The sequence below is a fragment of the Flaviflagellibacter deserti genome (assembly GCF_042652085.1).
GTDB lineage: Bacteria > Pseudomonadota > Alphaproteobacteria > Rhizobiales > Methylopilaceae > Flaviflagellibacter > Flaviflagellibacter deserti.
Genome location: NZ_JBHSJF010000006.1, coordinates 901,180 through 958,224, shown reverse-complemented (window position 1 = coordinate 958,224; position 57,045 = coordinate 901,180). Strand labels below are relative to the sequence as shown.

The window sequence follows — 57,045 nt, the reverse complement described above, 5'->3', positions numbered from 1 at the left end:
GTCTCGGGCATAGCGAAGCACTGCGAAGAGCACGAAGCCGGCCATCATCCGAGACATGTTCGGATCGGACAATCGCGTGATCGGAACGTCCGGCAGGTCGTCGCGCCCGACAAGGGAATCCACGCCGGCGCCGAGATTGATCACCAGCTTGAGGTTCGGATAACGCGCGAAGAACCCCGCCGGTGGGTTCCAGACGAGCGCATAGCGGACGGAGGCCGGATCCAGGGCCTCATCGGCCCGACGAATGTCAAGGTCCGGAAGCCCGCTCTCGAGCGCCTTCCGCCAGGCGTCGAAATCGTCGAACTGGCTATAGAAAATCAGTGTGTCGCGCATCGGTCGTTCACTTCAGCATCGGCCCGATCGCCGTACGTTCCCGCATGAAATAGAAGCCGTCCTGCTCGATCGCGATCGTCGCGTCCTCGAACTCCGGAAAGCGGGTAGATTCGATACGGCGGAAGTCTTCCCAATAGCCGCTCTCGTCGATCATCGGTAGTGCCGTCAGGCCGTCCACCGGCATCACCGCCCAGATCTTGGACCGGACATTGGTGCCGCGAACCCAGTTCATGATCGTCCACTCAGCCAAGATACTTCTCCAGTTCAGGTGCGGGACCGCTCAGGCGTCCATCGGCACGGTCATCTTCATCGACGGGCGTTCGGAAAACGCGGCGAACCAATCCGCCAGTAGCGGGTGAGGCGAGCGCCAGTCGATCTCGGGATAGCGAAAGTCGAGATAACCGAGGGCGCAGCCGCAGGCGATTGCGCCGATAGTAAGATTGGAAGGCACATTGTCCGCCATGCTAGCAACCGCACGATGGACCTTGGCGAGCTGAGCGTCGCGCCAGCCCTGCCACTGACGTTCGGCTGGTCGCATCAATGCCTCATAGCGCGCGCCGAGCGCGGCATCGATCAGGCCGTCGCCGAGTGCCTGTTGGGTCAGCGCCCGCCAGCGGGCCTTGCCTCCTGCCGGGAACACTTTGACGCCCGACGAGCGCGCGTCGAGGAATTCGCAGATCACCCGGCTGTCGAACAAGGTCTCTCCGTCGACGACCAATGCTGGGATCTTCCCGAGCGGATTGGCGCGATTCAGGTCCTCATTGGGCGTGACCGGGCTTGCGGTGGTGAACACGATCTCGATGTCGTCGACTTGGCCGGTCTCATGCGCGACGACCATCACCTTCCGCGTATAGGCGGACGTTGGCGCGTAAAGCAGCTTCATGGCTGTTCCCTCAGTCCTTCATGTAGTTCGGTAGCCAGGTGCTGATCTCCGGCACCGCCATCAGCAGGATGGTGAAGAGGATGATCGCCACGAAGAACGGAATGCAGGCCTTGAACACTCGGATCTGATCCACGTTTGCGATCCGGCCGGAAATAATGAGCGCAATCCCGATCGGCGGATGGAGTTGGCCGATGACGACCGCCATCACCATGAGTACGCCGAAATGCACGAGGTCGATCTGGTAAGCCAGCAAGGTCGGCATGATGACCGGGATCAAAACCGGGATCAGCGGATCGATGAACATGCCGGCGATGATCGCGAGAACCATCAGCGCGGCGAGGCGCATGAACATACTGTCGCCGACTGCCAGCACATCGACGAAGGTGGCGAGCGCCTCCGGTACATGGGCGCTGGCGAGGCTGACCCCGAGCGCGCCGGACAGGCCGACCATCAGGAGGAGCTCGCCGGATAGCTGCACGGAGGCGAGTCCTGCTCGATAGATCTCGCGCGGGCCAATGCTGCGGTAGACGAAGACGGACACGAGCAGCGCATAGACGACGCCGAACGCGCCGCCCTCGGTTGGCGTGAACACGCCGATCGTGGTTCCGCCGACGATGATCAGCGGCATTCCAATCGAGAAGAACGCGGCCTTGAACGTGGTCCAGATTTCGGACCAGGAGAGATCGCCGTGGCGCGGGAAATTGCGGGTGCGGGCGAGGACGAACACCACGCCCATGAAGACGAGCCCCATGAGAATGCCGGGGATGATGCCGGCCATGAACAGCGCGCCGAGTGAGGTGCCGGTTACCGCCGAATAGAGGATCATCGGCGAACTCGGCGGGATCATCGGGCCGACACCGGAGGAGGCGGCGCAGGTCGCGGCCGCGAAACCCGGGCTGTAGCCCTCCTTCTTCATCGCCGGGATGGTGATCGAGCCGGTGCCTGCGATGTCCGCGGTCGAGGAACCGAACATGCCGCCGAGGAAGATGCTGGTGACGACGTCGACCTGCGCGAGGCCGCCGCGCATCCAGCCGACCAGCGAATGGGCGAAGTCGAACAGCCGGGATGACAGGCCACCGACATTCATCAGCACGCCGGCCAGCACGAACAAGGGCAAGGACAGGAGCGAGTAGTCGCCGAGCCCATTCAGGATCGACTGGGGCATGACCAGCGCCCATTGCCCGCCCAGCCAAAGTCCAATGGCGACCGCGCCAGTCAGCGCCGCAATCATCGGAACCCCGATGACCAAGAGAAAGACGAGAAGCGAAATGCCGATGAGGGCGCCGACCATTGCGTGAAAGCCTCGTTTGTTGGTGGTCAGGCCTTGGCGGCCAGCAGACGCCCGCCTTCGACGATGAAGGCAAGGACGACGAGAATGGCGCCGATGAACAGCGCCGAGGTGAACCAGCTCGTGGGCAGGTCGAGATAGAGAGTGGTGTCATTGCCGAAGAGCTTCAGCTGGTTGAAACCGCCGACGGCGACGTAACAGAACGCGGCTGCTGAAAAGACGCTGGCGAAGATGTCCACGGACCTGCGCAGCCGCGGCGGCATCATGTCCATGAAGTATTCGATGCGGATCAGCTCCCGCTGGCGGATCGACAGATACACGCCGCACATCGCGAGCCAGGGCATCAGCGCCACGATCAGTTCGTCGGCCCAGATGACGGTGAAGTTGAAGATGTAGCGCGTCGTCGCATTGCCGAAGATCAGCAAGGTGATCCCGCCCAGGATCGCGACGCCCACGAACCCGATCAGTCCATCGATAACACGCTCGACGGGCGTCTCGGCCTGACGAAATCCGAGCTCGAATTCGCTCAGCGCGTCCTGAGCTGAAATCTCGAGATCGATCGGCGTTCCATCGCCGGCATATTCCACCGGCTCGTGCGGCCCAGGTCGGGCTTGATGCTGATTGCGCTTGTCCATGATCCACAATCCTAAGGCTGCGACCCGCGCACTCCTGACAGTGGGAGCACGCGGGTCACGAACGATGATCGGCACGGGCCTGCGAGACCCGTGCCGAGCTTGCGTTTACTTCACGGCTTCAAGCGTCGCCTTCACGAGATCGGCGCCGGCGATCTTGCCGACGGCGTCGTAGAGAGGCGCGGCGGCCTTCTTGAACGAGTCGACTTCAATTTCGGCAATCTGGATCTTGCCGCCGTCGCGCAGTTGCTTGATCAGTTCCTGATCCTTCTGCGTGCCGATCTCGCGCACTGCCACGGCAGCCTCATGCGCCGCGGCCTTCACAGCAGCCTTCTGCTCAGGCGTAAGGCTGTCGAACTTCGCCTTGTTCATGGTCAGTGTGACCGGCGTGTAGACGTGGTTCGAGATCGAGAGGTATTTCTGCACCTCGTTGAAGGACTGCCCGACGATGTCGACGAGCGGGTTCTCCTGGCCGTCGACCGTGCCGCTCTGGAGCGCGACGTAGACTTCCGAGAAGCTCATGTTCACCGGCGAGGCGCCGAAGGTCTTGAACATCAGAACCCGGGTCGGGCTGCCCGGCACGCGGATCTTCATGCCCTTGAAGTCGGCGGGCGTCTTGATCGGGCGGACATTGTTGGTCATCTGCCGGAAGCCGATCTCGCCGAAAGCGAGCAGTTCGAGGCCGGCCTTCTCGCGCAGCGAGACGCGCAGCTTCTCGCCGACATCGCCGTCCAGCACCTTGGCGACGACCGTCCGATCCTTGAACAGGAACGGCAGGTCGAAGACCGAGAAGCTCTTGTCCATCTGCACGATGTCCGAGCCGAACGGATAGACGTCGATCTGGCCGGTGCGGACCTGCTGCGCATGCACCGTCTCGTCGCCCAGCGTACCGCTGTGGAAGTATTCGAGCACTAGGCCATCGCCGAGCTTGGTCTTGAGATTCTCGTTGAACTTCTCGGCGATGACGCTGTCGAGGGAGTTCGGCGGCGAGGAACTCGATACGCGAAGCTTCAGCGCATCCGCCGAGGCCTCTCCCGCCAACATGCATGTACTTAGAACAATGGCGCTGAGAAGCGCCTTCATGGAAATTGTCATACCCCTGCCTCCTGCGAATAACGGGCGCCCGTCAGACTTCGACGAGCGTTTCCTTCAGCCTCTCTTTGTTCAGCGTGACGCCGAATCCCGGTGCCTGCGGTATCGCCACCCGGCCGTTCACGGCCTTGGGAGGGTCGACGAACATCTGGGCCTCGACCTGCTCGGTACCGACATGGATCTCTGCGAGCGTGCCGTTGCGGAAACCCGCAACGTGGTGCAGGCACCAGACGCCGCCACCGCCCGCGTCGGACAAAGGCTTGTTGTAGATTTGGGAGAGATGAGCGACCCGGCGGGTCTCGGTCATGCCGCCGTTGTACATGCTGTTCGGCATGAAGATGTCGATCGCGTCATGCTCGACCCATTCGCGGAAACGCAGCGCGTGGCCGTCCATCTGTCCGGCGGACAACGGGATCGTTGTGCGTTTCCGCAGCATGCCGAGATCGCGCGCGTCGACCCGGCGCAGCGGGTCCTCGAACCACGCTATGTTGTAGTCTTCGATCAGCGGGCATAGCCGCGCGGCGTCTTCGAGGCCGATGCTCTCGTTGGCGTCGATCGCGAGCAGGATGTCGTCGCCGAGCGCCTCGCGCACTGCCCGCACGCGCCTGGCGTCCTCGAGAACGCCGAGCTTGCTGCCGACCAGCATCTTCAGCCTTGTATGGCCCTCGGCGACCAGCCTCCGGCCGGCTTCGATCAGGTGGTCGATGTCGTAGGCGGCGAAGCCATAGGTGACGTAGACGTCCGCATAATCCTTGGCGCCGCCGAGGAGTTGCGCCACCGACCGGCCGCTTGCCTTGCCGATGATATCCCAGAGGGCAAGATCGATGCATGACAGGGCGGCCAGGTTGATACCGGTCATCGAGCCGCGCTCGGAGATTAGCGGCTGCAGGCGCGCGTGGATCTTTTCGAGGTCGCGCGGGTCCATGTCGATGACGGCCGGACCGAGATGCTTCGCGACGCTGGCCGCGACGCCGTGCCAGAGAAAGCGCGACGCCATCCCGATTCCAACATGGCCGTCATCGGTCTCGATCTCGCAGATGATGCGGTAGTCGTCCTCGATCGGTTTGTTGATCAGCGGAACGAAGTTCTCGAAGCGATGAACGCTGACTCGGACGTCCTTGATCTTCATATCCGGCCTCCGTCGGACTGACGGCGCGAGTCAGCCGGAGCTGTCGCGATGCGCGGTTGAGATCGACTGGACTGCCTCACCTTCGGAACATCCTCGTTTGTGGCGCGAATGTTCGGTGTATTGGAGATAAATAGTCAACTATAATCTACGTATATATATCACATAACGACAAATTTGTGCAGTTGTTCAAAAAAGATGCATGCATATGACGTCATTATAAACAGTAGCTAAAACGTAATTCGAAAGACAAAAGCCTGATCGCTCAGAACTATATCCGAACGTCAGGCTCTACAATAGAAAATTATGATTGCTGGCATCGATATATTCTAGATTTGATCCTTCCTATGGCTTCTGATCTTCGGCGCCGATAGCCGCGAGACCAGCCCGGGCAACCTCGACATCCTGCTCGCCCGTTCCAGAGCCAACGCCGATCGCGCCTACGCAATGGCCGTCGATGATGATCGGCAGTCCGCCTTCGAGATTTGTCAGTCGTCCACCGCCGGCGATCGCCAGCTTGATCTCGTTCCTCGGATCGAGGCGCGAGGTCGGCTGGCGATGCGACGATGCCGTGATCGCCTTCGACATCGACGTCTCGCGGGACAGCAACTTGGCCCCGTCCATGCGAACGTAGGCGAGCAGATTGCCGCCCTCGTCGACTACGGTGATGTTCTGCGGCACGCCAAGCTCCTCGGCCTTGCGCAGCGCGCCGTCGAGCGCCTGGAGCGCACCGGAATGGGTCAGCTTGAGGGTCGGTCTGGTCGCGGACATCAGAGGTCTCCCGGTACGCCGTAGGCGGGAGCCGTGGAAGGCTCCAGAGCGCGCGTCACATAGTCCGACGCCTGCGGCTTCCAGAGCATCCAGAGGCCGGCGAGCGCGCCGATCGGGTCGGTGTCGTGCCAGTCGATCCGCAGATCGGCGATAGGCCAGCTCACTTTGTCTGCGATCAGCATTCCCGCGGAATGAACCGGACCTTCCTCGCCTCCGGCTTCGACGGCGGCCGCCATCGCCCGGATGAGGCGGTCGCCGATGTGAAGTTCCGGCGATGCGGCGAACGCTTCCAGCATCAGCTTCGGGACGTCGCCATTCGCGAGCAGGTTCCCTGCGGCGACGGCATTCGTTTCCGCGGCGGAACGGTAGAGTCCGAGCGTCTTGTCGCCGGACCAGGAGGCGGCGCGTCCCTCGGAGTCGATCAGGGCGAGTTGCCTGTAGTCGACATGTCGTGCCTCAGCGCGAAGCATCTCCATCGCCTCGTTGGCCGAAAGCCCCGATGCGAGCAGATCCAGCCCGAGTGGGCCAAGGCTCGGATCCGTGATGTTCTGGGTCGCGACCGCGCCGACGCCGGCACGCACATGCGCGCAACGGGCGGCGACGCAAGGGCTCGATGAGGAAACAGCGATGCCGAACATGCCGGTCCGCTCGCATCGCGCGGCGATCGAGAAGGTCATTGGCGCGCTGCCGTCATCTGGCTCAGGCCTCGTCCGGGATGACGGCCGTGACTTCGATCTCGACTACCCATTCCGGGCGGGCGAGGGCGGAGACGACGAGCCCCGTCGAGCAGGGGAACACGCCCTTCAGCCAGCGACCCATTTCCCGGTAGACCGGTTCGCGATACCGGATGTCAGTCAGATAGACGACGATCCGGCAGATGTGCTCCATCTCTCCGCCGGCCTCTTCCATCAGCATCTTGATGTTCGACATCGCCTTGGCTGTCTGCTTCTCGGCGTCGCCGACATGCAGGCTCTCGCGCGTGTCGAGATCCTGGGAGATCTGGCCGCGCAGGAAGACCATGGTCCCGCGCGCGACGACGCCCTGCGACAGGTCGTTGTCGAGCTTCTGCTCCGGATAGGTGTCCTTGGTGTTGAAGGGGCGCAGCCGCTTGTGGATCATTGGTCTCTCGAAGTGTGGAGCGAAGACATCCAGTCTGGATCGGTGAGGAGGGCCTGCAGGCGGCCCAGCATGCGGTTGACGGCGGCGAGCTCGTCGCGGCCAATCCATTCGTCGGCCTTGTGAGCGCGAGCGATGTCGCCGGGTCCGCAGACCAGAGTGGGAATACCGGCGGCGGCGTAGAAGCCAGCTTCGGTCCCGAACGAGATCGTCGAGGCGGTCTGGCGATCCTCCGCGAGATCGGCGACGAGCTTGGTGGCACCGGAATCCGGGCTGCCGTCGAGACCGGGATAGTCGATCAGCGGCGTGACCTCGATCCGGGCGTCCGATGCCGCCGCCTTGAGCGACGCCTCGGCTCCGGCGATCAGCCGATCGACCCGTCGCAGCAGATTGCCGACATCCGATCGCGGCGTCGCGCGGATCTCGAATTCGATGACGGCATTATCGGGTACCAGATTGAGGGCCGTGCCGGAATGCAGCGAGCCGACGTGGACGGTCGGACAGGGCGGGTCGTACCCCGGCGAGTCCGGCGCGGAAGCACATTCGCGTGCGAGATCGCGAAGACCGACCGCGATCTCGGCCGCTGCATCAAGTGCACTGGCGGCCTTGTGCGGATAGGCCGAGTGGCCGCCCTTGCCATGGACGGTGATCCGCCGCGCGACCTTGCCCTTGTGGCCGCAAACGACCCGCATCCGGGTCGGCTCGCCGACAATGCACAGTGCGGGAACCGTCGGAAGCGCCGCGACCTCGGCGACGAGATCCGGAGCACCGAGGCATCCGAGTTCTTCGTCATAGGAAAATGCGATGTGCACGGGCGCCTGAAGTGAAGCTTTCGTCAGTTCCGGCACCTGTGCCAGCACGGCGGCGACGAAGCCCTTCATGTCGGTTGTGCCGCGCCCGTAGATGCGGCCTTCGATCTCCGTCGCCCTGAACGGCGGAGTCGACCACGACTGGCCTTCTACAGGAACCACATCCGTGTGCGCGGACAGCACGATTCCGGCCTTATCGGCAGGACCGATCGTCGCCAGCACCGATGCCTTGTCGCCTGAGCCATCGGGAATTGTTCGGCTGGCAACGCCATGCATCTTCAGAAATTCGATGATGTAGTCGACCGCGGCGAGGTTGGAGCGCACGCTCACGGTCTCGAAGGCGACCAGATCAGCCAGAATCCCGATCGTGCGCTCAGTCACGTCGTCCGCCGCGTCGAAAGACGCACTGTCGAGACGAAGCGTGGAGAGCGCGTCGGACATCAGGCGGCCTGCAGCTTCTGATAGGAGCGATTGGCATGTACCAGTGGCTCGGTGCCTGCGCAGGCGAGGTCGACGACGATACCGGCAATGATCCGGTGGGAGCCGAACTCGAATATCTCGGCGACACGGCAATCGAACGAGCAGAGCGAGCCGCGCAGCACCGGAGCGCCGGTAGCCAGCGCATGCCATTCGCCTTCGCCGAACCGGTTATCCTTCAACTCTGGCACTCGCCCGGCGAAGGTGTCCGCGACGCGTTGTTGATCGCTCCCGAGCACGTTCGCGACAAAGACACCGTTCGCGACGATCGCGGGCAGGGCGCGGCTGTCGCGATGAATGCAGAGCACGACCGAGGGCGGCTCGAGCGACAGCGAGCATAAGGTCGAAACTGTCACGCCAAGGCGGCCGGCCTCGCCATTGGTTGTGACGACAGTCACGCCCGATGCCGTCATCGACATCGCGTCCCGAAAGCGGTCGGCGTCGACTGGATTCATTTTGAAGGTCCTTTGATGCGTTCCGACAGGCCGGCCGATTTGCGGACGAATTCCAGCGGACCGGAGAAGTCGAAATTGCCGTAGACGGCAGCCAGATGATTGAAATGGGGCGCTTGCGCAAATTGTACGAAGGTCAGGCGGTGGCCCGCGTAGTCCGAGTTCAGGAGGTCGCGGGCGAAGGCGAGCAATTTGCGGCGGTCTTCCGCCTCCCATTGTTCGTTCAGCGTATAGAACTTGTTGAGCCAGTCGCCCGAGCCCGGCGTGTTGAACGCGGCCGCATTCGGGGTGACGCAGATCTGGCCGCCACAGAGCTCGCGGGCGATGTGCATCATCGCGGGCAGCTGCGAGCAGGCGAAGACGCGGCCGGCATAGAGCATCGACTGCTGCGGCATCAGGAGCCCCCCCGGGCTCTTTTCCGCCAAGGCGATCGAGGCCGTCAGATGCGCGTTGATGCCTTCGCGATAGCAGGCGAGGTCGGCGAGCTTCTCGCGAACCGCCTGCATCTTGTCGAGGCCGGTCTGCTTGGCGTTCCACATCGCCGCGCCGATCATCATGTCGGCGACATAGAGAAGGCGGAGCACATATGGGAACGCCGAATAACGATGCAGCGTCGAGCGGATGTACTGCGCCGCCTTGGTGTGACGATAGAAGAAGACGTCTTCCCAAGGGATCAGCACGTCGTCGAATACGACCAGCGCCTCGACCTCGTCGAACTTATTAGCGAGCGGATAGTCCGCCGGGTCGGTGCGGCCGGCGAAGCTTGACCGGCAGATGTGCTTCACGCCCGGCGCGCCCATCTTGACGATGCAGCCGACGGCGTAGTCGGAGAGGGTCTCGTTGGTCCACGCGCCGACGGTCGGCTTGAGGAATGCCTGGTCGGCATAGGCCGCGGCCGTCTCGTATTTCGCGCCGCGAATGATGATGCCGGCGTCCGTCTCTTTCTTGACGTGCACCATCATGTCCGGATCTTGGTCCTGCGGCGCGCGCGATCGGTCCCCCTTCGGATCGGTGTTCGCCGAGACGTGGAATATGTCTGTCTCGATGACGTTGCGGACGTGGCGGTCGACATTGTCCGCGAACTTGGGATCGAACTCCGCAAGCACATCTCGGCCGTCGATCAGCGACCAGACCTCACCGATCGTCTCGTCGCCGACGCGGGTGACCACGCCGCCGATGTCCTTCATCACGGCATCGACCGCGTCGAGCTTGTCGGTCCAGTCCTGCGTCTCGCGGGGCGGCTTGTAGAAGGTCGTGTGGCGCTGGTTGTCCTCGACGTAGGTCAGGCGATCCCGGTAGGTCGCTTCGTGCTGCATGTCGTACATACGGGCACGGACATCGACGATCGGCTTGAAAGCCTTGTGCGTTGTCACGTCGGAAACGCGCTCACCATCGATCCAGATTTCGCGGCCGTCGCGCAGCCCAGCCCGATACTCGTCTCCCGTCCGGATCATTCCAAAACCCTCATTAACGTGGATGAAGGTTGCGCCCGGGCCGTAGATCAATAAAATATTATTATGCGTTAAATGGCATAGGAATTGCCGATGAACATCTCACTCCGTGCCCTGCGCTACGTCGTGGCGACCGCCGATTGCGGGAACCTAACCGAGGCAGCGAAGAAACTGAACGTCTCCCAGCCGTCGATCTCGGCTGCTCTGGCACAGGTCGAGGCGGAACTCGGCGTGCAGATATTCGTCCGCCACCACGCTCGCGGCGTGACGCCAACCGCGGCCGGCAATCGCATCGTCAATGACGCGCGGGCTCTCCTGAACCACGCCCGCGATTTCGCGACGACCGCGCAGTCGCTGGGCGACGAGGTGAGGGGAGAGATCTCTGTCGGCTGCTTCTGGACGATCGCCACCCATGTCATGCCTCGCTTGCTGTCGACATTCGCCGAAAAGCACCCGGGCATTTCGGTCAGCCTGGACGAGGGCGACCAGCAGCACATCCTGGAGACGTTGATGTCCGGCCGCACCGAGATGGCGCTTGCCTATAGACTCGCCATTCCGGACGAAGTGCAGGGCGAGCTTCTGGCGGAACTGCCTCCCTACGCAATCCTGCACGCCGACCATCCTTTCGCCGGACGTTCGGAGGTTCACCTCTCCGAATTGGTCGACGAGGATTTCGTCATGCTCGATCTGCCGTATTCGCGCGACTACTTCGTCGGCCTGTTCCACGCCCGAGGCATCGAGCCGCGCATCGCGTTCCGCTCGCGAGCCTATGAGCTGGCGCGCGGCCTCGTCGGTCACGGGCGGGGATACACGATCACCAATCTCGTACCACGAACCACCTACACGCATGACGGCGGCCGGGTCGCCGCCGTGCGCATCGCCGGCGATCCGGAGCCGATCCAGCTGATGATCCTGTCGCTGAAGCGGCAGATGCAGCGTCCTGCGGTGGAGGCGTTCGCGACCCATCTACGGTCGGCGTTCGCGGCCGGCGGCGATGCACTCAAACCCGCATTCGCAAAAGCTGGCTAGGGAGCGGGGAGGGGACGCGTTCCGGTCAGATCGGCAATCGCCAGCAGCGCCAGTTCGTATCCAAGGGCGCCGAGGCCGGCGACGACGCCCGTCGCCGCCTTCGACACGAAGGATTTGTGCCGGAACGGCTCGCGCTTCCAGATATTGCTCATGTGCGCCTCGATGATCGGCCCTTCATAGGCCAGCAGCGCGTCGAGGATCGCGATCGAGGTGTAGGTGAGGCCGGCGGCGTTGATGACGATGCCCGCTGTCGTTCCGCGCGCCTGCTGGATCCAGTCGACGATCTCGCCCTCGTAGTTCGATTGCCGGAAATCGAGTTCCAGCCCCAGGGAGGCAGCCCGCGCTTCGCAGCGCTCCTTGATCGCGGGAAAGCTCTCGGTGCCGTAGGTGCCGCTCGGATCGAGGCCGTAGAGGTTTGCGTTGGGGCCGTTGATGAAAAGAATCTTCTGCGTGGTTGCCATGTGATGTCCTGACGCGCTGTCGTCGATGCAAGATTAGGCGCGCTCGGAGAAAGCGATGAATCGTACTTTCCGATGCAGTGCATCGAACAATAATGGCGAGCGGCCCGGTTGGTCTGGCCGGATTCGAAATCTATGCTCCGCGCAGTTCAGCCGGAGTTTACATGTCCGCGATTGCCCCGAAGTTTCGTCCAGACGGTGATGGCTACAAGGCGCGGATCGGACTGATCTACATCGCATCGAGCGTCGTGATGGAAGCGGAGATGTGGGCGATGGCGGCGGAGGGCGTGTCGATCCATACGACCCGCATCCATCTCCCCAAGGTCACCATCGAGGGGATCGAGGAGATGATGGCCCATCCGATGCTGGAGCAGTCGGCGCGCCTCGTCGGCTCCGCGCCAATCGACGTCCTCTGCTTCGGCGGCACCAGTGCCTCGTTCCTGCGCGGCACAGCCTATGACAAGGCACTCACCGCCAAGATCGTCGAATGGGCGCCAGGCCCGAAGATCACCACCGCATCGACGGCATCTCTTGCGGCTCTCGCCGAAGTCGGAGCCGGCAAGGTCGCGCTCGCGACTCCCTACGTTGACGAGATTCACCAGCGCGCGATCCGTTTCCTGGAAGAAAACGGCCACGAGGTCGTCCGGCACGGCAATCTCGGGATCAACAGCGATCACGCTCTCGCCGAGGTTCCGCTGGAGAAGGTCTACGACCACGTGCTGTCCGTCGATCATCCGGACGCCAGCGCGATCTTCATCAGCTGCACGAACTTCCGCAGCGTCGGAGCCATCGAAGCGCTGGAGGACAAGCTCGGCAAGCCGGTGATCTCGGCGGTCCAGGCCTCGTTCTGGCACTGCCTGGAACTGACGGGAGTCGATGGCGCAAAGCCCGGCTATGGCCGTCTCTTCGCCCGCCGCCTCACTCAATCCTGATCAGCGACGATGACTATGGCGGCCACCCAATTTTTTGCCTATCTGTATCCCCTCCTGGAGGATAGGAAATGAACGAACCTCATCAACATCACGAAGCTGTCGCCAAGCGCCTCAAGCGGGCGCAGGGCCACCTGAAAACGGTGGTGGCGATGATCGAGAATGGCCGTTCCTGCCTCGACATCGCCCAGCAGCTTCACGCGGTCGAGAAAGCCATCGGCCAGGCCAAGAGAACCTTGATCCAGGACCATCTCGATCATTGCCTCGAAGAGACGATCGGAGCCCTGCCGCGCGATCAACGCGCGCCGATCGATGAGTTCAAGGAAATCACCAAATACCTGTGAGGCTGACACATGCCGTCATTTGAGGAACTGATCCAGCAGGGCGCCGGTAACGCCTGGCTGTTCATACCCAGCGCAATCCTGCTGGGCGCCTTGCATGGGCTGGAGCCCGGTCACTCGAAGACAATGATGGCCGCGTTCATCATCGCGATCCGGGGAACGATCGCCCAGGCAGTGATGCTCGGTATTGCCGCGACCGTTTCCCATACGATTGTGGTTTGGACGATCGCACTCGGCGGCATGTATCTCTATCAGGGCCTCGATGCTGAAAAGGTCGAGCCGTACCTGCAGCTGGTGTCCGGGGTGATCATCATCGGCATGGCGCTATGGATGATCCAGCGGACCTGGCAGGACCAGCAGGCTGCCAAGGCCGCCGCCGACCATTCGCACGGGCACCACGATCACGATCATGACCACTCGCATGGTCACGATCACCACCATGACGATGTCCGGATGATCGATACCGGCCACGGTCTCCACAAGCTGGTGCTGCACGAAGATGCCGCCGGGGCCCGCTGGCGCTTCTCCCCCGAGCGCGGCAAGCCTTGGACGGCCGGAGAAGTCACGCTGAAGACCGAGCGCCCGGACGGCCGCGAGCAGACTTTCACCTTCCGCGAGGCCGGTAGCTATATCGAGAGCGTCGAAGTAATTCCGGAGCCCCATGACTTCATGGTCCGCCTCGTCCTGGGCCACAAGGACCACTCACACGACTTCGATGTTTCGTTCCTTGAGAGCACCGCGGGATCCGATCATCTCCATGAGGAGATGAGGGGACTGGAAATCGGCACGGACGGCTACCAGGACGCCCACGAACTCGCGCATGCCAACGACATCCGCAAGCGCTTCGCTGGGCAGCGCAATGTCACCAATTGGCAGATCGTGCTCTTCGGCCTAACCGGCGGACTGATCCCATGTCCCGCTGCCATCACCGTCCTGCTTCTCTGCCTGCAGCTGAAGGAAATTCCGCTCGGCGCGGTTCTGGTTCTCTGCTTCTCGATCGGCTTGGCCGTGACGCTGGTCCTCGTCGGAGCAGCCGCGGCGGTCGGTGTCCGCCACGCGACACAACGAATCAGCTGGTTCTCGACTTTCGCCCGGCGCGCGCCCTATTTCTCAGGCGTTCTGCTCGTGGGTGTCGGACTTTATGTCGGCTGGCATGGCTATGCCGGTCTGCCGGATCACGCGGCTTCGGCTGCAGATCTGACGATCAGCCGGGGATGAGCGACCTAATCCGGCGGCATCCGCGGGCGTGGCCGTTCTCACGAGAGACCAAGCATCCGCCGGGCGAGATTCGTATCCTTCGCGCCGCCGGCGAAGTCATCGAAGGCCGTTTCGGTCACGCGAATGATGTGGTCGGCGATGAAACGGGCGCCTTCGCGGGCGCCGTCTTCGGGGTGCTTCAGCGCGCATTCCCATTCGAGCACCGCCCAGCCTGCGAAGCCGTACTGCGTCAGTTTCGAGAAGACGGCCTTGAAGTCGACCTGTCCGTCGCCGGGCGAGCGGAAGCGACCGGCACGATCGATCCAGGGCGCATAGCCCGAATAGACGCCCTGGCGGCCGGTCGGGCGGAACTCGGCATCCTTCACGTGGAAGGCGCTGATCCGCTCGTGGTAGATGTCGATGAAGGAGAGGTAGTCGAGCTGCTGCAGGACGAAATGCGACGGATCATAATTAATCCGGCAGCGCGGATGTCCGCCCAATCGTTCGAGGAATAGCTCGAAGGTGGCGCCGTCGAAGACATCCTCACCCGGATGGATCTCGAAGCCGATATCGACACCCTCGGCATCGTAAGCGTCGAGGATCGGTCGCCAGCGGCGCGCAAGTTCCGCAAAGGCCTCCTCGGCCAGACCGGGAGGCCGCTGCGGCCAGGGATAGACGAAGGGCCATGCGAGCGCCCCGGTGAAGCTGACGCTGCCGGTCAGGCCAAGCCGTCGCGAGGCTCTGGCGGCGAACAGCATCTGCTCCACCGCCCACTTCTGACGCTCGCTCGGCTTGCCGTGCACCTCTCCTGGAGCGAAAGCATCGAAGGCGGCATCGTAGGCGGGATGGACGGCGACGAGCTGGCCGAGAAGATGGGTCGAAAGCTCGGTGATCTCCACACCGTTCTCCCGAGCGGTCCCCGCGATCTCATCGCAATAGGTCTGCGAATTGGCGGCCTCGGCGAGATCGAAAAAGCGCGTGTCCGAGGCCGGCAGCTGGACGCCGCGATAGCCCAGACCGGCAGCCCATTTCGTGATCTCCGGCCATGACGAAAAGGGGGCGACATCGCTGGCGAACTGGGCAAGGAAAATCGCGGGACCATTTATCGTCGCGGGCATTTGTGACGGCCTTCTGCGGATTGGATCGTCCGACGTTGCCGCAAGGTCGAGCGCTTCGTCCAGCCTTCAGCGAATGGCCGAAGCCAAACGCGCTTCAACTCCACTTCAGCTCGGTGCAGGCCGAAGTTCGGCCTTGAGCGGCGGCAGTTTCTTCGCCTAGCCTTGGATTCAGAGCGGCCGAATAAGGCCCTAGGGAAACGCTCGGGAGGCTAAGATCGCGCTGCCGTGGCATCATGTAAGCCCGGGCGAGCTCGCGATGCTCAATGCGATCTTCTGGTCGGGCGGCTGTGCGCGCCACGAATTATCGGACACGCTCGAGTTCTCGCGCAGCAAGACCAATGCGCTCGCCGCCGGGCTGCTTGAACAGGGCCTCCTGGATGAGGTTGGCCTCCAACTGTCGCGAGGCGGCCGGCGGCCCGAGACCCTCCGTATCGATTCTCAGATGGGCGTGGTGATCGGCGTCGACATCGGCGCGACAAGCCTTGATCTTGCTCTGCTCCGCCCGGACCTCAGCGTCGTCGCCAAGCACTCACAAACCGCCGACGTCCAACTCGGCCCGGGACCGATCATGTCGCGGCTCCGTACGCTGATCCCGGCCATGCTGGCAGAGAACGGCATTGCGCCCGAAGACGTGCTCTCGGTTGGCATCGGCGTGCCGGGGCCGGTGAACTTCGCGGTCGGCCAGCTCGTCAATCCGCCATTGATGCCGGGCTGGGACAGTTTCTCCATCCGCGACGACATTCGCGAAGTGACGTCGGCGCCCGTCTTCGTTGACAACGATGTGAATCTGATGGCGCTCGGCGTGCTGTGGCGCCAGCACCGGCAGATCCAGGACTTCCTCATCATCAAGGTCGGGACGGGAATAGGCTGCGGTATCGTCTGTCATGGTGAGCTTTATCGCGGGGCGAGCGGCTCGGCCGGGGATATCGGGCATATCTGCGTCGATCCCGAGGGCCCGGTGTGCCGCTGCGGCAACAGAGGCTGCGTCGAGGCGATGGCGGCGGCACCGGCAATCGTCGAGATGGCCGTGGAGGCTGCTCAGTCCGGCCGGAGCCCCATTCTCGCGGAGAAGCTCAAGGCGAAGGGCCGGTTGGAAGCGATCGATGTGGGGGCGGCGAGCCGCGCCGGCGATGCCGCCTCCGACGCGATCATCGCGCGGTCCGGGCATCTGATCGGTCAGATGCTCGCGGCGCTCGTCAACTTTTACAATCCCTCACACGTCTTCGTCGGCGGTGGCGTATCTGGTATCGGGCCGATGTTCCTTGCAGCGATCCGGCAGAGCGTGAGCCAGCGCTCCCTGGCGCTGTCGACGCGTCATCTCGAAATCACCTACGCCCCGCTCCGCAACGAGGAGGGCTTGATCGGGGCAGGTGTCCTGGCCATGCGCGAGGCGCTGCGTATCGGGAGTGTCGCCGTATGACCGACACGGCACAGAGCCTAGCCGGCGTCTCAGTTGCCTTCGACGGCATCGTCAAGCGCTTCGGCCCCGTCGAGGTGCTGCACGGGGTGAGCTTCGCGCTGGAGCCCGGCCGCGTCTATGGCCTGCTCGGCGAGAACGGCGCCGGCAAGTCGACGCTGATGAAGATCCTCGCGGGCTATGAGGCGCCGAGCGCGGGCAGCGTGCTGATCAATGGCGAGCCGGTCTCGTTCAGAACTTCCCGCGATGCCGAGACGCTCGGAATCGTGCTGATCCATCAGGAGTTCAACCTGGCCGAAGACCTCACCGTCGCCGGCAACATCTTCCTCGGCCACGAAAAGAAGAGGGGCTGGTTCCTGAACGAGGCGGCGATGCGGGAAGGCGCACTCGCGGCGATGCGGCAGGTCGGGCTCGACATCGATCCGGCGACTCCCGTTCGCCGCCTGATCGTCGCGGAGAAGCAGCTCGTCGAAATCGCGAAGGCGGTGGCGCGTCGCGCGCGGCTCCTGATCATGGACGAGCCGACGGCGACCCTGACACCGTCCGAGGCCGCCAGGCTCTTCGCTCTGATCGCGCGAATGCGCGCAGATGGCGTGACCGTGATCTACATCTCGCACAAGCTCGACGAGGTGGAGCGGATCACCGACGAGGTGATCGTCATGCGAGACGGGCGGTTCGTCGGCCGCGCGCCGACGCATACGGTCACGCGCCATGCGATGGCCACGATGATGGTCGGCCGCGAGATCGCCGATCAGTTCCCGCCCCGTCTGACGGTGGATGAAACCCGCGCTCCGGCTCTTGGCGTCCGCAAAGTCAGCGTTCCCGGCTGGGCGTATGAGGCCAGCTTCGAGGTCCGTCCCGGCGAAATCCTCGGCTTCGCCGGGCTCGTTGGGGCAGGCCGCACCGAGTTGTTCGAGGGCATTCTCGGATTGCGCCCGGCGAGCGGAACAATCGAGCTGCAGGGGAGGGCGGTAAAGTTCCGCTCGCTGCGCGACGCAGCCAAATACGGACTCACCTATCTGAGCGAGGACCGCAAAGGCAAAGGCCTGCATGTCGATTTCCCGCTCGGTCCAAACCTGACCCTGATGGCGCTCGAGCGTTATGCGAAACCCTGGCTCGACCCGTCGGCGGAGAGACGGGCGCTCGAAGGCGCGGTCGACGAATTCGGCATCCGCGCCGGATCGCTCTCGGTCAAGGCATCATCATTGTCGGGCGGCAATCAGCAGAAGCTTGCGCTCGCCAAGGTGCTCCATCCCGAACCGAAGGTCGTCGTTCTCGATGAGCCGACGCGCGGCGTCGACGTCGGCGCCAAGCGCGAAATCTATTTCTTGATCCATCGGCTGGCCCAGCAGGGCCTGGCGGTGATCGTCATCTCGTCCGAGCTAATCGAGCTGATCGGGCTCGCAAATCGGGTCGCCGTCATGCGCGCGGGCCGGATCGTCGCGACGCTTTCGGGTGAAGAGCTGAATGAAGAAACCATGATCGCTTACGCCACGGGGACGCGGCATGTCGCAGCCTGACATCAACACCAGCACGACCAGCGTGGGCAAGGCCGGACGCCGGAGTGCCAACGCGAAGTCATCCCTCTCCGAGCGGTTGGCAAGCCTGGGGCCGGTCCTCGGGCTGATTCTCCTCTGCGCGGTCGGGACGGCGCTCAACAGCGACTTCGCCACGGTCGACAACCTGACGAACGTCCTGACGCGCACGGCCTTCATCGGCATCATCGCGGTCGGCATGTGTTTCGTGATCATTCTCGGAGGCATCGACCTCTCGGTCGGGTCGATGGCCGCGTTGATCGCTGGCTGCGTGATCATGTTCATCAACTGGGCAGGACCGGCGCTCGGATCGCCGCTTCTGGCGGTGCTGCTCGGCGCGGCGCTGGCCGTCGTCCTCGGAGCGGCTTTCGGGCTGATCCACGGCGTTCTGATCGCGAAAGGGCGGATCGAACCCTTCATCGTCACGCTCGGCACACTCGGCATTTTTCGTGCCTATCTGACCTATTTCGCGGATGGCGGTGCGCTGACCCTCGCCAACGATACCGCGGATCTCTACGCGCCGGTCTACTACGGCAGCTGGCTCGGCGTTCCGGTGCCGGTCTGGGTGTTTCTCATGGTCGCGCTGGTCGGCGCTCTGATTCTCAACAAGACCGCCTATGGACGCTACGTTCAGGCGATCGGCTCCAACGAGGCGGTCGCCCGCTATGCCGCCGTCGACGTCGATCGCATCAAGATACTGACCTACATGCTGCTCGGCGCCTGCGTCGGCATCGCGACGCTGCTCTATGTCCCGCGTCTCGGCTCGGCCTCGCCGACGACCGGACTTTTGTGGGAACTGGAGGCGATCGCATCCGTCATCGTCGGCGGCGCGGCGCTCAAGGGCGGCCAAGGCAGCATCACCGGAACGGTGGTCGGCGCGATCCTGCTCTCGGTGATCAGCAACATCCTCAATCTCACGAGCATCATCAGCGTCTACCTGAATGCCGCCGTGCAGGGCTTCGTCATCATCGCCGTCGCGTATTTGCAGAAGGGGCGCCGTTAGAGCGACCCGCCAACAGGGAGGTAATGAAATGTCAGAAACGAACCGGCGTGACATGCTGAAGTCGGCGGTCGCGGCCGTCGCCTTCGCGGCCGTGGGCGCGTCGCCCTCACTCGCGGCAGAGACCGTCAATCTCGGCGTGTCGATCCCGGCCGCCACCCACAGCTTCATGGGCGGCATCAACTACTGGGCGAACCAGGCGAAGAAGAATCTCGAGGCGCAGCACAAGGACCTGAAGATCACCATCAGGACGGCCGCGAACGCAACCGAGCAGGCGAACCAGCTTCAGGATCTGAGCACGGTCAACAAGATCAACGCGCTCGTGGTCTTCCCCTTCGAGTCGGCCGCGCTGACGAAGCCGGTCGCAAACGTGAAGGCGAAGGGCGCCTACGTCACCGTGGTCGATCGCGGCCTGACCGATACGAGTGCGCAGGACGCCTATGTCGCTGGCGACAACACCGCGTTCGGCCGAATTCCCGCCGAGTACATCGTCAAGAAGCTCAACGGCAAAGGCAACGTCGTCGCCCTGCGCGGCATCCCGACGACGCTCGACAACGAACGCATGGATGCCTTCACAGCCGTCCTGAAGGCGCATCCCGACGTCAAACTGCTTGATGCCAAGTATGGAAACTGGAACCGGGACGACGCCTTCAAGGTCACACAGGACTTCCTGACGCGCTTCAAGGAGATCGATGCGTTCTGGGCGGCCGACGACGACATGGCGTTCGGTGCCATGCGTGCGATCAACCAGGCTGGCCGCAAGGACATCAAGCTGATCTTCGGCGGCGCCGGCGCGAAGGACATGGTGAAGGTGATCCTCGACGGGTCCGATCCACGGATCGAGGCCAATGTCAGCTATTCGCCGAAATTCATCTACGACGCGATCAAGCTGACCGCCGAGGCGCGGCTGAAGGGCGAGAAGCTGCCGCCGACGACGATCATTCCCTCGGTGCTGATCGATAAGGGCAACGCCAAGGACTTCTACTATCCCGACTCGCCGTTCTGAGCCGGCGCTCTCCCGCAACGGTCGCCGCGATGGCGGCGGCCGCTTTCCCCACGGATAAGATCATGAGCGAGGAATCCCCGCGCAAGCTGCGCTATGCGATGATCGGTGGTGGGCGCGATGCCTTCATCGGGGCGGTGCACCGGCATGCGATTGCGCTGGACGGCATGGCCGAATTCACGGCCGGAGCCCTCTCGTCGACGCCCGAACGCGCGCTGGAATCCGGCCGCATGCTCGGCCTTCCACCCGCGCGCAATCATGGCGATTGGCGAGCGCTGCTCGACGACGAACTACGGCGTCCCTCCGACGAACGCGTCGATTTCGTCACGATCGTCACGCCGACCGACACACATTTTTCGATTGCTGAAGCATTCGTCACCGCAGGCTTTCATGTCGTCTGTGACAAGCCGTTGGTGCAGTCCTCGGAGCAGGCGGAGACTCTCGTCCAAGCCGTCGCGGATCAGGGAAGCGTGTTCGGCGTCACCTACAACTATACGGGTTATCCCATGGTCCGTCAGGCGCGCGACATGGTGCGCGACGGCACGATCGGTACGGTGCGGAAGATCGTTGTCGAATATAATCAGGGCTGGCTAGCCACCGCGCTGGAGCGGGAAGGGCAGAAGCAGGCGAGCTGGCGCACCGACCCGGCGATGAGCGGCATCGGCGGCGCGATCGGCGATATCGGATCCCATGCCGAGAACCTCGTCTCGGCCGTGACCGGGCTCGAAATCGAGTCGCTCGTCGCTGATCTGGGCGCATTGGTTCCCGGCCGAGCCCTCGATGACGACGCCAATATGTTGCTGCGCTTTCGAGGTGGGGCTCGCGGCGTGCTGGTCGCCTCGCAGATCAATACCGGTCTCGAAAACGATCTCCGTCTTCACGTGTCGGGAACACTGGGAACGCTGGAGTGGCGGCAGGAACGGCCCAGCCGGCTGATCCATCACCGGCATGATGGCCCGAAGATCGTACTGACGCGCGGTTCGCCCTGGCTGAGCGCCTCGGCGAAGAGGGCAAGCCGCATCCCGGCTGGTCATCCAGAAGGATTTATCGAAGCGTTTGCGAACATCTATCGCGGCGTCTTCGCCGCTATCAAAGCGAAAGAATCCGCCGGCACCGCCGATCCCATCGAAGCCGATTATCCGACTGTTCAGGACGGCGCTCGCGGCGTGCGCTTCATCGAACGCGCAGTCCAGTCGTCGAAACAAGGACAGTGGCTGGCATTCGATTAAATCCCTTGCTCATCTCAATAGCTATATAATATGACTATTGGATGCTGCTGAAGCGGGACCGACCGTCCATCAGAAGACGGCGGTGAAAAGGGAGGCCGGCCATGAGTCGAACGGCAACGCTGCCGAGGGCGAACACATCTTCGTCTCTCGGACTTCACGAGCTTGCTGCAGACCGTTCCACATCCACGCGCCACGCCCTGGATGCGCGAGGCCGCTGGTGAACACGCAGCTCATCGTCATTCCCGTCGGCCGCGCTCGCTCGAACCACGCGGAGATCGCCCGCCAGATCGGCATCGACATCATCGCCGGGCGCTATCCCGAGCACGGCAAACTGCCCGGCGATGCGGAGTTCACTGCTCAGTTCGGTGTCTCGCGACCCGTCGTCCGGGAAAGCGTCAAGACGCTGGTGGCAAAGGGCCTGCTCAGCACCAAGGCGAAGGTCGGCACGGTGGTGCGGGAGCGTTCCGCATGGAACATGTTCGATCCCGACGTGCTGGCCTGGCACCTTGACGCCGGCATCGACCGCCGCTTCCTGCGCGATCTCGCCGATATTCGCCTCGCGGTGGAGCCGCGTTCGGCCGCGCTCGCAGCCGAACGGCGTACTCCCGAGGCGCTGGCGCTGATCGAAGCGGCGATGCAGGAAATGCGCGAGGCGGATCCTTATTCGGTGGCGTTCGCTGAGGCCGACCTCCGCCTGCATATCGCTATCGCCAACGCCTCGGACAATCCGTTCATGCGCTCGATCGGCGCGGTCATAGAGGCGGCGCTTCGAGCCTCGTTCCTGCTCAGCGCTCCGGTTGAGGACGTGGAGCGAGAGATCGCGATCGCCGCGCATTCGCGGATCGTCGAGGCGATCGCCCAACGCTCGCCGGAACTGGCAGGCGCGGCGATGACCGACGTGATCTTCAACGGACTCCGCCGCCAGGGGGTGGATGGCGAAGGAGCCGCCGCCAGATGACTGCGCGCCGACCATTCAAGGGCGTGTTCCCAGTGGCGCCCACCGTCTTCGACGACCATGGCGAACTCGATCTCGACGGGCAGAAGCGGGCCCTCGACTTCATGATCGATGCGGGCTCGCAGGGCATCTGCGTCCTCGCCAATTTCTCGGAGCAGTTCGTGCTCAGCGACGCCGAGCGCGACCTCGTGATGAGAACCGCGCTCGAGCACGTGGCTGGGCGCGTGCCAGTCATCGTCACCACCACTCATTTCTCGAGCGCGGTCTGTGCGGAGCGGTCTCGCCGGGCGCAGGAGGCGGGGGCCGCCATGGTGATGATCATGCCGCCCTATCACGGCGCCACGATCCGCGTGCCCGAAGACGGCATCTACGAGTTCTTCCGCCGCATCTCCGATGCGATCTCCATTCCGATCATGGTGCAGGACGCGCCTGTTGCCGGCACGCCTTTGTCGGCGCCGTTCCTCGCGAGGATGGCGCGGGAGATCGACAACCTTTCCTATTTCAAAATCGAGGTGCCACAGGCGGCTGCCAAGCTCAGGACCCTGATCGAGATCGGCGGCGAGGACATAGAAGGGCCCTGGGACGGCGAAGAGGCGATTACGCTGATCTCCGATCTCGAAGCCGGGGCGACCGGAGCGATGACCGGCGGCGGCTATCCGGACGGCATTCGAGAGATCACCGACTCCTTCTTTGAGGGTCGTCGCGACGACGCCTTCGCCGCCTATCAGCGCTGGCTGCCGCTGATCAATTACGAGAACCGCCAGTGCGGCCTCTCAACCTGCAAGGTGCTGATGAAGGAGGGGGGTGTGATCGCATCCGAAGCGGTACGTCACCCGCTGCAGCCGCTCCACCCGGCAACCCGCGCCGGTTTGATCGAGACCGCGCGGCGTCTCGATCCCTTGGTATTGAGGTGGACATGACGATCACAGGCGATCTCTTGATCGGTGCTCGCGACGTTCCGGCGAAGGCAGGCTTCCGCGCGATCGATCCAGCCCGCGGAGAGGCAATCGAACCGGTCTTCGCCGATGCCGGTCCGGGCGAGGTCGAACGTGCAGCCGCGCTGGCCGCCGCTGCGTTCCCGACCTTCCGCGAAACGCAGCCCGAGGAGCGCGCGCGGTTTCTCGAAAACATCGCCGACAGGATCGAGGCGCTCGGCGACACATTGATCAGCCGGGCGATGAGCGAGACGGCCCTGCCGAAGGGGCGGCTCAACGGCGAAGGGGCACGCACGACCGGGCAATTGCGCCTGTTCGCCCAGATGGTGCGCGGCGGCGATTGGGTCGAGGCGCGAATCGACACGGCGTTGCCAGACCGGAAGCCATTGCCACGTCCCGATCTGCGCCTGCGCCACGTCGGCATAGGCCCGGTTGCGGTATTCGGCGCCAGCAATTTTCCGCTCGCCTTTTCCGTGGCGGGCGGAGACACGGCCTCGGCGCTCGCCGCCGGCTGCCCAGTCGTCGTCAAGGGACATCCGGCACACCCGGGCACGTCGGAGCTGGTCGGGCGCGCGATCCGCGAGGCCGTGGCCCAGTCTGGCCTTCCCGAGGGCGTATTCTCGCTTCTGACTGGTACGTCGAATGAGCTTGGTGGAGCGCTGGTAGCCGATCCACGCATTATGGCCGTGGGCTTCACCGGTTCTCGGGCGGGCGGCCTCGCGCTGATGCGCATCGCCGCGGCGAGGCCTGTGCCGATACCGGTCTATGCCGAGATGAGCAGCATCAACCCGGTCTTTCTGCTGCCGAGCGCGCTTGACGCGCGGGCGGAGACGCTTGGCAGGGCATTCGTAGGTTCGCTTGTTCTGGGGGCAGGGCAGTTCTGCACCAATCCTGGCCTCGTCATCGCTCTCGACGGGCCTGCGCTTGATCGCTTCATCGCTGCAGCTAGGGCGGCTCTCGGCGAGATCAACGCCGCAACCATGCTGACGCCGGGCATCCATCAGGCTTTCGGCAGGAGTGTCGCTGAACTCGAAAAGCATTCGAGCACGGAGCTTCTTGCCCGTGGTTTGCCAGGGGAGGGCGCGAATATGTGCCGCGCGGCGCTGTTCGCGACGGATGCGAAGACGTTTATCGGCGACCACGCCCTGGCGGGCGAGGTGTTCGGCGCCTCCTCGATCATCGTGCGCTGCGCGGACGAGGCCGAGATGATTCAGGCAGCCGAACGACTCGAAGGTCAGCTGACGGCGACGATCCACATCGATGCCGGTGACCACGCGCTCGCGCGCCGCCTGTTGCCATTGCTGGAGGAACGCGCCGGCCGGGTGCTCGCCAATGGATGGCCGACCGGTGTCGAAGTCGGACAGGCGATGGTGCATGGCGGGCCGTTTCCTGCCACCTCCGATCCCCGTTCGACCTCAGTCGGCACGCTGGCGATCCGGCGCTTCCTCAGGCCGGTCTGCTATCAGGACCTCTCTGACGACCTTCTGCCGGAGGCTTTGAAAGCGGCAAATCCTCTGGGCCTGCGGCGGCTCGTCGACGGCGTTTCGGGGAGGACTGACCATGGGTGATATTCGTCTCGCCATCGTCGGTCTCGGAAAGATCGCCCGCGACCAGCACATTCCGGCGATCGCAGCCACGGAAGGAATCGAGCTCACGGCAATCGCCAGCCGGAACGCCAAGCTCGGTGCTGTGGCGCACTTCGCCACGATCGACGACCTCTTGGCCGGCGCGCCGGAAGTGGACGCGGTCGCTCTCTGCACTCCTCCCCAGGTGCGGCGGGCACAGGCCGCCTCGGCGCTGAGAGCAGGCAAGCATGTGCTGCTGGAAAAGCCGCCGGGCGCCAGCGTTTCCGAACTGCCGGTCCTGATCGCCGCCGCCGAAATCGGCAAGCGCACGCTCTTCGCGACGTGGCATTCGCGCTTCGCTGCTGGTGTCGAGCCGGCGCGCATCTTCCTTGCGGAGCGGGAAATCCGTTCGGTCCGGATTGAGTGGAAGGAGGATGTGCGCGTCTGGCATCCTGGCCAGACCTGGATATGGGAGCCGGGCGGGCTCGGCGTGTTCGACCCCGGCATCAATGCTCTGTCCATTCTGACGCGTATTCTGCCGCAGCCGATATTTCTCACCGCTGCGGAACTGCGGTTTCCGGAGAACTGCGCGGCGCCGATCGCGGCCGATCTCGACTTTTCGGACGAGGCGGGAACGCTGATCCGGGCCGAGTTCGACTTCCTCCAGACCGGCCCCCAAACCTGGGACATCCATGTGGACACGGACCAGGGGCGGCTGACTTTGTCCTCCGGAGGAGCCCGTCTGTTCCACGACGGTCGAATCCTAGTCGACGGAGAGGATGCCGAATACCGCGGCATCTACCGGCGGTTCGTCGATCTCATCCGCACCGGCCAGTCGGACGTCGACCTGACGCCACTGGCGCACGTCGCGGATGCCTTCATGCTCGGCCGGCGCAAGACCGTCGAAGCCTTCGTTGAGGAAGCGGCATGAACGCGCCCGTCCTCCAGATGACTGATCGCCAACCGGCGCTCGAACGCGATGTGTTCGGCCGACTGCCCGGCGGGCGGGTGGTTGAGATTCTGCGCCTCTATGGCGAGGATGGCTTCCAGGCGCGTGTCATCACCTATGGCGCCGGCCTTCAGACACTATTGGTGCCGGACACGGAGGGGCGTCTCGCCGATGTCGTGCTCGGCCACGATAGCGCCGCCGGCTACTACCGGGACCGCAGTTTCTTCGGCGCCACGATCGGTCGGTTCGCTGGCCGCATCGCGCATGGTCGCTTTGCCATTGACGGACAGGTTCACGCACTGATCTGCAACGATCGCTCGCATGCGCTCCATGGCGGCGATGAGGGGTTCGACCGGCAGATTTGGAGCGTCGAGGCGCTCGGGTCGCAGCCCGAGCCGTTCGTCACGCTCTCGCGCATCAGCCCCGACGGCGAAGAGGGTTATCCCGGAACGCTGGACGTGAGGGTGACCTATCGCGTCTCGGGGCCACGCGAGCTCACGGTCGAGTATTCCGCGACGACTGCCCGGCCGACGGTGATCAATCTCACCCATCACAGCTTCTTCAATTTGGCCGGAGAAGCGTCGGGCGACGTGCTGAACCATCGGCTGACGCTCCACGCCGATCAATATCTGCCGGTGGACGCAGGTACGATCCCTCTCGGTCCGCCTGCGCCGGTGGATGGGACGCCGTTCGACTTCCGGTCACCTCGGCCGGTCGGCGAACGCATTCGCGAAGATCATGAGCAGCTTCTGCTCGGGCGCGGCTACGACCACACCTTTCGCCTGAGGACCACCCAGCCCGGCGTGGTGCGCCTCGCCGCGCGTCTGGAAGATCCCGTATCCGGTCGTGCCCTCGACCTCCTCACCGACCAGCCGGGCCTCCAGCTCTATTCCGGGAATTACCTTGACGGCACGGCCCGCGGCAAAGGCGGCCGGCTTCACCGCCAATCGGACGCGCTTTGCCTTGAGCCCCAGGGCTTCCCGAACGCGCCGAACCGGCAGGATTACCCCTCATGCCGGCTAGACCCAGGCGACGTCTATTCGCACCGGTCGATCTACCGGTTCTCAGCGGCTTGACGGTGGAGGATAGAATGCACGGTCCCGCCAAGAACTCCTCTTCCGAGCTTCGCTCGCGAGCCTGGTTCGACAACGCTGACAATATCGACATGACTGCGCTCTACCTCGAGCGCTACATGAATTTCGGGCTTAGCCAGGAGGAACTGCAAAGCGGACGGCCGATCATCGGCATAGCCCAGACCGGCTCGGACCTTTCGCCGTGCAACCGTCATCACCTCGAGCTCGCCAACCGCGTTCGCGAAGGAATTCGGGAGGCCGGCGGCATTGCGATCGAGTTTCCGGTGCATCCGATCCAGGAGACGGGCAAGCGCCCAACTGCCGGGCTCGACCGGAACCTTGCTTATCTGGGTCTGGTGGAAGTGCTGTACGGGTATCCGCTCGACGGCGTGGTTCTGACGATCGGCTGTGACAAGACCACGCCAGCCTGCTTGATGGCGGCGGCGACGGTGAACATCCCGGCTATCGCGCTGTCGGTGGGGCCGATGCTCAACGGCTGGTTCCGCGGCGAGCGCACTGGCTCCGGCACGATCGTCTGGAAGGCGCGGGAGCTCCTTGCCAAAGGCGAGATCGACTATGCCGGCTTCGTGAAACTCGTCGCCTCCTCGGCACCCTCGACCGGTTATTGCAACACGATGGGCACGGCGACGACGATGAACTCGCTGGCCGAAGCGCTCGGCATGCAATTGCCGGGTTCGGCCGCGATCCCGGCGCCTTACCGCGACCGGCAGGAGATTGCCTATCGAACCGGCCTCAGGATAGTCGACATGGTGCGCGAGGATCTGAAACCCTCCGATATTCTGACCCGCGATGCGTTTCTGAATGCAATCTGCGTCAACTCGGCCATCGGCGGCTCCACCAATGCGCCGATACATCTGAATGCCCTTGCGCGCCATGTCGGCGTCGAGCTGTCGATCGATGACTGGCAGACTTATGGCGAGGACATCCCGCTCCTCGTCAACCTGCAGCCGGCCGGCGAATATCTCGGCGAGGATTACTACCACGCAGGTGGGGTGCCTGCTGTCGTTGCGGAGCTGATGGGGCAGGGCCTCATAGCCAAGGATGCGATGACGGTGAATGGCCGCACCATCGGCGAAAACTGCCTGGGCGCGACCATTCTCGACGAGGCGGTGATCCGGCCATTCCACCGACCGCTGAAAGAGCGCGCCGGCTTCCGCGTCTTGCGTGGCAACCTGTTCTCGTCTGCGATCATGAAGACGAGCGTGATCTCGCCGGAATTCCGCGATCGCTATCTTTCGAACCCCGACGACCCTGATGCGTTCGAAGGGTCGGCTGTGGTTTTCGACGGACCCGAGGACTACCACGCGCGCATCGACGATCCGGAGCTCAGGATCGATGCCCACACCATCCTGTTCATGCGCGGCGCGGGACCCGTCGGTTACCCGGGAGCCGCGGAAGTCGTGAACATGCGGGCGCCCGATTATCTCATCAAAGCCGGGATAACCACGCTGCCCTGCATCGGCGACGGGCGCCAGTCCGGCACATCGGGCTCCCCGTCCATCCTCAATGCCTCGCCGGAAGCGGCGCTGAACGGCGGGCTGGCTTTGCTCAAGACGGGGGATCGGGTCCGGATCGATCTCGAGCGTGGCACGGCCAATATCCTGATCTCGGATGAAGAGCTGACCGCCCGCAGAGCGAAGCTGAACGAGCAAGGCGGCTACCGTTATCCCGAGCATCAAACACCCTGGCAGGAAATTCAGCGTGGCCTGGTCGGTCAGCTTGAGACCGGTGCCGTGCTCGAATCCGCTGTTGCCTACCAGCGCATCGCCCAGACCAAGGGCATGCCGCGGGACAATCATTAGGAGGCGGTCTTGGAGGATCTCGGCGTTTCCATCCTCAGCGACCATCGTTGCCATCTCGGCGAGGGGCCGGCCTACGACGCCGCGACCGACACCGCCTGGTGGTTCGACATCATCGAGCGCGAACTGTTCGAGGCGCGTCTCGCCACCCGCGAGATCATCCGCCACAGCTTGCCCGTGATGTGCAGCATGCTCGCGCCCATCGATGACAGGCGCCAGCTGATCGCCGGAGAGGACGGACTGTATGTCCGGGAGATCGCGACGGGGCGGATGGCGCTCCACACCCCCCTTGAAGCCGATAGCGCGGCCACCCGCTCGAACGACGGACGCGTCCACCCTTCGGGCGCGCTATGGATCGGAACGATGGGGCGGGGAGGCGAACGAAGCCTCGGCGCGATCTATCACTTCTTCGAGGGCCGGCTGCGCCGCCTCTATCCCGGTTTGTCCATCCCGAATTCGATCTGTTTCTCACCGGACGGCCGTACCGCTTACTTCACGGATTCCCGCGAGAACGTGCTGATGCGCGTGTCGGTCGATCCGGCCGACGGCACGCCGACGGAAGAACCCCAGCCTCTTTATGGCACCGGGGAACCGGGTGATCTCGATGGCTCCGTGGTCGATGCCGACGGACTGATCTGGAACGCTCGGTGGGGCGCGTCCCGCCTCGATGTCTACACGCCGGCAGGCGAGCGGGCACGTAGCATCACCGTGCCCGTCTTGCAGCCGAGCTGCCCGGTGTTCATTGGTGCCGCCCTTGACCGCCTGCTGGTGACCTCTGCCTGGCAGGGGATGGATGATGCGATGCGCGCCGTCGATCCCAACCATGGCCGCACGTTCGTTTTGCGGCCCGGCGCGCGTGGCCGCGTCGAGCCACACGTCAGATTGGCGGCTTGATCATGGACCGCGATCTATCATCCATCGCTCACGTAGCCATCGACTGGGGCACGTCGAGCTTCCGGCTGTGGGCGCTGGATTCCAACGGCCGCATCCTTGCGGAACGCCGTAGCGGCGAGGGCGCCGTCGTGGCAGCAAAGCTGGGTTTCGAGACGGTGCTGGAAAGCCATCTCGCCGCGCTCGCCGTTCCGGCACACGTCCCGGTGATGATCTGCGGCATGGCCGGCTCGCGTGCCGGTTGGATCGAAGCGACATATCTGGACACGCCGGCGCAGCTCGATCTGTTGGTCGAACGAGCCGCCGGCGTGCCCTCGGCGCGACGGCCCGTCCGCATTCTGCCGGGCATCGCCCAGCGCAAGGGGGAGCCTGATGTGATCCGCGGCGAGGAGACGATCCTGCTGGCCGTGGCGGATGAGGATGCGCATCTCGTCTGCCTGCCCGGCACCCATTCGAAATGGACCAGGCTCGACGGCCGCGTCGTTGAGAGCTTCGCGACGTTCATGACCGGCGAGATGTTCCACTGGCTGCGCACCTCGTCGATCGTCGCGGGGGCGGTGGAGAGAGCGGAGACGATCCAGCCGAACGAGCACTTCACGGCCGGAGTCGAAGCGGCGCTTGCCAATCCTGCGCTCGCGACAAATCTGCCGTTCACCCTTCGCGCCGAATGGCTGCTTTCCGGCACGCCGCCCGAGGCACTGCTAGCCCGGCTGTCGGGTCTGCTGATCGGCGTCGAACTCGCCGGTGCGCGCCGTCTCGGCAGCCCCGCGTTTGAAGTCGTGCTCGTCGCCTCGGATCCTCTTTCCGCGTTGTACAAGCGCGCGCTAGAGATCGCGGGGGCTGGAACGGTGACCTTGCGTGATGCCGAGGACTGCGTCCGGATTGGGCTGCACATCGCCGCCCGCTCGGCCTTCGCCAACGCAGAGGGGTTCGCATCATGACGGCGCCCCGTATCCCATGGCCCGGCCTGCGCCGCTCGATCGTGGCCATCCTGCGCGGCATCGAGCCCCGCGAGACCGAAGCAGTGGTCGGCGCGCTGATCGAGGCCGGCATCGAAGCCATCGAGATACCGTTGAACTCGCCGCAGCCGTTCCGGTCCATCGAAAGTGCGGTGAAGATCGCGCCGGCAGCCTGCTGGATAGGCGCGGGTACTGTGCTCGATACAGGTGACGTCGACCGGTTGGCGGATCTCGGAGCGCGCCTTCTGGTGAGCCCCAATGTGGACGTCGATGTTCTTCGCCGGGCGGCAGGACACGGCATGGTCACGATGCCGGGTGTGATGACACCGACGGAGGCGTTCACCGCGCTCCGCGCCGGCGCCTCGGCTCTGAAATTCTTCCCGGCGAACCTGCTCGGACCGGCGATCATCCAGGCCATCCGCGTCGTCTTGCCGGCAGATACTGAGGTCGGCGCCGTCGGAGGCGTCTCCGAGATGGATTTTCCGGCCTATGCGGCCGCAGGCATCCGCACCTTCGGCCTCGGCTCGAGCCTCTATAAACCCGGAATGACGGCCGACGGGGTACGCGCTCGAGCGCGAATGACCGTCGCCGCATATGACGGCGTCTTTCAGGAGAGGAGGGCCCGTCAGCCTTTGGACGCCGGGTAGTTTCGACGCAACCGGCGCAAGCATGACAGCGATAAACGGCAGCAAAAGCTGCTCATAACAGGAGGGAACGACAATGCGCATTCTCACGACAGTCCTGTCGGCCCTGGCGCTCAATGCCATGGCCCTTGCCGCGCCCGCATTCTCGCAGACCGGCGCATCGATAGGCATCGCAATGCCGACCAAGGCTTCCGCCCGCTGGATCGACGACGGCAACAACATGGTCAAGGTGCTGCAGGAGCGCGGCTACAAGACCGACCTGCAATACGCAGAAGACGACATCCCGAACCAGCTCGCGCAGATCGAGAACATGGTGACCAAAGGTGCCAAGGTTCTGGTGATCGCCTCGATCGACGGCACCACTTTGTCGGACGCGCTGAAGCAGGCCGCCGACAAGGGCATCAAGGTCATCGCCTATGACAGGCTGATCCGCGACACACCGAACGTCGACTATTACGCGACCTTCGACAACTTCCAGGTGGGCGTGCTGCAGGCCGCATCGATCGTCGATGCGCTCGGCCTCAAGGACGGCAAGGGGCCGTTCAACATCGAGCTGTTCGGCGGTTCGCCAGACGACAACAATGCCTACTTCTTCTACGACGGCGCGATGTCGGTCTTGCAGCCCTACATCGACCAGAAGAAGCTCGTCGTACGGAGCGGTCAGACCGGCATGCAGAAGGTGTCGACGCTCCGCTGGGACGGCGCGACCGCCCAGGCGCGCATGGATAACCTTCTCAGCGCCTTCTACACCGATAAGCGCGTCGACGCCGTTCTGTCACCCTATGACGGCCTGTCGATCGGCATTCTGTCCTCGCTCAAGGGCGTCGGCTACGGCTCCGGCGACATGAAGATGCCGATCGTCAGCGGTCAGGATGCGGAGGTCCCGTCGGTCAAATCCATGATCGCCGGCGAGCAATATTCGTCGATCTTCAAGGACACCCGCGATCTCGCCAGGGTCACAGCCGACATGGTCGACGCGGTCCTCAGCGGCAAGGAGGTCAAGGTCAACGATACCAAGACCTACAACAACGGCGTCAAGGTCGTGCCTGCCTATCTCCTGAAACCGGTCGTGGTCGACAAGACCAACTGGGAACAGGTTCTGGTCGGCAGCGGCTACTACAAGAAAGAGCAGATCAACTAACGGCCACCCGCGAGCGGCGGCCGCGTGAAATGCGCGGCCGCGATCGTTCTATTAGGGATAGGGAATCCAGGGATGGACGCGATCCTTGAGATGCGCGGTATCAGCAAGTCCTTCACCGGAGTGAAGGCGCTGAACGACGTCAATCTTTTTGTCCGCCCTGGCGAGATCCATGCGCTCGTCGGCGAGAACGGCGCCGGCAAATCCACGCTCATGAAGGTGCTGAGCGGGGTCTACCCGCACGGCAGCTACGAAGGCGACATCGTCTATGAGGGCGAGGAGCGGCGCTTCCGCACCCTCAACGATTCCGAGGCGCTCGGCATCATCATCATCCACCAGGAATTGGCGCTGATCCCGCTGATGTCGATCGCGGAGAACATCTTCCTCGCCAACCCGCCATCCCGCTTCGGCATCATCGATCGTACGGAGGTTCATCGCCGCTCGAAGGAACTCCTGGCGAAGGTGGGGCTGGACGAGGCGCCCGATACGCTGATCACGAATATCGGAGTGGGCAAGCAGCAACTCGTCGAGATCGCCAAGGCGCTGTCGAAGAAGGTGCGCCTCCTGATCCTCGACGAGCCGACGGCCAGCCTCAACGAGCGCGACAGCCAGGCGCTTCTCGATCTCCTCGTGGAGTTTCGGCGGCAGGGTATTTCCTCGATCCTGATCTCGCACAAGCTGAACGAGATTTCCCGCGTCGCGGACCGGATCACCGTTCTGCGCGACGGCCGCACCATCGGTATGCTCGATACCCATGAGGAGCCGGTCGAGGAGGATCGCATCATCCGGATGATGGTCGACCGCGACCTCGAGCACCGCTACCCGGAGCACACGCCGAAAATCGGCGAGACGATCCTCACCGTCGAAGACTGGTCGGTCTACCACCCGATCCACACCGATCGGCAGGTCATCAGGAATGTGAACTTCCATGTAAAGCGCGGCGAGATCGTCGGCGTTGCAGGACTGATGGGAGCCGGGCGAACCGAATTCGCGATGAGTCTGTTCGGCCATTCCTATGGCCGCAGGATCAGCGGCCGCGTTACGCTGGAGGGGCAGGAGATCGACGTCTCCACTGTGACCCGCGCGATCGATGCGGGTCTTGCCTACGTGACGGAGGATCGCAAGCAGCTCGGCCTGCTCCTCGAGGAGGATATCCGCAAGAACATCACGTTGGCGAACCTGGACGACGTATCCAATCGCAGCGTGCTCGACGACATTCGCGAGCTGACCGTTGCGAGCGATTATCGCAAGCGCATGCGCATTCGCAGCGCCGATGTGTATCAGGAGGCGGGCAAGCTCTCGGGCGGCAACCAGCAGAAGGTGGTGCTGTCGAAATGGCTGTTCACCGACCCCAAGGTGCTGATCCTCGATGAGCCGACCCGGGGCATTGATGTCGGCGCCAAATACGAGATCTACGCTATCATCAACGAACTGGCCGACAGCGGGCGCGGCGTGATCGTCATATCGTCGGAAATGCCGGAACTCCTCGGCATCTGCGACCGGATCTGCGTGATGGATCACGGCATGTTCGTCGGCGAGTTCGCGGCGGCCGAAGCCACGCAAGAAAAGATAATGCGCTCGATCATGCGCAAGGGAGGCCTGCAATGACGGACAAGACGGTCGCTCTCGACGAGCGCGCGCATGGCGGTCTGCTAAAGAATAATCTGCGCGAATACGGAATGCTGCTCTCGCTGTTCGCGATCATGGTGTTTTTCGAGATCGTGACCAACGGCACACTTCTGCGACCCCTCAACCTCACCAATCTCGTCCTGCAGAACAGCTACATCGTCATCATGGCGCTCGGCATGCTGCTGGTCATCGTGACCGGGCATATCGATCTGTCCGTGGGGTCGGTGGCCGGCTTCATCGGCGCGCTCGCGGCGGTGATGATCGTGCGCTACGAACTGCCGTTCGTGCCCGCGGCCCTTATCTGCCTCGCAGTCGGCGGACTGATCGGTGCGGCGCAAGGATACTGGGTCGCCTATTTCCGTATCCCTTCCTTCATCGTCACGCTGGCCGGAATGCTGGTATTCAAGGGGCTGTCGCTTGCGCTCCTCGGCGGTCAGTCGGTCGGTCCGTTCCCGGTCATGTTCCAGCGCCTGTCTTCGGGCTTCATCCCCGAATTGTTCCCGGGCGTAGGCGTACTCTATCCGACATCGATCCTGCTCGGCGCCTTGGTTGCGCTTGCGCTCGTCTACGTCAACTTCAAGACCCGGGCCCGGCAGCAACAGCACGGCCTCGACGTGGAGCCGCAGGGCGTTTTCATCCTCAAGAACGCGCTTCTCTGTGGCGTCCTCCTCTACTTCACCTATCTGATCGCCTCGCACCGCGGTCTGCCGAATGTCCTCATCATCATGGCGGCCTTGATCGCGCTCTATTCCTTCGTCACCGGCCGCACGACGATCGGCCGGCAGATCTACGCGGTGGGCGGCAACGAGAAGGCGGCGAAGCTGTCGGGCATCATGACGGAGCGGCTGACCTTCCTGACTTTCGTCAACATGGGCGTGCTGGCGGCTTTGGCCGGCCTCGTCTTCGCGGCGCGGTTGAACACGGCGACGCCGAAGGCCGGCCTCGGCTTCGAGCTCGACGTCATCGCCGCCTGCTTCATCGGCGGCGCCTCGGCCTATGGCGGCGTCGGCCGCGTCGGCGGCGCGGTGATCGGCGCGCTGATCATGGGTGTGATGAATAACGGCATGTCGATCATGGGTATCGGTATCGACTATCAGCAGGTCATCAAGGGATTGGTTCTGCTCGGCGCGGTATGTCTCGACGTGTACAACAAGAGACGGTGACAGCCAGCGCGCTGGAGAGCGGCATCGGTGGGTAAAATTTCTTATTTTATACCCGGAGCCAGCCGCGAACGACGTTCGTCATAGGCTTTTCGGCGAATTGGTAGACGAGGAGGGCGAGGATTACCGCTGCTAGCACGGCCGAGATGACGAAGACTTCGAGGCCCATCGCCGTTGCGAGACCGCTATATGCAAACGCTTCGCGCAGGGCGCGGATAGCGAAGGGATGCACGAGGTAAAGCGCGTAAGAGGCATCGCCCAGCGCGGCCACGGGAAGTTCCACGGCGGACCATGTCGAAGAGAGAGGACCAAGAACTGCGGCGGCGACCAGCATCGCCGCGGGTACCCCATAGGCGAGGACCCGCGGCAGCATGAGAGCTCCGTCTGGCCGGGCGAGATCGAAGTGCAGAAGCAGCAGCGCGATGGCGGCAAGGCCGATGCGGCCGATTGGCTGCAGCGAGCAGCCTTTTTCCACCAGCAAAGCGATGGCCATGCCGAAAACGAATTCGAGCACGATCGGGTCGCTCCAGAACAAAATCGGCGCCGGCATGGCTTGCGAGAAGCGTCCGAACGCCACGAGGCCTAAAAGCATGACCGCGACGGCCAGAACCGCCCTTGGGCGCGGCAGCAGGAGGGCGCCCCCAAAAACGACGTAGAAGAACATTTCGTAGTTGAGCGTCCAACCGAGCGAATAAACCGGATGGATCACGCCGCTCGGCAGCGGGTAGGGGATGAACAGGTAGGATGTCAGTATCGCAGTCAGGCTCGGCGCATCCCGATTGAGCGCCGCTGGAATCAATTGGCCGAGAATGAGGTAGACGGTGACGATAGCCCAATAGATCGGGACGACGCGCGCGATGCGACGTGCGAGAAAGATGCGTGGGCCGTCGGCGGTCGTAAACAGCTTCCGCGAAGTATGGACCATGATGAAGCCGGAGATGACGAAGAACACGTCCACACCGGCGGGCCAGGGCAGGAGATCACTGCCGTGATAGGCGCGGCCGAAGCGGGCAGCCAGCGCTTCGGCGTCGTATTGCGCATGGTAGAGGACGACCGCCAGCGCCGCGAAGGCCCGAAGGACCTGGACGAGCATCAGCTTGGATGAGGCCTGCCGGCCGAGGCGTGGAAGGCTCCATTTGTCTGCGGAAACCGTTTCGGCCCGAGAAACTGCTGTCATGTCGTCGTTCCGTCGTGCGTCGGCGCGCCGCTGGGCCAGCCAATGTTATGAACCAGAAAGGGTGAGAGCGCGCGCGCCCGAATGGGCGCTACCTACGAGTGGGTAGGGTCGATCGCAGGACTATCATCACGATAATTGCCAAGATGCGATGGATCGCCGGAGCGGTCGTCCGCGGGTTGCCGGACTTCTGAAAGAGCCAGAGTGAGGACGCGTGAGCAAACTTCCCTCGTTGATCTCAAAGGGAGTTTTTGGCGCGGCTCTACTGCTGTTGGCCTTGGACGGCAGCACATCGGCGGATGACCGACTGGCAAATGCGCACATCCTGGTCGCGCCACCAATGGATCGCCCAGCTTATCGTCAATCGGTCATAGATCCCGCGCTGGACACAAGTTTCACTCGGGTAACGGACCCGGGCCAGCGTATGAAGACAGGCATTGTCTGCCGCCAGGACTTCTGCAGACACCGGTATTCCAGCGCGCAGGCCTGGAACGCCGATCAGACGCTGCTGGCAATCTTCAAGGGCTGCAACGGAATCTGCTTCCTGGACGGTCAGAGCTACGAGCCCCTTTTCCATCGCCTCGTGGACGACGATTGCAAATGGCATCCCACGGACCCGGCACTCATGATCTGTGTACGCGCCAGCCAAGTCTACGCCTGGGAGCCCCGAACCAACGTCAGAACAATCGTCTACGTGGCAAGGGGTTACGCCAACATCCAGTTCGGCCCCAATAAGGGCAATCTATCTCAGGACGGCAATCGGCTGGTGCTGCGCGCCACCACCCGGACAGGCGCGCTGGTCGCTTTCGCCTACGATATGATGGAAAAAAGAAAATATCCGGACATTGAGCTCGCCGCGCTGCCAGGACTCAATGATTACTGCGGCATCTCGCCTAGCGGACGTTATATCCTCTGTTCGAGCACGAAGGACGATCAGTTCGACGTCGCATATATTCTGACTGTAGACGGCAAATTGGTGCAGAGCTGGACGGAACACCATCGTCCGGGACATGGTGACATGGCGATCGATGCCGACGGCAACGACGTCTATGTGGGCATCAGCAAGGCTGATCCCGACAAATGGCACGTCATCAAACGCAGGTTGTCAGACGGCGTGATCACCGACCTGGTGCCCGCCGGCTATGGCGCGCATGTCTCGGCCCGCAACATCAACCGTCCAGGTTGGGTATTTGTGAGTTATGAGGGCACGTATGAGAAGATCGCCGGCGGCGTCGGCCGGGCACCATTTTATCAGGAGGTCATCGCGCTCCGCATCGACGGGAGCGGCGAAATTCGACGCATCGGCCAGACGCGCAACGTTGTGGGAGACTACATCAGCGAAACGCACGCCTCGCCATCGCCGGATGGATCGCAGGTGATCTGGTCTAGCAACTGGGGCACCGCCGGCGGACCCGTGGCAGACTACGTCTCCCGCGTGTCCTGGCCGAAGGAGTAACTAAGACTGCGATGGCCGTATTGGACCGACGGGACCGGCAGCGCGGTCCGTTTTCGCGCTCCGGCGGAGCGGGAAACTCAGGGAATATTCCGGACAATCCACGGTCCCAGCCGGTTTGCGAGCGCCACCGGCATTCTCTTCCAGCAGCGGATCGCGAGAGCATATTTCGGATTGCTGGGACTTAACTCCGGCAGCGTGGTTCCCGACGCCAGCCAATAGTACCAGAACAACGGACGCACCTCGGGATTCCATTGCATCTTGAAACGATAGGTTCCTGAATCGATCGAACAGCGGCCGAGGTCCAGTTCCCGCGCGCCCATGCTGAATGCCCACTCGATTGCATTCCAGTAAAGAAACTCGTTCACCTGATGTGAGGCCTGCGCGTAGTCGGAGCAAATCCACGGCAGCTCGATCCTCTCGGCGCGACGAAGCGCTAGAGCGCCGGCAACTGCACGCCCCTCGCGGCGTACCAGAAGGATCACCGCGTCCTTCACCGACCGCAGGATATTTTGGAAGAAAACCGGGCTGTAAACCGGTGTTCCGAGATCGCGCATGTTCAGGCCGAAAACGCGGTAGAAGTCGCCGAGCGCTTCGCTACCTTCCACCGAGAATACGGCTCCGGATTTGGCGGCCTTTCTTATCTTACCGCGCAGGCGCGAGCTGAAGTCAGACCAAATCTTCTCTTGATTGGGACTGAGATTGACAACGAGCGCGGCCTTGTGTTGCCGCAGGGTCCATCCCGCGTCTGTCAGGTTAGCCGCCGCACGTGGTTGCCGAAGCTCGACGTGGCCCACCCCTCTCTTCACGGCGAGGTCCGCTGCAGCGGTTGCCAGCGCCGCCTCGCATTCCGGCGTGTCGGCCAGGATGCCGCCATAGTCCAGAAAGGGCAGCGATACGAAGAAGTGCCCGAACAACGGGCTTTGCATCTCGACAAGCGGAAGGACTCCGCGCACGCGACCGCTGTCCCGCGCCATCAAGTACCAGCTTCGGTGGCCAAACGTGCGCTGCGAAATCTCCCGCCATTCAAGCGCGTGATACTGCGAAGCGCCCGGAACGCTGTCGACATAGGCCTGCCACTCGTCGTCGCGGCCCGTCTGCGAAAGATCGACAACCTCGAGGTGCTGCATCTTCGATCGTCGCTCCGAATCGCCGGACCACCAGACTTGGATGTCGCCGCCGTTGTCCCAGTTCGCGAAGTTCAGTCAGCCCGCTGGATCGGGGAACATAATGCGCCGGTCTGCGCCTTAGACGAAACGCATCAAGGTGAGGGCCGCATACCCACCCTTGGGTGTACCCCGTCAGGGTTACTCATGTGCCTTTCAGCTGCCGTGGTAGGGATAATTCTGCGTTCTGCATCCAGACGTTGAGTGGGCGGATCGATGAAACAGGCTCAGGCGGCCGATCGCTCGACGTGTCCGCCCCATCGCGTTTTTGCGAGCTCCGAGAGCACCATGGCGCGCTACCAGAGCGGCTCCCCGGCGGTCGCAAAGAGTCGAGAGGTGAGGGGAACCTCCGCCGCGGGCCAAGGCAGGGCCGACGCTGGGAAAACCGCGCTCTCCATCGACGTTGAGGACTGGTTCCATGCCGCCAACCTGGCAGGCGTGATTCCACGGGAGGCATGGGACGAATGCGAACTGCGGGTGGAACGCAACACCATGCGGATGTTGGAAATACTCGATGCATCCAACGCCCGTGCAACTTTCTTCGTGCTGGGTTGGGTCGCCGAGCGATGCCCAAAGCTCGTCCGCACGATCGCTGAAGCGGGTCATGAGGTCGCGTGTCATGGGCACGGTCACCAGCTCGTCTATTCGCTCCAGCCCAGCGAGTTTCGGGCCGACGTCTCTCGCGCCAAGCAATACCTCGAAGACCTGCTTGGCATGCCGGTGCGCGGCTATCGCGCGCCGTCCTTCTCCATAACGGACTGGGCCATCCCGATCTTGCAGGAGCTAGGCTTCGAGTACGACTCTTCGGTCGTACCGACGATTGCCCATGACCGGTATGGCAAGCTGACGGGGGTGCATGCGGGCAGGCCGGTGACTTTGCTGCGCGACGGTTTCCATGAGGTGTCCATATCGTGCCTCCGGCTCGACAAGCGCGGAATCCCGTGGGGTGGGGGCGGATACTTTCGGTTGGCTCCCTATGCGCTGTGGGTCCAGGGCATGCGCGCCATCCTGCGCTCCGGGCGACCTTACGTTTTTTACATCCATCCCTGGGAGATCGATGCAGGCCAGCCGCGCATTCCTGGAATGAAGGCCACCGAAGTGTTTCGCCATCGCGTCAATCTTGGCCGGTGCGAGGGGCGCTTCACGGCGCTTGCCGGCGCATTCCCATGGACCACGATCCACGACCTGATCAACGAAGGATACGCGGATCGTGATGCGACGCCGCGACGTTCGGCAAGTTGATGCTGCAGGAGAGAGGTTTGGCGTAGGATCGAGGCGCCGGATGTGCGGGAGCACAATTTGAGCCAATCGATTGCGGCCGGATCATGCTGAGCGTCTGATTTCGACGAGGCCGCCCTGATGCGCCACACGACCCCTCTACCAGCCTGCAGAAGAGCTAGCGTCGCCTGAACCTCAGAACCGGAAGGAATGCCGGAGCCGACCGAGCGCGCGCCGCAGAGGTGGCGGGGCCCTGGCTAATAGCCATCCCGTCCTCGCGAGCCCGACCTGAAAGAAGGCAAGCACACCCGCCATCAATCCCAACCGACGCCAGAGAAACAGCGCCATCGCCAAGTTCCATATGATCAGGGTCGCCGCAGTGCCGATCGCCGCGCCGTTCAGGCCAAACGCGCCGATCAACCCGGCGCTCGCGACCAAATTGCCGATCGTACTGGACACGAGCAGTACAGCCGCGCTGCGCTCATGTCCTGTCATCATCATGACGTGAAGCTGCGAGCCGCCCGCGGCTACAATCACTTGGGCGATGAGAAGGATACGAAGCGCCGGCACACCGGCCTCGTAACCCGGGCCGAACCAGGCAAAAAGCTCTGCGGCGAGGACGAACAGTGCCACGCCGATGAAACTCGACGCGGCGAGCGTCCATGTTGCTGCCTTCGTAATGAGCTTCTGCAGCGTCACTTGCTCGTTTCTAGCGAACAGGCCCGAGATGGTCGGCGCGAACAGAGTATTGATCGCGACCAGCGGCAGCGCGACGACGAAGGCAATATTGAATGCCAAGCTGTATATTCCAGCCGCGTTCGTGTCCCCGAACCAGCCCAACAATATGACCCCGGTCCGGTTCAGAAGGGCTTCGATCGCAGCCATGATAACGAGCGGCAGAGCCGCCCGGCGCCAAACCTCTGCATCGTATTCCGGCGAGGCGCTGTCTATGACGTGAGGACGCAGCTTGTGCATCCCGAGGGTGGCTAATAGCAGCCCGACGACGGCGCCTGCCAGCGTCGCCATCATCACCCTTGATGCGTCGAGGCTCCAGCCCAGACCCACGCTTGCGAGACTGACCAATCCAATCACTATTCCCTCTCGCACCACGCGGTTGGGCGCCACCGCCCACAGCACGCCGCCGAATGCTCGAACGACGGAACTGCGGATCCACAACAGCGCCAACACCGGCACCAAAAAGAGACCGACGAGAAAGGTGTCTCTGAGCTGCGTTGAGATATCTCGAACCAGGACGATGTAAGCGCCGGCGAGAATAATGAGAATGCCGACGGCCAGCGCGCGTCGTTCCGCGTACTGGATCACCCCCCGAAAAAGGGGCCATGCGCTCTCCGCCTCATAAGCGGGCAGAAAACGCAGCAGCGCTATATCAAAGCCAAGCGCCGAGAAATACGCAAGGACAGTGACCCAAGCCATGACGTATGCGTACACGCCATAAGCATCGACGGCCAGGAACCGTGCGATGACGAGTTGGGAGCAATACGCGAGCCCAACACCCGCGCTGTAGATGATGAAAGCGGCAAAGGCGCCGCGGGCGATACGATTGGCCGACTGGTTTTCGAGGTCGCCTCTAGGCATGACGGGCATCTGTCATTCGACAGGCGAAGCGGCAGGGGCGTCTGGCGAAACGGAGCGACGCCCACTGTTCGAGGTCGAACGCGCCGCTGGCCCCGCCGATCGCCACGCCTTCATGGAACGAGCGTAATACTTCCGGTATCTCATCCTCAGTTCGCCGGTATCTCCGAATCCGTATCGGGCGTGCTGCTTCAGATTGACCTGGGTGATGATGGCAACGGGCAGTTCGTCCCATTCCTTGTCGAGGCAGCCAGCATCGCGGAGCAGGCGAAGTGCATTTTGCGCCACGTCCCGTCTGGTGTCCCCCCATTTCACGACGAATAGCACTCTGTCCGCCAGGGCGGGGAGGAGGCGGGCCTCCGTCGCGCCGAGCACCGGTGGGCCATCGATGATCACGCAGTCATAGCTGTCCCGCAGCTCCTGTAGGAGGCTCGACATCTGCTCATTGGCAACGAGCGCCAACGGATCGGCTTGGCGGCGCGGCATCGGGAGGTAGTCGAGGCCGAGGCCCGGGATAGGCTGGATGATTTCGCCTGGTGGTCGATTTTGGGAATGGAGATCACGGATCTCACGGTCAGTCCGGCCGGAAAGCTTTCCGAGTAACGATGCCCTCCGAAAATCGAGGTCAACCAAAACCACGCGACGGCCTAGAACGGCGACGTATGCGGCGAGGCTCAGGGCAAGTGTCGATCTTCCTTCCATCGGAACGCTTGAACTGATCAGAACAACTTTGGATTCTTCGTTGTTCGCCACGATCTTCAGCGTCGCAGCCGCCGACTTTATCGCTTCCGAATAGGCCGAAAATGGCTCAGCCAACAGATATCGGTGAGGGCGCACTCTACGCCTTGATGCGATCTTTGGCACGAGTCCGATGCAGGGGATGCCGAGCGCATCACCGACATCGCGTTCGCTGCGGAATCTGCGATCGAGTCGGTCAACGATCACAGCAAACAAACTGGCGCCAATCGCACAGATGAGCGACGCCGGAAGGATGAAGAGGAGCGGATTGGAAGAGCTAGGCCGTTCCGGCGTGTTCGCGAGTGAAGCGACGCCGACATCGGCTGAGATGAACTCGATCTGGCTGCGGAGCTCGTCCTGCCGTCGCTGGAGTTCGACCAGCACTTGCGCCTCCGACCGCGTACCCTCGGCCTCGTTCTTAAGTTCAGCAACTCGCTTGCCGAGCCTCGTCAGTTCCCGGTTCATCGACGTGCGTTTCTGCTCATACTGGGCGTCGACGTAAAGCTGGACTATCCGGTTGGCCAATGCGGCCGCTTGCTGCGGGTTCTTTGACGTAAATGCCACCCTGATGATGCGTGAACGGCCCGCTTGGGTGATTTTTGAGCCGCGTTCGAGCTGGTCGAGGTTCAGACCCTTGTCACGTTGCACTCCGATCCGGCTCCACGTTTTCAGGCGGCGCGCTAATTCTGCCAAACTCAATCCACGCCCTTGGTTCGACGTCGGATCTGCATCGGAACCTACACTGGTCGGCGATACAGTCTTCGCATCAGTTCCGGACGACAGGCTGTCGAGAACCCGTTCCATCTGACCGCGCGAGTCCAGCGTGGCGATGTGAGTGTCGATAATTATTTCCTCTCCGAGAGATGGCCCCCGACCATCGAAGGAGCCCTGCGGCGGCTCAACCGCAATTTTGGCGATTGCCGTATACTTTGGCGCGATCAACAAGCCGACAGCGGCCGCCAGCATTGCGCCTATGATCGCAACTGTCAGGATCATCCACCTTCGGCGATACAGCACCCGGACTACATCAAGAAAATGCCGGTCCTGATCGACAGGTGGCGGGCGGACCGCCCACAAACGCCTGCTCCCGTGTACGGCTGGCCGCCGACTCGGTTCGCCCCGCTCACCCTTGGCATGCTCATCGATGAGAGATCGCAGCATGTCCTCAGCTCCAGGTTCGCCTGTAGGGCGCACGGCGGACTGCGTCCCCCGCAACCAAGCACACGGCGATCGCGAACCAGAAAATCGGATGGCGAACAATGAGGTGGAAACAGCTGAATATTGCCAGGCCGCAGAGCAAGGTCGTGAGGCCGTCCAGTTTCGCCCTACAGGTGCCTGCGAGCGTCATCGCTCCGAGCCCAACGACGCTCAGGATCCCGAGCAAACCGGATTGCATGAACAGATCGAGTAGTGTGTTGTGGGCCTCGAAATTCGGCAGCGATGATGGTTGTGGTGTAGTGGGATTTTTTCGAGCTTCCTCCGAAAGCGGTCCCATGCCTATCCGAAACGGATTCTCGAGGTGGGGCCCCGGACCGAGCCCCAGCATTGCAGATTCGAGACCCCGGTCGATCGCATCGCCCCAGATGGCAAACCGGATGGACGCCGAGCGCTCCGTATCGGCGTCCTCTCCCCTGGTTATCTCCTTGGCAATATCCTTGGCTTCGACCGCGATCGAGTTGACCAGCGGAACGACAGAAACCACCACAGCCGGAAGAGCCAGAATAACGATCCATGCAAATGCGGATCGAAAAGTGGGTCTGCCCTCTCGCGTCCATGTCCGGAGTTTGAGCGCGAGAAAGATCGGCACGCTGAAGAGCAGGACGAGGGCGAATGAATCGCTCATCGAAAGCCGGCCCACATAGACCGGCACGATGGCACACGCGATCGCAGCAATCCTCTCTCCGGTTCGGGATGCCACCTCAGCCAAATGAAGCGACAGCAACGCGAGCACTACGCAGAGCAGGGCAAGCTGGTTGGCGTTCGACGACCAACCGCGGAAGCGTTCCCAGTACCAGGGATCGATCGTGCCGATATCGATCACGTCAAAACCGCCGGCGACCTGGATCAGGAGAAATCCGGCACCCAGCGAGACCAGAAGCCAACTGACTCGATGTAGATGCGGGCCGGCTCCGGGTCCTACTACTAACAGACAACTGACAATCGCCAGAAGGGCGTAAGCCATAATGTCGTGCCGGAACAGGCTCGGGTCGTGAACATCCCCGATTACGTATCCCGTCATCGTGCCTATGCTCTGGGCCACAGCAAAAGCCGCCCAGAACATCACCAATACAGTGAGCGGCGGCGTAATTGGCGGTCCGAGCCGAGCTGCCTCACGGCCCAACATCAGAAGGACCCAGGTCAATAGGAAAAGCTCGCCCGGTCCGACCGGAAGACCCGCCAGTCTCAGTTGAGATGCGGTCGACAGTAGAAGGCCGGATGCGAGGAGAAGATCCCGCAGCATGTCAAAACCGCGCGCCAGATCGGCAGGCTAGCGTAATGTCCAAATGGGCTATGCCGAACTGCGGCGCACTATCTTGGCAAAGGTCGCGTTCGAGCCCTTCCACACCCAGTTTCATCCGCTTCTGAAGCGAACGGTTGATCAACTCCTCGTAGAGCGAGGCGTATCGCTCGACGATCACCTCGAGACTGAATTCGCTTCGGACCAACGTTGCGGCCCGTGTGCCCATCACCCCGGCAGTTTCGCGATCGCGGAGCAGATCGAGAATTCTGCCCGCCAGTTGCCGTGGCGAATGCGGCGCAACCAGATAACCATTCCAGCCGTCGCGAATTACGTCGCGGCAACCAGGCATCCGGGTTGTCACGATCGGGCGTGACGCGGCGGCTGCCTCCAGCAGTGCGCGCGGAATGCCTTCGCGGTATTCGGTCGGGAGAGCAAACACGTCCGCAATAGCGAGCAATGACGGTACGTCGGAGCGCGGACCGAGTGCGAGCACGTAGGGCTTATGTCGGTCGATCTCGTTTTGCGTTACGGCGAGCGGGCCCTCGCTGTCCCGCGGCCCCACCAACAGAAATCGGACGCCCGGACGATGCCGATGGACCTCCGCTGCCGCCTCGAGCAAGGTCGGAATTCCCTTCTGCCGCGTCATGCGCGATACCGTGACGATCGTTTCGCAGCCGCCGAGGCCAAGCGTGTGGCGGAGCTCTTCCGGAGACGGCCCGGTCGCGACAGCCTGGTCGAACCTGTCGACATCGACACCGGACCCCGGGATCAACCGCTTGGCGCTCCGACCTGTCATGCCATACCGTTCGAAGAACGTCTGGTCATCGACGTTCTGGAATACAGTCACCGTTGTCGAACGCGCCGCAATCCGTTGAAGCGCGCGCCAAATCGGGCGAAGCAACAGTGCCTTCGGCGAACGCGATGAATAGAGATAAGCTAGGCCGTTAATCGTACAGACGATATTGACCCCCGGAATGCGTCCTGCAGCCAAGGGTACCAACAGGTCCGGCTTCGTGTCGAAGCTCTGCACAATCTCCGGGCGAACATCGGCGATTAGCTTCGCAAGCGCCTTGCACGCCGTCAGGTCAGCCAGCGGTGCGATAAACCGGTCGAACTGAAATGGATAGTAGTCGATCCCCGCACGCGCGAACGGCGCCGGATCGGCGGTAGCCGCCGCGCTAACCTGAAAGCCGCGCTCACGCAGAGCAAGCAGGAACGGAACACGAAGAGCATGGTCCTCTCCGCCGATGCAAAGCACGTGCGGTCTCGTGCGAATACCCTGTGGTTTTGGAAGTGCATTCATTTCGCGTCATGCCCTCCGGTATCACTCGGGTCCGACAGCACGGCTCTACTTCCGAGATGAGTACCACAGCGCAGTAACGGGCGTCCGCGTATGACGGAGTATACCTACATGGGGGTACGCGATTTCAGCGACATTGGGTCTGCGCGAAGTCGCGCTGAGATCATCGCGGCATCGTTCTCGCGGGCGCTGCCAAGATGCGTAGTGACACTGACGGCGGCAGCAGGGATCGGCATGCGCGCATGCACAACTTCGGCGCTCGCTCGCCTGACGCATACTGGTCATAACACGGTTTAGTCACGCGCCCGGAGGACGGGTAAGACTATCATTTCCGCGCATCAATGCGACGTACGGACACTTTCCGGATCGCCAACGCGAGATGGAACCGGGCCGTGCGATCGAGCGAAATCCGATGCCGCGGAGATAGACGATGTCCATGACGACACCGACGAGATCTTGGCTCGAGGCACCGGCAATGCCTCATTATCTCCTCTCGTTCGTTCCGCCCCTGGGGACGATCCTGCGTATCGCCGTCGATATTGCGTCAATCTGGGCGGCGTTTTTGTTCAGCTGGACCATCGTCGAGGGCCGCAATATTTCTTCGCTGACCTCAGCCGAGTCAGCAGATACGGCATTCGTTGTCGGTCTGTGCACGATATTGGCGCTTCTCGCGTTCACCGGGTTTGGATTCTATACCCGGACCTATAGCTATGGTCTGTGGACGAAGCTTCGCCGTATCGGCTGGCTCAACATTGCACTCTTCATCGCTGCGGGCTCGGTCCTGTTGATTGAGGAACCACCCAGCGAACTCACATTCAGTTTGTTGATCGCGACGATCCTGGGATCGATGATCCTGCATTCGCTTTCGCGCGTGCTTTCCTTTGTTCTGCGGTCGGAAGTGCGTTCGGAAGATCGACGTGCGAGTGACCTTACTATCAGTAATATTCGGGTCGATACTTCCCAGGACAAAGTCCTTGTGATCGGGGGCGGGGGCTATATCGGTTCGGCGCTCGTTGAGAAATTGCTGAACCAGGGCCTCCAGGTTTCGGTTCTGGATGCCATGCATTTCGGCGATGAGACGCTGTCCCGGGTGTCGGGCCACCCGAACTTCACTCTGATCCGCGAGGATTTCCGCCACATCGAGGCACTCACACGCGCCGTGAGCGGAATGGGTTCGGTTATCCATCTCGGTGGGCTCGTGGGCGACCCGGCCTGTGCGGTCGATGCCGATCTGACGGTCGACATCAATGTGACGGCAACCAAGGTGATCGGTGAGATCGCCAAGGCTCGCGGCGTACGCAGGTTTATCTTCGCCAGTTCCTGCTCCGTCTATGGAGCATGCGACGACATCGTGGACGAAGAGTCGAACTTTAATCCGCAGTCGCTCTACGCACAAAGCAAGGTCGCGTCCGAAGCCGTTCTGCGCGGCCTCAACGATCCCAATTTCTCCGTAACCTGCCTGCGATTTGCCACCATTTACGGCATCTCCGGCCGGACGCGGTTCGACCTGGTCGTCAACCTGCTCTGCGCCAAGGCTGTCCGAGACGGAATGATCACCGTCTACGGCGCGGATCAGTGGCGCCCCTTCGTACACGTCGATGACGTCGCGCGTGCCATAGCCATGACACTGCGGGCCACAACCCAATTGGTGGCGGGTGAATCCTTCAATGTCGGAAGCGATGAGCAGAACTACACGCTGGGCGAGATTGCCGAGCTCATCAACAGACAAGTCCCGGATGCAGTCATCACCTCAGACGATACGTTCGTCGATAAACGCAATTATCGGGTCTCATTCGCAAAGATCCGGTCTCAGCTCGGATTTGAGCCGGCCTGGACAATCGAACGTGGCATCGCACAGGTCGTTGGGCTCGTACGCTCCAACCAGGTTGGCGACTATTCCCTGCCGACATACAGCAACGTCCTTTATCTGAAGGAGCACGGAACCGAGAGCTTTGCTGACTTCAACATCACCGGTTGGGAAACCGAATTCATGCACCTGAATCGAATTGCCTCCGCAGCACGGTGAATTGATCTTCAGCATCGAGGTGAAGCTATGCGGTACCGGCAGCCTCTCGAAACACTGACGCAATCCCGTCGGCCAACGAAAGACGAACCTCCGTCAGGACCACGAGAACCAGAGGTCCGGCCCGCTCCCACCAGCATCCCATGTTTCCGGCCGATCATCGGGGAGGCGGAGATCGAAGCCGTGACCGAGGTGCTCCGATCGGGTTGGCTCACGACCGGCGCCAAGGCGCGCGAATTCGAGCAAAGCTTCGCCGCTTTCATGGGCGGCGATGTGGAGGCGGTAGCAGTCAATTCGGCTACCGCCGGGCTTCATCTCGCCGCAGAAGCTTGCGGCATCGGCCCCGGCGATGAAGTCCTCGTGCCGACGCTGACCTTCACGGCGACCGCTTCGGTCATCCGTTATCTCGGGGCGGAAATCGTGCTGGTCGATGTCGAGGAAGGTACGCGCTGCATCGATCTCGATCAGGCCGAGCGGCGTCTGACGCCGCGCTGCAAGGCGATTATGCCGGTTCATTTCGCGGGCTATCCCTGTGACATGGTCGAGGTGTTGGCTTTTGCCCGCCGTCACGGCCTGAGAGTGATCGAGGATGCTGCTCATGCATTGCCGACGCGCCGCGATGGCCGTTTGATCGGATCCTGGGATTCCGACGCAACCGTGTTCAGCTTCTACGCGAGCAAGCCGATCACCACCGGCGAAGGCGGCATGATCGTAACCCGGGATCCGAAGATTGCCGTGCGGGCGCGCACCATGCGCACACACGGACTCGATCGTGATGCCTTCGACCGGTTCCGCAAGGTTGGCGCCTCCTGGTCCTATGACGTCGTTGCTCCAGGATTCAAATACAACCTCACCGACGTCGCGGCCGCTGTCGGCGTGGTCCAGCTTTCGCGGGCGGAGAGCTTCCAGTTGTCGCGACAAAGGGCAGCGGAACGCTATCTCGAAAAGCTGGCAGGCCTGCCCGTCGAATGTCCGACGCCCGCACCTCAGGGTGGCCTTCATGCCTGGCACATGTTCCCGATACGGGTCAACGAAACCGCGCGCGCCAACCGTGATATGTTGATCGCGGGTCTGACCGCCGAAAGCATCGGCACGTCGGTCCACTACCGACCCTTGCACGAGATGACCTATTGGAAGGAGCGCTATCGCTGCGAGCCCGATGACTTCCCCGTCGCCAGCCGCTATTTCGCCGGCGCAGTGACGTTGCCACTGTTTCCAGGCATGACCGACGACGAGATCGATCGCGTCGTGGCCGTGGTACGAAACATCTTGGAGTGACACGCCATGTCTGCTCGCGACGATCGTCCGACGATCGCTCGGCCGTCATTGGTGACGCTTGCACTCAAGCGCGCTCTGGATGTCGTTGGGTCAGCTCTCGGCCTCGTCATACTATCGATGATATTTCTGATCGTCGCGATCGCGATCAAACGAGACAGTCCCGGCCCGGTCTTCTTTCGGCAGGATCGCGTGGGGCGCGACGGCCGCGAATTCCGAATCTACAAATTCCGGTCGATGGGTGTCCGGAGGGCGGCGGGCGACACGGCACTCACGGTGCGCGCGGACAAGCGGGTTACGCGTGTCGGTGCCGTTCTCAGGAAGACCAAGCTCGACGAGCTGCCGCAACTCATCAACGTTCTGTTCGGCGACATGTCCCTTGTCGGCCCCCGTCCCGAGGTGCCCGAGTTCATGAAATTCTACTCCTCGGAGCAGAGGGCCATCATCCTCTCCGTACGTCCTGGAATGACGGATTATGCCGCGATCCTGTTTCGAGACGAGAGTTCCCTGCTCGATCGGGACGACGATCCGGTTATCCTTTACCGGCACAAGATCATGCCGATCAAATTCGGTTACTACGAGCGTTACTGCCGGGAAATCGGCCTGCTAAACGACCTGCGGATAATCCTTACGACCGTCATGCTACTTGCTGGCGGGCGCGTTCCCCGGTGGTTCGGGATTGAAAGCGAGTTGAAGATCGCTTCGGTGCCGTCGTCCAAGGGCCGAGATATCACTAAGGCTCCCGACATTCCTGCGAGCACACGTTCAAAGCCCGAATAAGGATTATGGCGTCGCCAGCGCATGCGCTTGCGCGTCGGGGGCGGGCGACTGCACGTCCATTCCCGTCGTATATTCCGACCGCAGGGCTACTTCGACCACGTCACCCGGCTGGAGCTCGGAATCCTCGTTCGCGACGATGCGTTGACGGTCCTTTTCACCCTTTCTGACGATCGAAAAACTTGGCTTGGGTTCCTGATCGCGAGGGAGATGCGGTTTTTGTCCTGTGTATTGCAGTTTCTCGCCAGTCCCTTGCAGCTTGGCTTGAGTGCGGTCGAGCGCCATGCGTGCGTCCTGCAACTCCTGCAGCAGCTTAATCTTGCGTTGGTCCTCAAGCCGTTCCAGCTGCCTCGCGGATTGGTCCTGCTGCTTCTTGACCTCCATCAACTGCGCACCGGTCTGCAACTTCCGAGTGGACGACAGCAACACGGCCCGCCGCGCCTCGGTCACGCGGGTGCTCGGCAAGGAGCCCCTGCCGAACATCTCTTCGACCTTTTGCAGTTCCTCCATATCGGCCTGTGTTCCCTGTTCCTCCTTCGCCTCCTGCGCCGCGAGCATCTTGATCTGCTCGTCCGCCTGCTTGATGGACCGGGTGAGATAAGATCTCTCGCGTTCATGGTCCGAATTTTCGGTCTTCAGATGATCGGATTCGACCTCGACGATTTCCGCGATTCTGAGTGAAGGAACGGTCGACGGCGTCAAGAGTTCGGCCTCAATGAAGTCCTTGCCGCCCAACGCAGCCTTGAGCCGCAAAACCCGCGCTTCCTCTCTGGCGAGCTCCATCCAAAGCGACTGATATTCACTCCGCAGATCCGCCGCGAGGACTGCCGGGTTGCCCGCCCGCTGCCGCAACAGATCGTAGCCCCCCGCCACGGCCACCAGTTGGCGCACGGTCATCAATGGGCGGAAAGGCAACTCGCCGGGCCTCAAGACGTCACCATTGATATAGAGGGGCCTGTATTGCGCTACGCTCGCCGTGACCTCATCGGCCTCTATCTCCACCGCATATTCGCGTCCGTCCGTCGATAACTGCCTGAACACCTTGGTGCCCATCATCGCCTGGATTCTCGCTTCCATCTCTGAGGGATAAAGACCTGCCACCGACACGCTGCCCAGTACTGGGAAAGATATGCGGCCCTCCGGCGTGACCGTCACACGTCGTTGCAGTTCGCGAACTCTTGCGACCTGAATTTCGATGACGTCACCGACGTCCACCCGATACTCGGCCATTGCCGGACCGACCGTGGTCAGGCTGGCCATAGCCAAGCCCGCCCCAACACGGCGGACCTTCCTCATGAGAGATCCCTCGGGCTCGAAGAGGTCGATGAGCAATCGAAATCGCCACATAATGATAACTCTCCGGTTGCATCGTGACAGTCCTCAATGACCGCTCCGGTGAACGCCGTTGCGGAGCAGCAAACCGAGGTTCGACAGGGCGGCGCGTCCAGCTCCATTGGGCTCGCGCGCTGGCGGCGATCTCTTGATGAGCCCCGACGGCGAGACGTTCGCAACATCCAAGTCGGCCGGGGTTTCATTCAACAGGCCCGGGGATCGGTGGACATCCTTCGCCGAGAAAAATAAGCCGCTGTTCATCGCCCAGATTGCCGCTTGCGTGCGATTATGAACGTGAATCCGGCGTAGGATTGCTTTGACGTGCACCTTCACGGTGGCCTCGGCAATATTCATCTTGCGCGCGATGACCTTGTTTGAATCGCCCTCGGTCAGGCAGCTCAGAATGGATTTTTGCCTGATCGACAGACGCGGCGTGCAACCGCCGCCGACTGGGGGAAGCTCTCGCACAGCCGCGCCGTTATCATAGGACGTGTCAGCATCGTCATCGTCCAAATGACGTGGCCCTGCGAGCCTATCTTCGATGCATTTCTGGTTGTTGTAGCAGATGCGGTGTCCAACCAGACGGTCGCTTTCATGATCGAAAATGGCGGTCAACATCGCCGGGGGCAGAACCGTTTCGCCAAGCATCACCAGTTCGAGGGATTTGATGAATGCTTCGCACGTAGCGATGTTGACTAGGTAAGCGTTCGCGCCGGCGCGGAGTGCGGACACAATCTCGGGAAACAGATGCTGATGCGCCAGCACAACGACCCGACCCAGTGGACACTGCCGTTTGAAACATTCAATTTGAGCGATCGCAGCATCGAAATCATCGCTAACGTCGATGATAAGCAAAGCGGCATTCTCCCGCGTCACCAAAGCAACCACATGATCGTCGATACAGGTTGTCGATGCGACTATCTTGAAATCAGAAGGGGGCAGAACACGGGCCAAACCTTCCCTTAGTAGGACGTTTTGCCCAGCGAGAACAGTTTCAAAAGGCATCTGTTGCATATTAGCCCCCCTGACGCCGGCATATGAACTGACCGTCTATTGGCGATCTGAGTTCATGGAACCACTCCACAATTCTGGCGCGTATCCGGTCCTGCGCGGCCAGTTGATATCTCTGGACCAAAACGCTTCGACGGACTCCGGCCAGCGAAAACAGCAATGTCAGTACGGCAATGAACAAATGTGTACAGGAAGACACTCGCAACTTCTCGCGAGCTTTCACTCCTACGGCCGTTCTTTTTCCGTGGAACTTATTTTGATGTTGCCAATACAGGGACGAGTTTCTGTGGTTGAACACGTCTCGACCTCAATTTAGTTTTTATTTATTAGATTGGTCTTCGCTGCGATGATACGATGGCGGAAATTTGACGTAAAATTAAAAAAAACTATTCGGCCATTTTCCGTTGGGGCGATGTGTCCTTGGAAAAATTCTCGCGCCAGCTGCTGAGAGAACTCATCGGGTGCGGAACCCGCGACCCATCATTTAAGTTCAGTCAGCAACCCATGAGTGCGGCGAGGGAGTAGACTCTGATTCAAGGAGCTCTTCGCTATGCGTATGCGAGACATACAGATTCTCCTGGCGGTGGCGGACAGCGCTTCATTCACCAAAGCTGCCGATCTGCTGCGACTATCTCAGCCGGCCATTTCTCTTGCCGTAAAACGGTTCGAGCAGGGCCTCGGCATCAGGATCTTTGAGCGGCATGGGCACACGGTGAGGGTGTCCAAAGACGGAGAGCACGTCCTTCACGCTGTCCGCAAGATAAACGATATCTTCCAGAACTCGCTCAGCGGCAGGACAGCACATCGACGACTTAAAATTGGACTGTCCAGCCTTCTTGGTGCAAGTGACATCGTTTCCATCATCCGGGCATTACAGCAGTCGAGCGGTTATGAACTGGAGATCACGTTCGCGCCGTCGGAGACGCTCTGGGCTCGTGATGACCTGGATTTGACGATGTACATACCGGCCGTCGAGGCGCCCACCGACGAGCTCATAAACGTGGAGCTTGGATGGATAGGTGCGAGAAACGGCACCTTCATCCAGTCTACCGAAGAACGTGGGGTGTGGGATCTCGCCTTCACGGAATTGCGCAAGGCAAAAATCCAGATCGAACGTATCATCGACGTCAACAGCAGCCTCCACGCCTACGAGCTTGCCGCAGGGGGAATTGGTTTCACTCCCTGCGTACTGAACAAGGCTAGCCGGTTTGCCAATCGTATCGTGGCCGAGATGCCAGCTCTACCCGCTCTGAACGTAGCGATCCGCGCGGAGGATCATCACATCGTAGAGATGGTGGCTGCGTTGATTTCCGTCGATCGCATAGACGACGTCACCGCGTCCGCTTCTTCACTCCTAAGCTCTGCAATGTCCTCACCCGATCTGGTTAGCGTGTCTGAAAGTTTTCGACCGCGGCCATTTAATTAAATTATTTGCCGCGTGACATTAACAAGCCTCCACTCGAGAGATTGTTGACACCGAGGTAATCGGCATTTGCACGATCCAGTCAGGCAGGAACAGGAGCGCCCTGTTCGATGAGTTTGCGCTCTTGACCTGCATGGAGCTGTAGTCGGTGACGATCTCCACCGAAGATCGGAGTCCGATGAAGACGACAGCCGGTGACGATCGGCCTGAAGCACTATCTCGAGGCCATATCCCTATTGTCGGACAAGGACGCCCTCGGAGTGGCGCAAAGTGCATCGAGGAGAACCAGGACAAGGCGCCGAACAGGGGAGCTCCGCGGCCATAGCATTCCGATCTCGCGCGGTTCGGCGGGAAGGGGAAGCTCTAGCCGGACGAAGTTTCCGAGGTCCGGCCAAGGACGGGACCAGTCCGGCACCAGGGCCACACCCAGACCGCTGCCAACCATGACCGCGATAGCTTCCAGCGAATCCAGTTCCAGCCATTCGCGCGGCGTAATCCCGGATTTCTGCAAGTATTGGTCGGCGAGCCGGCCGCCCCAATTGTTGCGGTCATAGCGAAGGAACGGACGGGTCGCGAGTAGCGTATGGGCGTCTTCTTCCGACCAGATGGTTGGGCAAAGGAGGATGAGGCGTTCGGATCGCAGAAGAGTCCAGTCGAAGCTTTTCGGGATCGGAAAAGGCGGTTGCACCACGATCGCAGCGTCAATCGTGCCCTCGTTGAGACTCTGGTAGAGGCTCGTAGAAGTTCCTGGTAGGAGGAAAACTTCGACGTCCGGCACCGTTCCGCGAAGGCGCTGCAGGGCGGACGGCAGCAGCCCCATCAGCGCGGTGGAAATGGCGCCAAGGCGAAGCTCGCCGGACGGCTCGTCCTTTGCCGCCAAGGTGCGCAAATGACGGACATCCGAGAGGATACGCCGGCTCTGCTCAAGGATTGCGAGGCCGGCTTCGGTGGGGCGTACCTGTCGCCCGGCGCGGATGAGAAGCGGTACCCCAATTTCCTCTTCGACGGCCTGCATGCGCTGGGCGACGGCTGCCGGTGTTATGCCGAGCCGGCGCGACGCTTCCGCCAGCGAACCATGTTCGACGACGAGGAGGAAGGTTTCGAGAAAGCGCGTTTCCATCAGAAGAATTTCTATGGAGTGAACCTAGAATTCACAAGCTTTTCTCTCCTCCGACCACATCGGCATATTGGCCGCGAGCCGGAGGAAGCATGGATCTCGACCTAAAGGAACGGACAGCCCTGGTGTTCGGAGGGGGCGGCGGTTTAGGCGGGGCCATCGCACGAGCCCTCTCGGCCGAGGGAGCCAACGTCGCCGTTGCCGATATCGACGAGAGCGCGGCAGAGAAGACCGCACAGGGTCTGGCTCGTGCAATCGCAATCGGCTGGGATATTGCTGATCTGCCTGTGGCGCCGGAGCGTATCCGCCGCATCGAGGCCGAACTCGGCCCGGTCGACATCCTAATCAACAACACCGGCGGTCCGCCGCCGACGCCAGCCAGCGGGCAAACACCAGAGCTTTGGTCGAAGCATTTCGACCAGATGGTGCGGTCGGTGATCGGCGTGACCGATCTGGTCCTTCCAGGAATGCGCGCGCGCAAATGGGGCAGGGTCATCACCTCGACCTCGTCGGGCGTCGTCGCGCCGATCCCCAATCTCGGTATTTCGAACGCGCTCAGGCTCGCTCTCGTCGGCTGGTCGAAGACTTTGGCCCGGGAAGTGGGTCGCGACGGCATCACCGCGAACATCGTCCTGCCAGGTCGTATTGCCACCAATCGCATTGTCTTTCTCGACGAGCAGAAAGCGTCGCGGGAGAACCGGCCGGTGGCTGACGTCACCGCCGAAAGCACTGCGGCCATTCCCGTCGGGCGCTACGGCGATCCCCACGAATACGGCGACACAGTCGCCTTCCTCGCCAGCCCCCGCGCGTCCTACATCACCGGCTCCGTTATCCGCATCGACGGCGGCCTCATTCCCAGCATCTGAGGATTTATTGATGAGCCTTGATCCAGAGGTCGTCCGGACGCTCAAGGGCGTCTCCACTGCAACGCTGACCACGATCCTTCTCAAGAAGGGACTGCGCAATGTCTGGCTGCGCGGCACGAAGCCGATCCGTCCCGGGCAGCCGCGTCTCGTGGGCCGCGCCTTCACACTCCGCTTCGTGCCCGCGCGTGAGGATCTGGCGACGCCCGAAAGCTGGTCGAAGCCCATCTCGACGCGTGGCGCGATCGAGGCCATGCCGGACGGCGTGATCGCGGTCGCCGATGCGATGGGTGTCCTCGACGCTGGCATTTTCGGCGACATCCTCTGCGCCCGCATGGTGCGGCGTGGCGTAGTCGCGCTGATCACCGACGGCGTGATGCGCGACGTCGAGGGCGTGCTGGGCACCGGCCTGCCGATCTGGTGCGATGGTGCGGCAGCTCCGCCCTCGGTTGCCGGCCTGACCTTCGTCGGATGGCAGGAGCCGATCGCCTGCGGCGGCGTGGCGGTGTTTCCAGACGACGTCATCGTCGTCGATCAGGATGGCGCGGTCGTCATTCCCGCTGCCTATCTCGACGTCATCCTGGCGGAGGCTCCGGAACAGGAGCGGATGGAAGCCTGGATCATGGCCGAAGTCGACAAGGACGTGCCTCTCCCCGGCCTCTATCCCATGAACGCGGAAACCCGCGCGCGATACGACGCCTGGAAATCCAACCAGAC

Annotated in this window: 53 protein-coding genes (1 of these 53 only partly in view); 29 read left to right on the top strand and 24 right to left on the bottom strand. The window is 62.3% G+C overall.

Translation table 11 applies throughout. From position 1 onward, the window contains the following. From ACFPFW_RS11670 to ACFPFW_RS11610, 13 genes are all read right to left on the bottom strand, one after another. A protein-coding gene (locus ACFPFW_RS11670) for a 2-hydroxyacid dehydrogenase (protein ID WP_114956133.1) crosses the window boundary here: on the bottom strand, positions 1–333 show its beginning. Its footprint begins 600 nt before the window's first position; 333 of the gene's 933 nt are visible here — the first part of the coding sequence; it begins with the start codon at positions 331–333; the stop codon falls past the left edge of the window. Positions 334–340: 7 nt separating this feature from the next. Next, positions 341–583, bottom strand: coding sequence for a hypothetical protein (locus ACFPFW_RS11665; protein WP_379770808.1), 243 nt, complete (start codon positions 581–583; stop codon positions 341–343). A gap of 30 nt (positions 584–613) precedes the next feature. After that, entirely contained in the window at positions 614–1,216 is a 603-nt protein-coding gene (locus ACFPFW_RS11660) for a glutathione S-transferase (RefSeq protein ID WP_114956135.1), read from the bottom strand. Between the two features lie 10 nt (positions 1,217–1,226). Next, complete coding sequence (locus ACFPFW_RS11655; RefSeq protein ID WP_114956136.1) at positions 1,227–2,507, bottom strand: TRAP transporter large permease; 1,281 nt, start codon at positions 2,505–2,507, stop codon at positions 1,227–1,229. A 26-nt stretch (positions 2,508–2,533) separates the two neighbouring features. Beyond that, positions 2,534–3,139 carry a TRAP transporter small permease gene (locus ACFPFW_RS11650; protein WP_114956137.1) on the bottom strand — a complete coding sequence of 202 codons (606 nt, stop codon included), beginning with the start codon at positions 3,137–3,139 and terminating at the stop codon, positions 2,534–2,536. 105 nt (positions 3,140–3,244) lie between these two features. Next, entirely contained in the window at positions 3,245–4,231 is a 987-nt protein-coding gene (locus ACFPFW_RS11645) for a TRAP transporter substrate-binding protein (protein WP_114956138.1), read from the bottom strand. Positions 4,232–4,262: 31 nt separating this feature from the next. Next, positions 4,263–5,357, bottom strand: a complete 1,095-nt coding sequence (locus ACFPFW_RS11640) for a mandelate racemase/muconate lactonizing enzyme family protein (protein ID WP_114956139.1) — start codon at positions 5,355–5,357, stop codon at positions 4,263–4,265. 342 nt (positions 5,358–5,699) lie between these two features. Beyond that, the gene (locus tag ACFPFW_RS11635) at positions 5,700–6,125 is read right to left on the bottom strand and encodes a GlcG/HbpS family heme-binding protein (RefSeq protein WP_114956140.1); all 426 of its coding nucleotides are present in this window, start codon (positions 6,123–6,125) and stop codon (positions 5,700–5,702) included. Further along, positions 6,125–6,802 carry a DUF1028 domain-containing protein gene (locus tag ACFPFW_RS11630; RefSeq protein WP_114956141.1) on the bottom strand — a complete coding sequence of 226 codons (678 nt, stop codon included), beginning with the start codon at positions 6,800–6,802 and terminating at the stop codon, positions 6,125–6,127. The genes ACFPFW_RS11635 and ACFPFW_RS11630 overlap by 1 nt, the downstream gene beginning before the upstream one ends. Before the next feature lie 22 nt (positions 6,803–6,824). Then, on the bottom strand, positions 6,825–7,244 hold the full coding sequence (locus ACFPFW_RS11625; RefSeq protein WP_114956142.1) for a RidA family protein: 420 nt from the start codon (positions 7,242–7,244) through the stop codon (positions 6,825–6,827). Next, positions 7,241–8,491 carry an acetylornithine deacetylase gene (gene argE / locus ACFPFW_RS11620; RefSeq protein WP_114956143.1) on the bottom strand — a complete coding sequence of 417 codons (1,251 nt, stop codon included), beginning with the start codon at positions 8,489–8,491 and terminating at the stop codon, positions 7,241–7,243. Before argE ends, ACFPFW_RS11625 begins: the two co-directional genes overlap by 4 nt. Further along, a complete protein-coding gene (locus tag ACFPFW_RS11615; protein ID WP_114956144.1) occupies positions 8,491–8,982 on the bottom strand; it encodes a flavin reductase family protein in 492 nt (163 codons plus the stop codon). The genes argE and ACFPFW_RS11615 overlap by 1 nt, the downstream gene beginning before the upstream one ends. Then, positions 8,979–10,433, bottom strand: coding sequence for a 4-hydroxyphenylacetate 3-hydroxylase family protein (locus tag ACFPFW_RS11610; RefSeq protein WP_114956145.1), 1,455 nt, complete (start codon positions 10,431–10,433; stop codon positions 8,979–8,981). The genes ACFPFW_RS11615 and ACFPFW_RS11610 overlap by 4 nt, the downstream gene beginning before the upstream one ends. Before the next feature lie 90 nt (positions 10,434–10,523). Here ACFPFW_RS11610 and ACFPFW_RS11605 point away from each other — a divergent pair, with 90 nt between their 5' ends. Continuing rightward, positions 10,524–11,459, top strand: coding sequence for a LysR substrate-binding domain-containing protein (locus ACFPFW_RS11605; RefSeq protein ID WP_114956146.1), 936 nt, complete (start codon positions 10,524–10,526; stop codon positions 11,457–11,459). On the opposite strand, the gene ACFPFW_RS11600 is transcribed toward ACFPFW_RS11605, so the two are convergent. Beyond that, complete coding sequence (locus ACFPFW_RS11600; RefSeq protein ID WP_114956147.1) at positions 11,456–11,920, bottom strand: type II 3-dehydroquinate dehydratase; 465 nt, start codon at positions 11,918–11,920, stop codon at positions 11,456–11,458. The two genes, ACFPFW_RS11605 and ACFPFW_RS11600, sit on opposite strands and share 4 nt — an antisense overlap. A 161-nt stretch (positions 11,921–12,081) precedes the next feature. Here ACFPFW_RS11600 and ACFPFW_RS11595 point away from each other — a divergent pair, with 161 nt between their 5' ends. From ACFPFW_RS11595 to ACFPFW_RS11585, 3 genes are all read left to right on the top strand, one after another. Then, a complete protein-coding gene (locus ACFPFW_RS11595) occupies positions 12,082–12,849 on the top strand; it encodes a maleate cis-trans isomerase family protein (protein ID WP_114956206.1) in 768 nt (255 codons plus the stop codon). A 68-nt stretch (positions 12,850–12,917) separates the two neighbouring features. Beyond that, a complete protein-coding gene (locus ACFPFW_RS11590) occupies positions 12,918–13,190 on the top strand; it encodes a metal-sensing transcriptional repressor (protein ID WP_114956148.1) in 273 nt (90 codons plus the stop codon). 9 nt (positions 13,191–13,199) lie between these two features. Next, positions 13,200–14,405, top strand: a complete 1,206-nt coding sequence (locus ACFPFW_RS11585) for a nickel/cobalt efflux transporter (protein WP_114956149.1) — start codon at positions 13,200–13,202, stop codon at positions 14,403–14,405. Between the two features lie 38 nt (positions 14,406–14,443). On the opposite strand, the gene ACFPFW_RS11580 is transcribed toward ACFPFW_RS11585, so the two are convergent. Further along, complete coding sequence (locus ACFPFW_RS11580; protein WP_114956150.1) at positions 14,444–15,502, bottom strand: sugar phosphate isomerase/epimerase family protein; 1,059 nt, start codon at positions 15,500–15,502, stop codon at positions 14,444–14,446. A gap of 256 nt (positions 15,503–15,758) precedes the next feature. Here ACFPFW_RS11580 and ACFPFW_RS11575 point away from each other — a divergent pair, with 256 nt between their 5' ends. The 17 genes from ACFPFW_RS11575 to mmsB all read left to right on the top strand — a co-directional run bounded on the left by ACFPFW_RS11575 (position 15,759) and on the right by mmsB (position 35,407). After that, complete coding sequence (locus tag ACFPFW_RS11575) at positions 15,759–16,922, top strand: ROK family protein (protein WP_114956151.1); 1,164 nt, start codon at positions 15,759–15,761, stop codon at positions 16,920–16,922. Further along, positions 16,919–18,439, top strand: a complete 1,521-nt coding sequence (locus tag ACFPFW_RS11570; RefSeq protein WP_114956152.1) for a sugar ABC transporter ATP-binding protein — start codon at positions 16,919–16,921, stop codon at positions 18,437–18,439. The genes ACFPFW_RS11575 and ACFPFW_RS11570 overlap by 4 nt, the downstream gene beginning before the upstream one ends. Beyond that, the gene (locus ACFPFW_RS11565; protein ID WP_114956153.1) at positions 18,426–19,457 is read left to right on the top strand and encodes an ABC transporter permease; all 1,032 of its coding nucleotides are present in this window, start codon (positions 18,426–18,428) and stop codon (positions 19,455–19,457) included. Before ACFPFW_RS11570 ends, ACFPFW_RS11565 begins: the two co-directional genes overlap by 14 nt. Positions 19,458–19,485: 28 nt before the next feature. Beyond that, positions 19,486–20,460 (top strand): substrate-binding domain-containing protein, encoded by a 975-nt coding sequence (locus ACFPFW_RS11560; RefSeq protein ID WP_379770794.1) that lies wholly within the window; start codon positions 19,486–19,488, stop codon positions 20,458–20,460. 62 nt (positions 20,461–20,522) lie between these two features. Next, a complete protein-coding gene (locus ACFPFW_RS11555) occupies positions 20,523–21,686 on the top strand; it encodes a Gfo/Idh/MocA family protein (RefSeq protein ID WP_114956208.1) in 1,164 nt (387 codons plus the stop codon). Positions 21,687–21,900: 214 nt separating this feature from the next. Then, positions 21,901–22,644: a FadR/GntR family transcriptional regulator gene (locus tag ACFPFW_RS11550; RefSeq protein ID WP_162799612.1), complete on the top strand. Its 744-nt coding sequence runs from the start codon at positions 21,901–21,903 to the stop codon at positions 22,642–22,644. Continuing rightward, complete coding sequence (locus ACFPFW_RS11545; protein WP_114956155.1) at positions 22,641–23,561, top strand: dihydrodipicolinate synthase family protein; 921 nt, start codon at positions 22,641–22,643, stop codon at positions 23,559–23,561. The genes ACFPFW_RS11550 and ACFPFW_RS11545 overlap by 4 nt, the downstream gene beginning before the upstream one ends. Continuing rightward, positions 23,558–25,144: an aldehyde dehydrogenase (NADP(+)) gene (locus ACFPFW_RS11540; protein WP_114956156.1), complete on the top strand. Its 1,587-nt coding sequence runs from the start codon at positions 23,558–23,560 to the stop codon at positions 25,142–25,144. The genes ACFPFW_RS11545 and ACFPFW_RS11540 overlap by 4 nt, the downstream gene beginning before the upstream one ends. After that, a complete protein-coding gene (locus ACFPFW_RS11535; RefSeq protein ID WP_114956157.1) occupies positions 25,137–26,072 on the top strand; it encodes a Gfo/Idh/MocA family protein in 936 nt (311 codons plus the stop codon). Before ACFPFW_RS11540 ends, ACFPFW_RS11535 begins: the two co-directional genes overlap by 8 nt. Further along, a complete protein-coding gene (locus tag ACFPFW_RS11530) occupies positions 26,069–27,166 on the top strand; it encodes an aldose epimerase family protein (protein ID WP_379770789.1) in 1,098 nt (365 codons plus the stop codon). The genes ACFPFW_RS11535 and ACFPFW_RS11530 overlap by 4 nt, the downstream gene beginning before the upstream one ends. 14 nt (positions 27,167–27,180) lie before the next feature. Then, a complete protein-coding gene (locus ACFPFW_RS11525) occupies positions 27,181–28,986 on the top strand; it encodes an IlvD/Edd family dehydratase (RefSeq protein WP_114956158.1) in 1,806 nt (601 codons plus the stop codon). Between the two features lie 9 nt (positions 28,987–28,995). Beyond that, positions 28,996–29,877: an SMP-30/gluconolactonase/LRE family protein gene (locus tag ACFPFW_RS11520; protein ID WP_114956159.1), complete on the top strand. Its 882-nt coding sequence runs from the start codon at positions 28,996–28,998 to the stop codon at positions 29,875–29,877. Positions 29,878–29,879: 2 nt separating this feature from the next. Further along, positions 29,880–30,815: a 2-dehydro-3-deoxygalactonokinase gene (locus ACFPFW_RS11515; RefSeq protein WP_114956160.1), complete on the top strand. Its 936-nt coding sequence runs from the start codon at positions 29,880–29,882 to the stop codon at positions 30,813–30,815. Further along, positions 30,812–31,480, top strand: coding sequence for a 2-dehydro-3-deoxy-6-phosphogalactonate aldolase (locus ACFPFW_RS11510; protein ID WP_114956161.1), 669 nt, complete (start codon positions 30,812–30,814; stop codon positions 31,478–31,480). Before ACFPFW_RS11515 ends, ACFPFW_RS11510 begins: the two co-directional genes overlap by 4 nt. Before the next feature lie 73 nt (positions 31,481–31,553). Next, positions 31,554–32,618 (top strand): multiple monosaccharide ABC transporter substrate-binding protein, encoded by a 1,065-nt coding sequence (gene chvE / locus ACFPFW_RS11505; protein ID WP_114956162.1) that lies wholly within the window; start codon positions 31,554–31,556, stop codon positions 32,616–32,618. Between the two features lie 72 nt (positions 32,619–32,690). Then, positions 32,691–34,223 (top strand): multiple monosaccharide ABC transporter ATP-binding protein, encoded by a 1,533-nt coding sequence (gene mmsA, locus ACFPFW_RS11500; protein WP_114956163.1) that lies wholly within the window; start codon positions 32,691–32,693, stop codon positions 34,221–34,223. Further along, the gene (gene mmsB, locus ACFPFW_RS11495) at positions 34,220–35,407 is read left to right on the top strand and encodes a multiple monosaccharide ABC transporter permease (RefSeq protein WP_114956164.1); all 1,188 of its coding nucleotides are present in this window, start codon (positions 34,220–34,222) and stop codon (positions 35,405–35,407) included. The genes mmsA and mmsB overlap by 4 nt, the downstream gene beginning before the upstream one ends. Before the next feature lie 46 nt (positions 35,408–35,453). Here the strand turns inward: mmsB and ACFPFW_RS11490 are convergent, their stop codons facing one another. Then, on the bottom strand, positions 35,454–36,581 hold the full coding sequence (locus ACFPFW_RS11490) for an acyltransferase family protein (protein WP_114956165.1): 1,128 nt from the start codon (positions 36,579–36,581) through the stop codon (positions 35,454–35,456). Between the two features lie 211 nt (positions 36,582–36,792). On the opposite strand from ACFPFW_RS11490, the gene ACFPFW_RS11485 reads away from it, so the two are divergent. Continuing rightward, complete coding sequence (locus tag ACFPFW_RS11485) at positions 36,793–38,034, top strand: YncE family protein (protein ID WP_114956166.1); 1,242 nt, start codon at positions 36,793–36,795, stop codon at positions 38,032–38,034. 77 nt (positions 38,035–38,111) lie between these two features. On the opposite strand, the gene ACFPFW_RS11480 is transcribed toward ACFPFW_RS11485, so the two are convergent. Then, positions 38,112–39,161, bottom strand: coding sequence for a FemAB family XrtA/PEP-CTERM system-associated protein (locus ACFPFW_RS11480; protein ID WP_114956167.1), 1,050 nt, complete (start codon positions 39,159–39,161; stop codon positions 38,112–38,114). 324 nt (positions 39,162–39,485) lie between these two features. Here ACFPFW_RS11480 and ACFPFW_RS11475 point away from each other — a divergent pair, with 324 nt between their 5' ends. Continuing rightward, complete coding sequence (locus tag ACFPFW_RS11475; protein ID WP_114956168.1) at positions 39,486–40,439, top strand: XrtA system polysaccharide deacetylase; 954 nt, start codon at positions 39,486–39,488, stop codon at positions 40,437–40,439. Between the two features lie 171 nt (positions 40,440–40,610). On the opposite strand, the gene ACFPFW_RS11470 is transcribed toward ACFPFW_RS11475, so the two are convergent. The 4 genes from ACFPFW_RS11470 to ACFPFW_RS11455 are packed head-to-tail and all read right to left on the bottom strand — an operon-like array spanning position 40,611 to position 46,510. Next, entirely contained in the window at positions 40,611–42,020 is a 1,410-nt protein-coding gene (locus ACFPFW_RS11470) for an oligosaccharide flippase family protein (RefSeq protein WP_379770780.1), read from the bottom strand. A 3-nt stretch (positions 42,021–42,023) separates the two neighbouring features. Continuing rightward, on the bottom strand, positions 42,024–43,907 hold the full coding sequence (locus ACFPFW_RS11465; RefSeq protein ID WP_114956169.1) for a Wzz/FepE/Etk N-terminal domain-containing protein: 1,884 nt from the start codon (positions 43,905–43,907) through the stop codon (positions 42,024–42,026). Between the two features lie 4 nt (positions 43,908–43,911). Then, entirely contained in the window at positions 43,912–45,207 is a 1,296-nt protein-coding gene (locus ACFPFW_RS11460; protein WP_114956170.1) for an O-antigen ligase family protein, read from the bottom strand. A 1-nt stretch (position 45,208) separates the two neighbouring features. Continuing rightward, positions 45,209–46,510: a glycosyltransferase family 4 protein gene (locus tag ACFPFW_RS11455; RefSeq protein ID WP_114956171.1), complete on the bottom strand. Its 1,302-nt coding sequence runs from the start codon at positions 46,508–46,510 to the stop codon at positions 45,209–45,211. 427 nt (positions 46,511–46,937) lie between these two features. Between ACFPFW_RS11455 and ACFPFW_RS11450 the strand changes: the two genes are divergently transcribed. Genes ACFPFW_RS11450 through ACFPFW_RS11440 form a run of 3 tightly spaced genes read left to right on the top strand, consistent with a single transcriptional unit; the run spans position 46,938 to position 50,585 of the window. Continuing rightward, positions 46,938–48,533, top strand: coding sequence for an NAD-dependent epimerase/dehydratase family protein (locus ACFPFW_RS11450; RefSeq protein ID WP_379770775.1), 1,596 nt, complete (start codon positions 46,938–46,940; stop codon positions 48,531–48,533). Positions 48,534–48,560: 27 nt separating this feature from the next. Beyond that, complete coding sequence (locus ACFPFW_RS11445) at positions 48,561–49,808, top strand: DegT/DnrJ/EryC1/StrS family aminotransferase (RefSeq protein WP_114956173.1); 1,248 nt, start codon at positions 48,561–48,563, stop codon at positions 49,806–49,808. Positions 49,809–49,814: 6 nt separating this feature from the next. Then, positions 49,815–50,585, top strand: coding sequence for a sugar transferase (locus ACFPFW_RS11440; protein ID WP_114956174.1), 771 nt, complete (start codon positions 49,815–49,817; stop codon positions 50,583–50,585). A gap of 3 nt (positions 50,586–50,588) precedes the next feature. Here ACFPFW_RS11440 and ACFPFW_RS11435 read toward each other — a convergent pair whose 3' ends face one another. Further along, entirely contained in the window at positions 50,589–51,842 is a 1,254-nt protein-coding gene (locus ACFPFW_RS11435; RefSeq protein WP_162799611.1) for a polysaccharide biosynthesis/export family protein, read from the bottom strand. Between the two features lie 120 nt (positions 51,843–51,962). Then, positions 51,963–52,928, bottom strand: coding sequence for a LuxR C-terminal-related transcriptional regulator (locus ACFPFW_RS11430; RefSeq protein ID WP_379770770.1), 966 nt, complete (start codon positions 52,926–52,928; stop codon positions 51,963–51,965). 547 nt (positions 52,929–53,475) lie between these two features. Here ACFPFW_RS11430 and ACFPFW_RS11425 point away from each other — a divergent pair. Further along, the gene (locus ACFPFW_RS11425; protein ID WP_114956177.1) at positions 53,476–54,351 is read left to right on the top strand and encodes a LysR family transcriptional regulator; all 876 of its coding nucleotides are present in this window, start codon (positions 53,476–53,478) and stop codon (positions 54,349–54,351) included. Between the two features lie 211 nt (positions 54,352–54,562). On the opposite strand, the gene ACFPFW_RS11420 is transcribed toward ACFPFW_RS11425, so the two are convergent. Continuing rightward, positions 54,563–55,468 carry a LysR family transcriptional regulator gene (locus ACFPFW_RS11420; protein ID WP_114956178.1) on the bottom strand — a complete coding sequence of 302 codons (906 nt, stop codon included), beginning with the start codon at positions 55,466–55,468 and terminating at the stop codon, positions 54,563–54,565. An 89-nt stretch (positions 55,469–55,557) separates the two neighbouring features. Here ACFPFW_RS11420 and ACFPFW_RS11415 point away from each other — a divergent pair, with 89 nt between their 5' ends. Continuing rightward, on the top strand, positions 55,558–56,331 hold the full coding sequence (locus tag ACFPFW_RS11415; RefSeq protein WP_114956179.1) for an SDR family oxidoreductase: 774 nt from the start codon (positions 55,558–55,560) through the stop codon (positions 56,329–56,331). Positions 56,332–56,341: 10 nt separating this feature from the next. After that, positions 56,342–57,045: ribonuclease activity regulator RraA (locus tag ACFPFW_RS11410; RefSeq protein ID WP_114956180.1), on the top strand; the 704-nt coding region annotated here is incomplete at its 3' end.

Coding starts and splice junctions, on each gene's coding strand:
- ACFPFW_RS11660 (WP_114956135.1), bottom strand. CDS start 1,216: ATGAAGCTGCTTTACGCGCCAACGTCCGCCTATACGCGGAAGGTGATG.
- ACFPFW_RS11655 (WP_114956136.1), bottom strand. CDS start 2,507: ATGGTCGGCGCCCTCATCGGCATTTCGCTTCTCGTCTTTCTCTTGGTC.
- ACFPFW_RS11650 (WP_114956137.1), bottom strand. CDS start 3,139: ATGGACAAGCGCAATCAGCATCAAGCCCGACCTGGGCCGCACGAGCCG.
- ACFPFW_RS11645 (WP_114956138.1), bottom strand. CDS start 4,231: ATGACAATTTCCATGAAGGCGCTTCTCAGCGCCATTGTTCTAAGTACA.
- ACFPFW_RS11640 (WP_114956139.1), bottom strand. CDS start 5,357: ATGAAGATCAAGGACGTCCGAGTCAGCGTTCATCGCTTCGAGAACTTC.
- ACFPFW_RS11635 (WP_114956140.1), bottom strand. CDS start 6,125: ATGTCCGCGACCAGACCGACCCTCAAGCTGACCCATTCCGGTGCGCTC.
- ACFPFW_RS11630 (WP_114956141.1), bottom strand. CDS start 6,802: ATGACCTTCTCGATCGCCGCGCGATGCGAGCGGACCGGCATGTTCGGC.
- ACFPFW_RS11625 (WP_114956142.1), bottom strand. CDS start 7,244: ATGATCCACAAGCGGCTGCGCCCCTTCAACACCAAGGACACCTATCCG.
- argE (WP_114956143.1), bottom strand. CDS start 8,491: ATGTCCGACGCGCTCTCCACGCTTCGTCTCGACAGTGCGTCTTTCGAC.
- ACFPFW_RS11615 (WP_114956144.1), bottom strand. CDS start 8,982: ATGAATCCAGTCGACGCCGACCGCTTTCGGGACGCGATGTCGATGACG.
- ACFPFW_RS11610 (WP_114956145.1), bottom strand. CDS start 10,433: ATGATCCGGACGGGAGACGAGTATCGGGCTGGGCTGCGCGACGGCCGC.
- ACFPFW_RS11605 (WP_114956146.1), top strand. CDS start 10,524: ATGAACATCTCACTCCGTGCCCTGCGCTACGTCGTGGCGACCGCCGAT.
- ACFPFW_RS11600 (WP_114956147.1), bottom strand. CDS start 11,920: ATGGCAACCACGCAGAAGATTCTTTTCATCAACGGCCCCAACGCAAAC.
- ACFPFW_RS11595 (WP_114956206.1), top strand. CDS start 12,082: ATGTCCGCGATTGCCCCGAAGTTTCGTCCAGACGGTGATGGCTACAAG.
- ACFPFW_RS11590 (WP_114956148.1), top strand. CDS start 12,918: ATGAACGAACCTCATCAACATCACGAAGCTGTCGCCAAGCGCCTCAAG.
- ACFPFW_RS11585 (WP_114956149.1), top strand. CDS start 13,200: ATGCCGTCATTTGAGGAACTGATCCAGCAGGGCGCCGGTAACGCCTGG.
- ACFPFW_RS11580 (WP_114956150.1), bottom strand. CDS start 15,502: ATGCCCGCGACGATAAATGGTCCCGCGATTTTCCTTGCCCAGTTCGCC.
- ACFPFW_RS11575 (WP_114956151.1), top strand. CDS start 15,759: ATGCTCAATGCGATCTTCTGGTCGGGCGGCTGTGCGCGCCACGAATTA.
- ACFPFW_RS11570 (WP_114956152.1), top strand. CDS start 16,919: ATGACCGACACGGCACAGAGCCTAGCCGGCGTCTCAGTTGCCTTCGAC.
- ACFPFW_RS11565 (WP_114956153.1), top strand. CDS start 18,426: ATGTCGCAGCCTGACATCAACACCAGCACGACCAGCGTGGGCAAGGCC.
- ACFPFW_RS11560 (WP_379770794.1), top strand. CDS start 19,486: ATGTCAGAAACGAACCGGCGTGACATGCTGAAGTCGGCGGTCGCGGCC.
- ACFPFW_RS11555 (WP_114956208.1), top strand. CDS start 20,523: ATGAGCGAGGAATCCCCGCGCAAGCTGCGCTATGCGATGATCGGTGGT.
- ACFPFW_RS11545 (WP_114956155.1), top strand. CDS start 22,641: ATGACTGCGCGCCGACCATTCAAGGGCGTGTTCCCAGTGGCGCCCACC.
- ACFPFW_RS11540 (WP_114956156.1), top strand. CDS start 23,558: ATGACGATCACAGGCGATCTCTTGATCGGTGCTCGCGACGTTCCGGCG.
- ACFPFW_RS11535 (WP_114956157.1), top strand. CDS start 25,137: ATGGGTGATATTCGTCTCGCCATCGTCGGTCTCGGAAAGATCGCCCGC.
- ACFPFW_RS11530 (WP_379770789.1), top strand. CDS start 26,069: ATGAACGCGCCCGTCCTCCAGATGACTGATCGCCAACCGGCGCTCGAA.
- ACFPFW_RS11525 (WP_114956158.1), top strand. CDS start 27,181: ATGCACGGTCCCGCCAAGAACTCCTCTTCCGAGCTTCGCTCGCGAGCC.
- ACFPFW_RS11515 (WP_114956160.1), top strand. CDS start 29,880: ATGGACCGCGATCTATCATCCATCGCTCACGTAGCCATCGACTGGGGC.
- ACFPFW_RS11510 (WP_114956161.1), top strand. CDS start 30,812: ATGACGGCGCCCCGTATCCCATGGCCCGGCCTGCGCCGCTCGATCGTG.
- chvE (WP_114956162.1), top strand. CDS start 31,554: ATGCGCATTCTCACGACAGTCCTGTCGGCCCTGGCGCTCAATGCCATG.
- mmsA (WP_114956163.1), top strand. CDS start 32,691: ATGGACGCGATCCTTGAGATGCGCGGTATCAGCAAGTCCTTCACCGGA.
- mmsB (WP_114956164.1), top strand. CDS start 34,220: ATGACGGACAAGACGGTCGCTCTCGACGAGCGCGCGCATGGCGGTCTG.
- ACFPFW_RS11490 (WP_114956165.1), bottom strand. CDS start 36,581: ATGACAGCAGTTTCTCGGGCCGAAACGGTTTCCGCAGACAAATGGAGC.
- ACFPFW_RS11480 (WP_114956167.1), bottom strand. CDS start 39,161: ATGCAGCACCTCGAGGTTGTCGATCTTTCGCAGACGGGCCGCGACGAC.
- ACFPFW_RS11475 (WP_114956168.1), top strand. CDS start 39,486: ATGGCGCGCTACCAGAGCGGCTCCCCGGCGGTCGCAAAGAGTCGAGAG.
- ACFPFW_RS11470 (WP_379770780.1), bottom strand. CDS start 42,020: ATGCCCGTCATGCCTAGAGGCGACCTCGAAAACCAGTCGGCCAATCGT.
- ACFPFW_RS11465 (WP_114956169.1), bottom strand. CDS start 43,907: ATGCTGCGATCTCTCATCGATGAGCATGCCAAGGGTGAGCGGGGCGAA.
- ACFPFW_RS11460 (WP_114956170.1), bottom strand. CDS start 45,207: ATGCTGCGGGATCTTCTCCTCGCATCCGGCCTTCTACTGTCGACCGCA.
- ACFPFW_RS11455 (WP_114956171.1), bottom strand. CDS start 46,510: ATGAATGCACTTCCAAAACCACAGGGTATTCGCACGAGACCGCACGTG.
- ACFPFW_RS11450 (WP_379770775.1), top strand. CDS start 46,938: ATGTCCATGACGACACCGACGAGATCTTGGCTCGAGGCACCGGCAATG.
- ACFPFW_RS11445 (WP_114956173.1), top strand. CDS start 48,561: ATGCGGTACCGGCAGCCTCTCGAAACACTGACGCAATCCCGTCGGCCA.
- ACFPFW_RS11440 (WP_114956174.1), top strand. CDS start 49,815: ATGTCTGCTCGCGACGATCGTCCGACGATCGCTCGGCCGTCATTGGTG.
- ACFPFW_RS11435 (WP_162799611.1), bottom strand. CDS start 51,842: ATGGCCAGCCTGACCACGGTCGGTCCGGCAATGGCCGAGTATCGGGTG.
- ACFPFW_RS11430 (WP_379770770.1), bottom strand. CDS start 52,928: ATGCAACAGATGCCTTTTGAAACTGTTCTCGCTGGGCAAAACGTCCTA.
- ACFPFW_RS11425 (WP_114956177.1), top strand. CDS start 53,476: ATGCGTATGCGAGACATACAGATTCTCCTGGCGGTGGCGGACAGCGCT.
- ACFPFW_RS11420 (WP_114956178.1), bottom strand. CDS start 55,468: ATGGAAACGCGCTTTCTCGAAACCTTCCTCCTCGTCGTCGAACATGGT.
- ACFPFW_RS11415 (WP_114956179.1), top strand. CDS start 55,558: ATGGATCTCGACCTAAAGGAACGGACAGCCCTGGTGTTCGGAGGGGGC.